This is a genomic window from Arthrobacter sp. ISL-85 (genome assembly GCF_018613675.1).
Taxonomy (GTDB): domain Bacteria; phylum Actinomycetota; class Actinomycetes; order Actinomycetales; family Micrococcaceae; genus Arthrobacter.
Genome location: NZ_JAGGPQ010000031.1, coordinates 1 through 56,818, shown reverse-complemented (window position 1 = coordinate 56,818; position 56,818 = coordinate 1). Strand labels below are relative to the sequence as shown.

Sequence of the window (56,818 nt, the reverse complement as noted above, 5' to 3'; positions counted from 1 at the left end):
TTCCTGGTCATGAGTATTTCCTTTGCAGTGCATTCGTGATGGCCATCTGGCCGAGCACCACGAGGCCGACGACGAAGAGGAAGAGGACAGCGAGAGCTGAAGCGGCGCCAACGCGTGACTGGGCGATGCCGTCCTCGATCAGGGACTGTGTGAGGGTCCTGGTGGAGAAGCCAGGGCCGCCGCGTGTGAGGGTGAACGGCAGGTCGAAGACTTTCAGGCCGTTGGTCATCAGCAGCAGCTGGCTGACGGCCATGGCCGGGACCAGCAATGGGAGGGTGATGTACCGGAAGCTCTGCCAGCCGCTTGCCCCGTCGATTTTGGAGACCTCGTAGTAATCGGCGGGGATCGCCTGAAGATAGGCCAGGTACAGTACCGCGTGCCATCCGGTTTGGGCCCAGATTGTGACAACCACTGTGGAGAGTTGGGCGAGGGTGCTGTCGGAGAGCCAGGGGATGGGACCGAGTCCGGTGAGGGAATGGATGATGCTGTTCAGCACGCCTGAGCCGAGGGGGTTGAGGATGAACCCCCATACCAAGCCCAGGATGGCGACGCTGGGAACCGCGGGGAAGAAGAATGCTGACCGGACGAGGTTGCGTCCCAGGAATTTCCTGTTCAGTGTAAGTGCCAGGGGGATGGCTGCGACGGTGACCAGGATGGTGGTGGTCACGGCGTAGAAGATGGTGTAGCCGAGCGCCGAGAGCATCGACGGGTCTTTGAAGAGGTGGGTGTAATTATCGAGGCCGACGAATTTGGGGTTGCTGACGTAGCCGTTGAAGTCGGTGAAGCTGTAGTACACCGACTGGGTCATCGGAATGATATAGAGCGCCACGAAGACCACCGCGATGGGGGCCATAAAGGCCCACGACGTGACGGACAGCCGGTGAATCCGTTTCCGGGGCAGCGTCTTGTCTCTGCCGTTGGGGGACCGCATCGGCTGCAATGCGGATGTAGTGGAGAGTGCCAAGGTAGGGATGCCTTTCTGGGGGAGAGGGGCCGGCCGCGGGTGTTCCTGTTCCGGCCGGCCCCTCGGGGTGCTACTTGCCTTGGAGCGAGGCAAGCTTCGCGTCAAGTGCCGATGCCACCTTGTCGGGTGTGGTCTGGCCCTGGATGAGCTGCTGGAGGAGGGAAACCGTCTCGCTGTTCAGGGCTGCGGAGTTGGTGGGCCAGGTGACCTGGGGGAGATAGAACTTTCCATCGCGTACTGCGGGGGCCATGGTGGACAGGGCCGGGTCGAGTTGGGGTGTGAAGTCTTTCGTCGTTGTGATGGCGGCGGTCTGCTTTTGGAAAAGCTCGACGGCGGTCTTGCTTTGCAGGAACTCGACGAGCTTTTCGGCTGCGGCGCCGTGTTCGGTTTTTGCGTTGATCGCGTAGCCAGGGGAGACGGCCCCTGCCCAGTAATTGCCGGAGTCGCCAGGTACCGGCATGAAATCCAGCTTCAGGCTGGGAGCGGCCTTTTGGATGCTGCCCAAGGCCCATGAGCCGGTGCCGATCATCGCCACCGAGCCCTTCTCGAATTCGGAGGTGACCTGGTCCCCGGTCAGGCCTGCCACCGATGGCAGGACGAGGCCCTGGCTGAACAGTTGGGACCATTCCTCCAACGGTTTGGTCCAGGTTTTGGTGAAGGACGTCTTGCCGGCCCAGATGTCAGCGTCCATGGTGCCTCCGTTGGCTTCGTTCTGGAGCCCGACCAGGGCCGCGAGGCTCACCGGGATTCCGTCCCCGCCCTCGTAAAACGGCGTGATGCCGGCGTCCTTGAGCTTCTTGCACAGGGTCAGGAACTCATCCCAGGTCGCTGGTGCGTTGGTGAAGCCGACCTTGGCCAGGAGGTCTTTGTTGTAGAGGATGCCGCCGCCCCAGGAGGCGGTTGCTGCACCGTAAACCTTGCCGTCTTTGGTGTAGGTGGCCTTGGCGGCGTCTGCGATGTTTCCGATCCAGGGCTCACCGCTGAGGTCCTTGGCGAATCCGCCGTTCATGATTTCGGTCTTGTTTTCGGCGGTGATGATGAAGACGTCGGCTGCGGTTCCGCTATTGATGCGAGTCTGGAGGGTGGAGATGTAACCCTGTACCGGGGTGCCGTAGGAGACCTTGAGGTCAATCGAGGGGTTTTCTTTCTTGAACTCGTCCAGGACCGGCTTCAGGGTTGCCTCGTTGTCCCACGAGTAGAAGCTAACCGTCTTATCAGCGTCAGAGCCGCCGGGGGAACCGGAACACCCCGTCAGGGCGGTCGCGGCCGCGAGTACGGTTCCGAGAACTGTCAGGCGCAGGAAAGTCTTGCGGCGGGGACGGGAGACAGGTGTGTGATCGAGCATTGCAGGTGCCTTTCCAGTGTTAGTGTGATGTTTTTTCGGACTCGGGGCGATAGGTCGCCAGATCCCTCACGACGGGTTCGGAGGAGGGAATGACTTTTTGAAGCAGTCCGTCATCGGTGTGGACCAGTGGATCGATGGCCAATTCCCGCCGGTATCCCGTCCCTCCGGGGATGGCAAAACGGTGATAGGCGATAAGCCATTCATCGGTGTGGGGGATCCTGACGATGGAGTGGTGCCCGGTAGCCCTGATGCCCCGCTGGGGAGCCTTTTCCAGGAGCACGCCGCGCTCTGTCCATGGCCCGAAGGGGCTCGTGGAGGTTGCGTAGCGAACCCGGTAGTTCTCATCGCGGGTATCGTTCTCGGACCACGAGAGGTAGTAGGTATCCGCGCGCCGGTGCAGGTTCACGGCCTCGCGGAAACCCGTCGGAATCCAGGAGATCACCAGGGCCGGGTTGAACGAGACCATGTCCTCATTCAGGGGCACCGAGTGGGCGATGCCGTTGCCCCAGCACAGGTATGCAGCCCCGTCGTCATCAACGAAGACATTTGGATCGATGGCCCGGCCAGGGAAATCGCCTTCTGCAATGAGTGGCCGTCCCAAGTCCGCAAACGGACCGGTGGGGGAGGAGGAGATGGCAACTCCAATGTTTTCCTGTTCGGCGGTGTAGTAAAGGAAATAGCTGCCGTTCCGTTCAGCGACAGCCGGGGCCCATGCGTGCTCTCTGGCCCAGTGCGTGTGGTCCGGCAGCGAGAAGACGATTCCGTGATCGGTCCATTCAAGTAGGTCCGGGGACGAAAAGGCCTTGAAGGACGTGGAGTCCCAGGAGTCACTGCCGTCGGTCGTCGGGTACAGATAGAAGCGGCCGTCAAAGACGCACAGGTGTGGATCGGCGTAATAGCCGTCAATGATGGCCGGAACAGCCTGCTCCCCGCTATTGGGATTCAAAAGGTTCTCCTTGGGGTATGGATCGATACAATAGTCATTGATCGATACAACTTCGTGGTTTCATTTGATCAGTCAGTTCACTGTTGTGCGGGAAGAGGTAAGAGGATGGCAACCATCCAGGACGTGGCCAGGGCAGCGGGGGTTTCGCCAATGACGGTGTCCAATGTCATCAACGACCACCCGCACGTGAAAAGCAGTACACGGGCGAAAGTGGTCAAGGCGATGGAAGAGCTGGACTATCGCGTCAACCACGCGGCGCGGAACTTGCGCGCTGGCCGGACCTTCACCATTGGGCTCGCGGTCCCTGAATTCGACCGCCCCTTTTGGGGGCACTTCGCAACCCGGGTGATCGAGGAAGCTGCCGCGTACAACCTCCGCGTCCTCGTGGAACAGACCGGCCGCAGCAAGGAAAATGAGATCAACGCCCTGGCGTTGTCCCGCAACCGGATGTACGACGGACTGATCCTCAGCACCGTTGGCCTGAGCGCCGGGGACGCCAACATGCTGCGCGTGGACTACCCGGTCGTAATCCTCGGAGAACGCATCTTCTCCGGCCCGGTTGACCACGTCGCCATGGACAACGTCGACGGAGCCAAGGCCGCCACCGCACACCTGATCGAGCGCGGCTGCCGCCGCATCGCAGCGGTCATGGGCCCCATGGGAACCGACCCTGACGCATCCTCGCTCCGCTACGCCGGCTACCTGCAGGCGCTGGAAACCGCAGCCATCGGCAGCGATTCCTCGCTGCACGTCACGATCAACGAATTCACTCTGAAGGGCGGACGTGAAGCGGTCGACCGCCTCCTCCACGCCGGGACCCACTTCGACGGGCTGTTCTGCGCCACCGACACCGTTGCCCTCGGCGCGCTCCGCGCCCTGCACGAGGCCAAACTCCGCGTCCCCGAGGATGTCAAAGTGATCGGCTTCGACAACTTGGAGGAGGGCGAGTACAGCATCCCTGCCCTCTCCACTGTCGATCCGGACAGTACCGACATGGCGCGAACTGCAGTCAAACTGCTGGTCCAGCGGATTTCCGGTGAGTCGCCTGAGCGGGAACCATTGGAATTTATCAGTTCCGTTCGAGTCATAGCCCGCGGGTCGACGGCGGCAAGCTGACGAACGTACCTCAGAAACCCGTGCCCGGAACGGGCCTGTAAGCTCTTTCATTTCTCCACCTCCCCGTCCGCACCGACGAGCGCTAACAGCAATTTGTATCGATAAAAATAATGCGTGGTACACATCACTTGTGTCAAGGGCGTGCTCAGCAAATAATCCTAGAAGGTCGCTGCGCCGAGCGGAGATGGTAAACATCGACCATCATGTCTTGCTTGTCCCGTGGTCGATGATCAGGATCGCCCACGGAATCGCTCGTACTGGAGTGCACGAGAGGGGCAACACGCACGTACTGGACCGCCCGCCAGGATTCAGGACCGTGCGGCCCCGGCCGCGACCCATGCCCGTACCGCTTCGGGGGCCGCTCCGGTTTCGACGGCGGCGACGAGGCTGGCTGCCAGGGTGTGCGCACGTTGGGCTCCTGTTTCAGTAAGATCAACGTATTCGTACAAGCGGCCCTTACGCGGGGGTGGATGTGCAGAACAAAGTCCGCGATTTCCGCATCGCTGCCGGAATGTCGCGAGGGGAACTCGCTGCCGCCCTTGAGGTCTCGCGGCAAACGATCCAATCCATTGAGGTTGGCCGGTACCTTCCTTCCCTTCCCTTGGCCATCGCCATGGCCCGCTACTTCCGCCGCCCGGTGGAGGAAATATTTGATCCCGGCTGGGCGCGACCACCGTCATTAACGGCAGATGCCAGCGGCCGTCCCGGACATGCCGGTAAGAAGGCAGGGATGGGCAGTGAACGCGGCGTTGCGGGTGAGGCGAGGGGTGTGGCCCGCGTCGGGTCATCGACGCCGGCTGTAGCGGAGATTTTCAAGGCGGTCGCCCACCCAGTGAGAGCGCAGATCCTGGAGCTGGTCTGCGGCGGCGGGTCCTCCCTTTCGCAGCTGTGCGAGGCAACATGAGTGAAGACTTTGCACCTGTCGCGTCATTTGACGCGCATGCGATCCCAGCACCTGGTCCAATGCGACAGCTCGGGAGACCGGATCGTGTACCGGCTGGCCTGCCCGGAAGTCGCAGACCTGTTGGTAGCGGCCAGATCTGTTCTGCACGCCCAGGTGGCCACCGCCGCGACCCAAAAAGGCTACACAACGCGGGCCCGGCGCGTCTAAAACGCCACCTTCTGCAGCGGACTTGACCGGAACACCTGGGGTCGTTCTTCCAGCAACGTCATCCACTGAGCAGTTGCCGAGCTGGAATACACCCTCGCGTCCGCGTTCAATTATTGCCGATGCCTCTGCCGCAATCGCTGCCCCCAGCGGGTGCATTGTGGACGCCGCAGCTCATCAACTTATCCTCACCGCGCACAACGACAACATCACCCTTACTGGTACCCGCTTCTCTGCTGACTCCGCGTAGTCACTGGGCGAGTAGGGCTTTGGACACCCCTGGTGCAGCACGTCACACCAGCAGCGCCTCGAGCTCCGGAAGCCGGCCAAACAGGTCGGGGAGGCCGGTCACCCCGTTGCGTACGGACTCGTGCGATAGCGCGAGGTCAGGGCCGGTGCTCGCCTCGACACCGGCGAGGCACCGGAGAATGTTCCACCTCGTGTGCTCCAACCAGGCTCCGATCATAAAGACAAACCAGCTTGGCCCTGGTGGCGGCAGCGCTCCGCCTCCCGCGACATAGCCGTCGAGAACGGAGCGGAAAACGGCGGGCTTGATGTCCTCCAAGCCGGGTCCCTTTGCGAGGCTCAGCGCGGTCGAGCCGAGTTCACTGGACAGGTCGAGCATCCCCGAGAGCTCCCAATCGAGCACCACCGGCCGCCCCTCTCGAGCGAGCAGGTTCCACGGTTGGATGTCTCTGTGGGTCAGCACGATGGGGCCTGGCCGTTCGCAGGAGTCGACGAAGTGGGCAATCGCGAGGAACGTCTCGACGTGAGAGGCGAGCTCGTCGGCCCATGGCTGTCCTGTTGCCGTCGCCCGAGCGGCGAGCTCGGACCAGTCTTGTGACGCCGGGTCCTCGATCGATACATTTGTCCACTCGACGTCGAGCGCATGGATGCGAGCAAGGATCTCGCCGACCTCAAACGCGTACGCCGCCGACACCGGCGCTTCGGGCACCTTTTCGCCTTCGACCCATCGGTGAACGAGCGTGAAGTGGTCCGCCGAGATCGGCTCTGGCATCGGGATGCCGACGGCGAAGGCCCTCCGCTCAAACCTGAACACGTGCTCGACGCGACAGGTCCAGCGGCGGTCGACGCGGTTTAGCTCCTTTATTGCAAACGACCCCTGGTCGGTGTCGAGCCGGTACATCCGGTTGGCGAACCCGCCATGCACGCGGATCATCGGCCCGATCGGGGCGCCGAGGTGCGAAAGGTCCACCCACCCATTCTAGGAGCTGGCGCTTCATCGATGCACCGGGCTTTCCCGCAATGCATGCTGACGATCACGGGCAGGTCGAGGAACGGCCACCGCCCGACCACCTACCAAACGCGCCTCAGCCCGATGCGGTGTCTCGAAACCTCTGCGCCTCGAAACCCAAGGGATTTGAGGCGCAGAGGTTAGTAGACACAGGGATCCAGCTGTCCGGTAAGAGGTCCTATACCGGACAGCCTTAGTCGTGGACATTTAGCTCTCGAGTATGCGACGTCTGGCTGCCGAAAATTCTTCTGAGCTGAGGGCACCCCTCGAATGGAGGTCCGCCAGACGGGCAAGATCGGCTGCAACCCGAATCTCGTCCGGTGTTTCCATACTTCACCTGGCGCTTGCCAGCCTGTCCAGAAGCAGCAGCAGCCACAGCCTTTGTTCGGCTCTTTGTCATTGCGTACAAGACGAGCATGATGGCGCCCCGAACTGCTACTGCAATCCCAAGCGGCATGGATAAGTAGGAATGGAAGGCGTGTTCCCTATGGGCAGCCTCGGAGGCAAACCACCCATCAGCACGTGCAACCAACCTACTGACTGAGTACACCTAGACGAGACCGGTTTCAGGAGATGTGCTTGACAAGAGGCACCAGGGAAACTGGATTCTCGAAGTGACCGGTTTGACCAGTGCCCACGCCGTCGTGCCTGCCGTTCCCACTACTCTGAAGGTGTTCTATGCCTGCGCGGCTGCAGCGCTCCAGTCCATCAGGGTCTGCGCCGTTTTGAGCAGGTTGTCGTCCGCGTGGAGGTTGCCGACCAGTTGAACGCCGACAGGCAGTCCATTCGGTCCCTCCAGAATCGGAAGCGAGATGGTCGGGCAATGGAGCAGAGTCCAGGAACGGCAGAACAACGGGTCCCCTGTTGCCTGCAGCCCCAGCGGGGCTTCACCGATCACCGCCGGAACCACGAGGGCGTCGACGCCGTCGAATAGCTCGGGAAGCATGGCCTTGCATCGCTCGGCCAGTTCAAGGGCCGCCGAGTAGTCCCCTGCCGAGATGGAAGCACCGCGCCGCAGAACCTCCATCAGGCTCTTACTGACCAGGTCAGGATTCTTTTCGCAACGGCTCTTGAGGGCCTTGCTGACTTCAAAATCCATGACGGTGCATTGGGCGGCGGTAAGCCCTTCGAATTCAGCGGGAAGGCCTGTTTCCACTACTTCGACGTCGCTGTCCATCAATTGAAGCTTCAGCGCGTCAATGCCGTCGCGCGTTGACGGGTCGGCCTGGCCCCATTCGATGGGCCGGGCAAAGCCGAGTCTGGTCGGCTTGGCAACCTCGACCTCCCGGCCGGGGCCGGTTCGCCTGCTGCCCCGCGAGGCACTGGTCCGGGCAACATCGAAGACGGCGGACGTGTCGGCAACGCTGCGGCTGAGCAGCCCCACCGTGTCCAGGGTTTCGCTGATCGGGAAGACGCCGTCGCGGTCGATCGCGCCGAAGGTGGGTTTGAATCCCACGATTCCGCAGAAGGAGGCCGGCCTGATGACCGAGCCTGCGGTCTGGGTTCCGAGCGCAACGGGAAGCATTCCCGCTGCTACGGCGGCCGCCGATCCGCTCGAGGAGCCGCCCGGTGTGCGCTCCACGTCCCGGGGGTTTCGTGTCTTGCCCGGGCTGAAGCAAGCGAACTCCGTGGTGACGGTCTTGCCCATGACGAGCGCTCCGGCGTCGCGCAGCGTGCGGACCACGGCCGCGTCGCCGGCGGGACGGTGGCCGGCAAACAGGCGCGAACCGTACTCGGTGGGCTGGTCTCCGGTGTCGATGAGGTCCTTGACGCCGACCGGCAGCCCCAGGAGGGGCCTTTCCAGAGCGCCCGGCGAAACTCGGTCCAGTTCGCCGGCGGCAGCCCGCACGGCCTCCGGATCCAGATGCGCGAAAGCCTGGATTTCGGGCTCCAGCGCAAGGATGGTGTCCAGGTGCGCCTGGGCTACCTGGCACACTGTCTTCCGGCCGGAGACGACCTCGGCGAGGAGGGCGCTAGCGGGGGCTTCCGCCGTCGGGGTCAAGGGCCGGTCCAGGCTAGACATACGGCATGACCAGCATGGCGACACCGAAAATCACGAAGCCCACCAGGAAGGCGGCCACGGTATAGCCCATGACCTTGCGGACGTTCAGTTTGGCGATGGCCAGCACGGGGAGCAGCCAGAAGGGCTGGATCATGTTGGCCACGGCTTCACCGGCCGCGACGGACATGGAGATCTTCCCGAGGTAGGCCGGGGATGACTGGCCCATCTGCAGGGCAGTCTCCACAGCGATCGGTCCCTGGACGGCCCAGTGGCCGCCGCCGGAGGGAATGAAGAGTGAAATGAGGATGGAGCCGAGGAAGTTCAGGAAGGGAAGGGTTGCCACCGACGCCCCGGCAACAATGGCCGAGGAGATGACCACCTGGAGGGGGCTGGTGTGGGTGTCCGGTGCGTAGGCGAGAAGTCCGACGATGCCGCCGTAGAGCGGGTACTGCAGCAACAGCGGACCGCAGGTCTTGGCCGCTTCGGTGAAGGCACGGATGAAACGGATCGGTGTGCCGTGCAGGGCGGCGGCCAGGATGGTGAAGAGCATGACCATCGATGAGATGTTGAGCGCGAAGCCGCTGATCACAAAGAAAGTGGCACCGGCCAAAAAGAGGGCGATGTTCAGGATCCAGAGTCCCTCAAGGCGATCAGCGAAGGTCCGCGGACCTTCGTTGCGGGGAGCTTCAACCGGCTCGCTTGCGAGCAGCGCTTCGCGGTCAACCTGGTCATCGGTCTCGTGCGGGGCCATCTTCCAGATGAGCAAGGCCAGGGCCGCGATCGCGACGAGCACGGTGACGTAGCTGTACGGCTGGAGGATGGTCAGGTCCAGTGGAACCACCTGGTGCGTCAGCGTGTAGATGACGTTCAGCTTGCTGGTGGTGTCGGTATTGGCCAAGGCGATCGAGCTGGAGAGCCCGTTGGTCCACAGCATGTAGCCCATGTAGCCGGCGGCGATCATGTAGCCGAAGTTGGCGTTGGACAGCCTGGCAAAGACGCGAAGTCCGAGCAGCGCACCGACCACGAGGCCGAGGCCCCAGTTCAGGAGGTTGGCGGCGGCGGCCGCGCCGAAGCACAGCAGGGCGCCTTCGACCTGGTTGCGCGGCTTGGAAGCGAGCCAGTTCAGGCCCTTCTTGACGACCGGAGCCTCGGCCAGGGTGTACCCGCTGACCAGGATGAGCACCATCTGGAGGGCGAAAGTGAAGATGTTGTTGGTTCCCCAGACGCCCTGGTACCAGCTCTGGATGATTCCGGATCCCGACGCACCCGGCACCCAGAGCAGAATCATGAGCACCACAACCAGCGTCAGAATGACGGCGAAGAGGTACGGGTCAGGCATGAACCGCTCAACATACCGCACACAGAGGTCGGTGAACCGCTGGATCAAATTTCGTCGACGGACCCCAGTGCTTGTGGCTCCGGACACGGAGGCCGGGGAGGCAGATGACATTGGTATTCCTTACTCGCGGCTAAAACTGGAATGCCGTGACGGACGGTGTCAGGGCACAGCACAGCCTCTTATTTAGGACACTAGAAGTTAGGAAACAGCTCTGCGGCTTGTATTCCCTTTGTCGAGGAACGTCAATGCCGCGGCTCGCAGTGCTGCGCGTCACATTTGTTCGACTGGCCTATCCAATAGGACACCGGGTCTCCTGTCAAGTAAGGGGCCCGGCGCGCACCAGCCCTTCAAGAGCCGGTGCTGGATTTTCCGTCGAGTACAAGCCACCGAGTACAAGCCACATGGGCGTCAGAATATGGTGAACCAACCAGTTTCACTAACAGCCGCGGTGGATGATCTCGAGTTCCCCCATGACACTCGGTGAGTGAAAAAAGCCGCGTCTCGTAGCGGAGGGCGGCTGCCTTCCAGCAGAGGCGCCTTTGCCTCTGCACCGGCGTCTTGTAGTTCGGTGAGTTCGACCGCGTCGCTGACCAGCACCACGCCGCATTCCTCCAGCAGCCGGTGACAGCCTACTGAGTCAGCGATGTGGACACTTCCGGGAACGGCGACACATGCCGGGTAATGGTTTCGGCGTGGCCAGATCATCCACCCGGAGCGGGATGGTCCAGCTGACACTTCCGCCGGACACTCCCTGGTCAGGCGCGTAGGAAACCATGCGGGCAGGAAATGCCTGGGTTACCGCGCGGTTCCGGGGCCGGCACGGTAGCGCCCTGGTTGCGGGACCCGCCCAGCGATTATGGACTCTGCAGAACAGACCGTCTCGGCAGTTCGCTCCTTAGTCGCAGGCATCGAATTAAGTGCCGTGACTTCCGACGCAGTCTTGAACCGGTACGGGGTCCTCACGAACCGGGTCTCCACAGACGTTCGTCTGGAGTCGGGATCGTAGAACACAGTCCCCACGCCCGCTCCCGGCCCGCGGCCGTCCGACCTGGCAGCTCGTCCCGGACAATCACGGGAGCGGATGATCCTGCCGCCGCCATTGCGGCCCCACCGCTCGGAAGCCCACCTGCTCTACAGCTCCGGGGGAACGGGCTGACGATCCTGCCGCCCGAGGACAGCCTCCTGGACATCGCTCAGGAAGTCGGGGGAGAGCGTAGCCACCAGTTGGTACGGCACAATCGCCCAGGGCGAGCTGAACGAGCTCCTGGCCGACCGGCCCATCCTGCCGGTGGAAGTTGATTGGGTCCTGCTGAAGGACGGCGCCCAGCGGATTGGCGAATACAAGACCGACCTGCAGGGCGTCCCCGGGCACTCCGGGAAGCCTTCTGGAGCAAGCTTGACCAGCTGACCCGAGCCTTGTTGGCGGCCGAGACGTCAGCCGCCGACTTCCAAGCATCGTTGGGCAATGGGAGTGCAGAAACGCGGCGCCGATGAACAATCGGTGGCGAATGGAGCGACTACCGAACCGAGGCCCGAAGCCGTAGAGGCTTCGGAGTACAGGTCGCTCATGTCGTCGTCGAGCCGGTACTGCTGGAACCGGGTGGCGGCGGTTGCCGCCTGCGGGTCGGTCCTGCCTAGTCCAGAGTGGGCCGAATTTGGAGTCAGAGCGAGGTGGTCGCATAGTTGGGCCATGGCCAATTCATCGACAGGCGAGTCAGTGATTGCGAGGCTTTCCCGCATCCTGGCATCGTTTGATGATGAGCACCCGTCGATGTCGCTGACATCGCTGGCAGCGCGTGCCGCGCTTCCGATTTCAACAACGCAGCGGTTAGTGGTGGGTCTGCTGACCCACGGCTTCCTGGAAAAGGACACGAAAGGGTGCCTAAGAGTTGGTGCCTTAATCCGCGAAGCAGGGTTAACAGCTCCGGGAAGTACTTTCCTCGTTTTGCGAAATGCCGCGGTTCCCCTCATGGAGTCGGCCCATGCAGTCCTGAAACAGCAGATAACACTTGCGGTCCTAGACAAGGACGAGGTGCTTTATCTCGAGCGGGTTTCCATGGGCTCAACATCGGTCAACATGACACAAAAATTCGCCCGGCTTCCTCTCCTGAAAACTCCGTCCGGTCTTGTGCTGCTCGCCCAACAGCCGCTGGCCTTTCAGGAAAAAGTAATGGAGGCATCGCTCAACCCTGAAGACCTCCGGGCCACCTTGGCCGGGGTACGGAATGAAGGATTCGTGACGCGGCCCAGCATCATGACCAACGAAGGCCTCGCCGTCTCGGTCCCTGTCACCGGAAACCGCGGCGGTCTCCCCGCCGCCCTTACCGCAGTTATTCCCCGCGCCGGTGCCGACGTGAACCTCACGGTGGCCGTACTCCGATCAGCCGCCTTCGCGATCTCGAAAGCGCTCGACGGGGACCAACAGCTTGGCTTGGGATCCCGCCGCCTGTGAGAATTCCCGTTGAACGGGAAACCCTGTTCGACCGAGACGGACAGTTTGCCATGATGTTTTTGCAGCGCAAGCTGGCGTTCCGGGGTCACCCCCGAAGATCCCGGCACGGGAGTCGGCGGGCCAGAGTTAAGAAAACGCTCCGTGGCCCGCCGACTCGATTAACGACACGTGTCAGGCCGCCAGGCATATGAAGGCCGGGATCTTGAACGGCAACACTGACCGCTCCCATTCCGGACGCAGGTCTCGGCCTTACCCAGCTAATAGGGTATTCGATCTTTCCGCCGGCTGTCCGCCGTCTCCGTATCCAACCCCATCCGGCAGTGGCATGCGCTCCGGCAGGCCTCGAAGCTCAACGTCGAGAAGGCCATGGCCTGGCTCTTAGGGCCCCGGCAGGAGGGAGCTGAAGCGGCAAAAGGGCCACTGCGCCCGGATTTGTCCTCCACCGGAACAACTCGCCCAGCTGATTTCCGGCGGCCTGAGATTCTTGCAAGTGCACGGCTACGTCACGCTCGCCAAGCACGCCAGTTGCGGCTCCCTTCAAGATAGTTTGGAGCGCGGGAGTCCAGCCGCCAGGGCTTAGTCCGCAACTGACTTCACTCGAAAAGGAACTGCCAGCCCCAGGGTGGGACGTTGGACCCTCAGCTTCTCGCCCGTCGTCAGCGCCGGGCGGCTGGCGCCGGCCAAGTTTCCCCTCCACGACTCGGCTGACGCAGATGACTGGCGCCGGAGCAGCCACGTGCCATGCCGCAGACCCTAACGGCCATCGCTGCACGTACTACTGTCCGGTCAACTGTTCCGAACGAGCCGGCGTGGCTCGAGACCAGGAGCTGCTGGAGCTGCTTCAGCGCTTCTCCCGGAACCCGCGTGTTCTTTCCGTGGCCGACTCGCGTGCTGAGCCGGTAGATCGCGTCGCCCCAGGACATGAGCTCCTCCAGAATTGCCCGGTTCGCGGCAATCCGTGCCTTGGTCTGGTCTCCGGGCACCAGCAGCCTGCCTATGGCTACCGCGACGAGTTCCTCTTGCGCCATCGGCAGGTGACTAGGGGTCACTGGTTGTCATTGCCTCCGCAACCAGCGGGTCCTGTGCGCCTGACCCGGCAATAGACGACCGGAAAGCTCGCGTCGTTATCCGGGTTCGCAAACCGCCCACCGGGCAAAGGGGTCTGGACTCAGATGCAGGAGTAGTCGTAGTCGAAGCCACCAGAAACGTATTGGGTGAGCGTGACTTTGCCTCCTCCGGTTAGCGGCGCCGTGGTGCACATACGCTTTGCGGACGTCAGCGAGCTGGCCCCGGCGAGCCAGCTTCTGGCGGTGTAGAGGGGGCTCGATGATGGCACCGTGCCCGCTATTTGGGACCACTGGCTGCTCGTGGAGTAGATTCCGGTCGTTGCGCCGGTGCTGGCGAAATAGGCCATCATGCCTTCCAGGTCGGCGCGGTTGGCAGCCTTGTCGGCGGACCAGCTGTTGCCGGTTTCGACGTCAAGCCACCAAACGAACGAGGCGGGATTGCTCACGCCTCGGATGTTGGCGTCGTCGTAGGCCTTGGCGTACCCGTACATGAACGAGCAGGCCGCCCCAAAAGACCCACTCGTGCACTGGCCGTAAGGGTTGGCCACACTCGTTCCGCCGTACGTGTTGCTTGTAGGCCACCACGAGCCGGCCGACCCCGGATTAGCAGTGTTTACGTAAAGTGCGACCTCGGGCTGCCCGGTAGCGCCTGTCGAGGAGCCAGCCCAGGACAGCTCGGTGGCGAGGCAGGGATTGGTCGTGTTGGCTGTGCCGTTGTTGACCCCAACAATTCCAAAGCTCTGACCGTTGGGAAGCGCTTTGCCGCACTGCGGCCACGAGACGTCATTGCCACGGCCCGTCGTTGCGGCTTCCGCCGGAAGGCCGAAGAGCATCAACAGCAAGGCCGCAACGGCGGCCAGTGGATAGCGAAACCGGAAGAGCGGTGACGTGGCGCGGGTGATGTTCATGGTCGACCCCATTTCAGCGCTGGGCAATCAAGTACCCAGCATGAGCGCCCCCCGCTATAGAGGTCAAGGTATCGCGCCGATTCAGTAAAGATGGACCGCTTAGCCTCATTCAAAGAATCATCTGCAAGTGTCTGGCATGGACGGGGTGCCAGGCGGCCCGGCGCCGGCCGCGTCGGTGTCCTGAGCCACGAGCCTTCGATAAGTGAATGCAGGGCGGTCACAAGGACCCTCACTGCGCCAAGCCAGGCCGGGCGGGTGGTCGGCCTCGTTGTTGTGAAGGTAATCCGCGCGGAGTGGCGCAACGGCCGCGGACATCGGATTCTTGCCGGTGCGCCGGCATCCGCTCGCCCGTCGCTCGTACCCTTCACCAGTCGTGAAGGGCATCAATTAGGAATTCGACAGTCAGAACACGGTGACGGAACGCGTTCCACCTTGACATAGCGCGGGTGCCCTCTGGAAGGAGGGCCAAGAGGGCACCCGCGTTGTAGTGGTTGTCAGCCGCCGTAGGTCGTGACTGCTTCCGGGCCCTGGCGCGTCGGCGTGACGGTGTCCGTCACCTTGTAGGCGGCGTAGCCGAGCGTGCCGTCGAGCTGCCACGCGGCCTGGTTGGGAGCGTCATAGGGCAGCTCGTTTTGGAAGAACACTGTCCGGCCCCGTTCCCCGTTCCAGATCACGTTGTCCTTTTGGAAGTGTTCTACGAAGAGGCCGGTGGCAGTGACGTCGTCGCCGTTCACAACTAGGCCGGTGTCGGAAGGCTGTGGCGCTTTCCCTAGGTCTTTGGGCTCGGCTGTGCCGCGATATTCCTGTAAAGGTCCGAATCGAACGTCGTATGGCCATGGTCGTCGGTGACATAAACCTCGAAAGTGAAGGTGGTGTCGTCGTGGTCCAGTGTGAACTCGATGGTGGGGTTCTGAACGGAAATTGTCCCCTCTGAGATGATGCGCCCGTACTTCTGCTCCGGACCTGTAAGGTCCGACCCGTGCTGGGAGGGGTCACGGATGAAGTATCGGACTGTGTACTGCCCTGACGGCAGCGGCCGCAGGGTAGGGAAGAAGGTGAAGTCTCTCGTTCCGGGCTGGAACTCCTTGGCGCGCCACTGGTAGCTGGTGACGGCTGGTGTGAGGTCGTCGTCGAGGTCACGGATGCCGGCGCGGTTCGTTTGGGCGTCGGCGCTGCGGCTTAGCCCAAGGGCCTTGGAAGCTGGTGCTAGCCCGAACCCGAGCCCCAGTCCCAGTGCGATCGAGACCAGGGGGAGGAGGATGGCTACCAGGCGCGCGCGTCGCAGCAGGCTGGTCCGCACTGATTGCCGGTGCCTCACGAGTACGTCCGGCACAGCGCCGGTGAAGACGGCTCTCGAATAGGGGCTACTGGTCGAACGTGCCCACGCCTCGATAAAGGCCGCGCGGGGAGGCGGGCTGGCTTCCGTGCCGCCGACCGGGTTCCAATAGGACAGGAACGGCAACGGTATGTCCCGGAGCCGGTCGCGGGCGTCCCTCACGGTGAAGGTCGGCACCATCCGGTACTGGGGGCCTCCACGGCCCGGGTAGCGGTGCAGGTAGGGATGGAAGTCTTCCAGCTGGGCCCGCTCGACCCGCGTCCGCGTGATGAAGGCTGTTGTCACAATTGCCGCATCCGGGGTGAGGATCACCCACTCCCCGGCATACCAAAGCAGGAAGGCGCCAGAGATCGCCGAGACGATCGCCGCTCCCACGATAAGACCCTCAACCCGGGACGGAATGAGCGTGCTGTCGCTCTCGTTGACCATGATTGAACCAGGGACCGCCGCAACGGCGACTACGAGGAGACCCAGGGCCAAGGTAGCAGCCGCCCAGGGCGGCATGCGTAAGGCACGGATTCGCGACGGCAGTTTATCCTCGCGGAACTGATCGCCCGCGCTCGGAACAAACATCCCTACCCCCTGTTTCGCTCGGCCTCCACAGGAGAATGAAGAGCCGAACATTTTCGCGGGCGTGGCCCTCATGACTCTGGCGACGTGCTCATCGTACGGTCTGGAAAACCCAGAGGGTGCCTCTTGAGCCTTTCTTTGTCGAGAACTTCGGCACCTTGCTTTTCGTGAGATTTCCCGCCAGGTACGACAGGTTATTCATGAGGGCGCGCCGCCCCGGACAGCAGACTCCCAACTTCGCAGTGGAATGATCAATCCATGAGCACAACAAAGACGTCAGGCGGGCGTTCTGCCCGCTTCAACACACCGGCCCATCACTCCCGATTGCGGGTCGTCGCAATGCTCGTCATCGGACTGGGCGTGGCCCTGGCAGTAGGGGCCCTGAAGTCCTGGGCCTACGCGCCGGCCATGGGCTGGGCCGCCGCCTCGCTGACCTACCTCATCTGGGTGTGGTCCGTCATCGGGCGGCTGCAGCCGGAGGCGACTGCGGCACATGCACTCCGGGAAGATCCGGGCAAGGGCCCTGCCGACATACTGGTTCTCACTGCCACCATCGCCAGCTTCGCTGGTGTGGCCCTGATCCTGCTTGATGCTGCCGACGCCCAGGGCGGAACAAAGGCGGCGATCATCGCTATGGCCCTCGGCAGCGTGGCGCTGTCCTGGTTCCTCGTCCACACACTCTTCACCCTCCGCTACGCCTCCATCTACTACCGGGACAAAGCCGGCGTGGACTTCAACGAGGACAAGCAGCCCCGCTACATGGACTTCGCCTACCTGGCCTTCACCGTCGGCATGACCTTCCAGGTCTCGGACACCGACCTGAAGACGGACGCGATCCGCACGACGGTGCTGCGGCAGGCGCTGCTGTCCTACCTGCTGGGCACGATCGTCCTGGCGACGACCATCAACCTCGTGGCCGGCCTGATCCACTAAGGCAACGCCAGGGGCCCAGGCCGGCTCTCAGCTGCGGAGCGCGGCGACGGCTACTGCGGCTTCCTGAATGCTGGCCCAGCCGCGCTGTCCGGCCGCGGCGGTGGCCGGCGACAGGACCGTCCCCTTGTTCTGCAGGATGGCCACGAGAGTCGCATTGACGACGTCTTCGCGCAGTTCGGCCAGCCAGGGGCCGCGGAGGTTCGGCATGACCGGGACGCGGGCGCGGATGGTCAGGAAGTGCCCGCCGACAACGGCGGCAACCAGGCAGACGGCACCCACAATGAGCAGCTTCAGAACATCGGTCTGGTTGGTGGCCACGATGAATGCCGGCGGAGCGGTCAGGGCGATGATGAGGCCCAGGCGCAGGGCCAGGGTCCCGCGGACGCTGCCGGACGCTTTGCGGCGCGCCATGAGGCTGGCGAGCTGCTTGTCGCGGACAGCCTGGGCCTTCATCCGCCACTGCCGCTGGGAGCCCAGGTGCAGCTTGACCAGGGCCTCCGGGTTCTGGTCACGCATTAGGGCGACTGCCGTGTCCGTGGTGTCCGCCCACGCGCTGGTCAATCGCTTGTCGATGGCGGCGGCCATCTCGTCCAGGCCGAGCCGGGCGGCCCCTTCTGCTGCTTCTTCGACCCTGACCCCGGCGGTGGGTGCCGGCTGATCGGCGGGTGTATCTGTCCGGTGCCCGTAACGTGGCGAGCCGTCGGCGAGGGGGTATGCGTTGCTCATGATGATCCCCATAAATAATGGCCCGGTGCTGACCGGGCTGGGCGGCGCTGCCCGGAACCATTGTGAGGTTCCCGGCAGCTCGGCGAAAATTCCGCTGCTTTCATTACGTCCCTGAGTGCCCGGCGGCGTAATAGGGGTGGCCGCGCGCAGCGACAGGCGGCCATCTATCTCTATGTGTACGGCCGGGCAGCAATCCAGCTCCGTCCGCGCACAGTGCTTCCATGGACACAACAGCTCCGAAGCTCACCGACCTTGTCCTGGCTACCCGCACGATCTCTGAACAAGGTGGTGCCTGCCCGTTCCAGGCTGAGGGAACCATCCTGGGCCAGCATTTCTATTTCCGCTTCCGCAACGACTACGCCTCGCTCACTGTCAACCGGCAGCGTCCACCGTCCCTGGCCGGTAGACGAAGAATCGGTCAAGCTCCAGCCTTACGGCTTTGACGTGTCGTAGGCTGAGCGCACCATACGGACAGCGGGCGGGGAGCAGTATTCCATCCGCGGTGAACGAAGGAGATATTCATGTTGCTTTGGATCGCCATCATTATCGCCGTTCTTTGGCTGCTCGGCCTGTTGGCCAACATCGGCGGGGGACTCATTCACATCCTGCTGGTAGTGGCCGTGATAGTCCTGATCATCCACTTCGTCCGCGGCAGGTCCCGCGTCTGACCAACATCGACACGAAACCTGCGGGACAAGGAAGAGGGGAAGGCCAATCCGGCCTTCCCCTCTTTTTGTCTACTCGGTGCCTATCGGCCGAGCAACCGTCCCAGCAGTGGCTTCTTAGCCTGTTTCGGGGCGGCTGCCTGTCTTGCATCGTCCTGAGACACTTCTGGCATGACCAATCGCCAGTTCCCCTTCAGCCCAAAAACCAGTAGAGGCTTGCAGCAGGGCGACATCATTGCTGTTCCTTGTGAGGGAGGCCGTTGGGCCTGTCTTCAGGTCGTTGAGATCAAGCGCGAAGGAGTTGGTGCCCGATCTACCTTCCTAGTTGGGCCGCTGCCTTGGAGTGGGGCAGAGCCACCGACGGAAGGAGATGTGATGGGACTCGCAGTCACTGAGCAAGCGCTCACACGGATTGAGCTTTTCACGGAGGGAGGTCTGCAAGTCGTCGCGAACACCCAACTTGTGCCGACCGTCTACGCGCCGAACTACCGGGACTTTGAGGTTGGTACGAGGCACCGCGTGTGGGGATGGAAGGCAGCAATCCGCAAGGCAACAGCAGCGGCGGATGCCCCCTGAAAGTCGGCGTCCTGCCTGGTCCACGACGGGCCCGGATGGAGCCAGGGCAAGTCCCGGTAGAGATCGGCGCCTTGAGCCAGCCCCAGGAAACTGCAGGCTGCGTGCGAGGCTGTCCGCCCATGAGGGATGCCTTCCCGTCCTATAAAGTAAGCAGGGTGACTAACAGCATCAGTCCGGCCCAAGCATGGCAGCGCCTGCTTGATGGCAACGAGCGTTTCGTGTCCGGCGCCGCCCAGCACCCGAACCAGGGTGCCGCGAGGCGCAGCGAGCTGGTCGACACGCAGAACCCGTTCGCGGTCATCTTCGGCTGCTCCGACTCCCGTCTGGCCGCAGAGATCATCTTCGATCTCGGTCTCGGCGACGCCTTCGTGGTCCGCACGGCCGGCCATGTCCTCGACGACGCCGTCCTCGGCTCACTCGAATACAGCGTTTCGGTGCTCAACGTCCCGCTCATCGTCGTCCTCGGCCACGACAACTGCGGCGCCGTCACCGCCACCAAGGAGGCACTGGAAACCGGGGAGATGCCCCAACGCTTCATCCGCGACCTGGTCGAACGGATTACTCCGTCGGTGCTTAGTTCGCAGCGGGACGGCAGGGCAGAGATCAACGATATGGTCGTCGACCATGCCAGGCTGACGGCCGAGCGGCTACTGGAAAGCTCCCCGGTAATCGCCGCCGCCGTGCACAACTCCTCCACTGCCGTGGTCGGTGTCGCGTACCGGCTCGCAGAAGGCCGCGCGCAGCTCGTCACTGATCCCGCCCTGCTTTAGGGCCGGTCGTCCCGGCATCTGGAACGACGCACGCGGAGGGCTCCTGAAGAAGTACAGGCCCCCGTCTCCTGTAGGGAGGCCGGGGGCCTGCGCTTTACCGGTTCGTTCTGGTTGCTCAGCCGTCGGTGTCGGTCGTGGAGGCGTTGGCGGGTGCCTGGGCCGTTCCTGCTCCGACTTCGTCGGGGGTGAGGATCTTGTCTTCACCGGGGTAGGGCTGGGTGAAGTTGTGAGCGGCGTACCAGTCGGCGTGGTTCAGCTGGGCCGGGTTGGCGCGGTCAGGGCCCTTCCAGTCCTGCTTCTTTGACCAGTCCGCCCATGACTGGGCGGCAGGCTGCGCGGCCGCTGGAGCCGAGGCCGCGGCTGACCCATTGAGGGTGTCCAGCGGGATCTGGTTGGACACTGCGGTGTAGGGGGTGGTGTCGGTCTTATCGGTGAAAGCATCGAACATCGGCTGAGCGGCGAGGTCCATCTGGGTCATCGGGGGCAGGGCGAGGATCTGCTCGATGGTCCTTACGATGTTCAGCTGGGTGTAGTAGTTGTCCACCACGGCGCCCTTCTTGGCGAAGGGGCTCCAGACCAGGGCCGGCTGGCGGTGCCCGTCGACGTGGTCCACGCCGGCCTGGCTGTCATCTTCCATGACGAACACGGCCGAGTCCTTGCCGTACTTGGAGTGGGAGATGCCGTCGATGATCCTGCCTACGGCAAGGTCATTGTCCGCGACCATCGCTGAGGGTGTGGGCTGGGACGGGTCGGTGCCGGCGGTGTGGTCGGCCGGGAGCGTCATGACGTTCAGCTGGGGCAGGTTGTTGTCCGTTTCGGCCTGCTTCAGGTCCTTGAGGAACACGTCGGCACGGTACTGGTCCGGGACCTGGAGCTGGAACCCGGGAAATGCCGGGTTGAGGATCTTCTCCAGGGAGGGCACGTCCGTGGAGGCGTGGTACTGGTCCGCCGGGATGGTGGCCGGCTGTCCGGCTTCCTGGGCTTTGGTGTTCTGGAACCACTGGATCCAGGTGTGGCTGTCGTCCTTGCCCGCGTTATCGGTCCACTTGTTGGTGTATTCGCCCCAGTCTTTGGCGCTCACGCCGTGGCGTGCGGCGTTGTCCCAGAGGAACCCGGTGGCGCTGTAGGCCATCGCGTCGCCGCCGTTGTAGGGGTAGCTGCGGTCGTAGTTGCCGATCGAGCGGGTGAGGTATTCGTCCACGGTCGCCTGGGTGAGCCACTGGTGGCCGTCCGCGGACATGGTCCCGGAGGAGTACGTGTTATCCAGCAGGGGACCGGCGGTGGAGGCCAGTGCGTGGTGGTTCGGGGTGGTGGTGCCACCGAACTGCGCCAGTGCCGGGTCGCCGTTGCCGCGTTTGTCGTCGCCGAGGACCTGGTCGTAGGTGCGGTTCTCTTTCACGATCATGAAGACGTGCTTGATCTGTGAGGGGTCACCGTCACGGCGGGGAATGGCGACAGGGGCCTTGCCCTGGTCCGGGTTCTTCTTCAAATCGGCCAGGGCCTGGTCCCACTGGTTGTTGGCCCAGACCTGCTTGGTCATCTCCGGCAGTTGTTCCGGGGTCGGGGTCGGTATGGTGCTGACCAGGCCCAGGTCGGAGTACACGGTGTGGCCCCCGTTCGCTCCGGGTGCGCCGAGGGAACCTTCGCCCTTCTGGGAGGCGACCACGACCTGGCCGAGCGGCTTGTCGTACTGGACGCTTCCGGGGTACCAGCCGGTGGGGATCAGGCCCTGGAAGGACGCCGGGGTTGCCTGGTCCTTGAACTCGTAGACGGCGACGGCGTTGGCCTGGCCGAGAGCCACGGCCAGGTGGGTGTCATCGAGCATCGTCAGCGAGCTCGGGGAACTGCTGGCCGGCGCCCCGGGGAGGGGGTTGACGTTGATGGTCTGCCCGACCTTCCCGGTCTTGGCATCGATGACCGAGACGGTGTCGGAGTTGGAGTTGGCAACGAAGACGTTGTCGCCGTGGACCAGCAGCGCGGAGGGGGCCAGTCCGGTGTCATAGCTGCGGACGACGGTGCCGGTAGCGGGGTCGACCTCGGAGACCGTACCGGTGGAGGGGGACCCGTCCTCCTTGTTGGTCACGATGTCCGTGCCGTAGGAGGTGTTGGTTTTGTCCCCGGGCTGGGCTGGCCGGCCGCCCTGGTTGGCGACGAAGGCGTGCCCGTCCTCGACCACGACGTCACGGGGTGCGTTGCCGACCGGGACCTGGCGGATCAGGGCTCCCGTCTCGGCGTCCAGTACGGCGAGCATGTTGGTGCCGTTGAGTGTGGCCAGAATCTGCTTGCCGTCGGGGCCGAAAGCCAGACCGGCAGGGATCGGGTCTTTCCCGTCCGCGCCGGGCAGCGCTACGCCGACCGGGTTGGACAGCGTGCCGTCCGCGGCCACGGCGAATTTGGTCAGGCCCTTGGTGTGGGCGGCCCAGAGTGTCTTCCCGTCCTGGGAGTAGAGAAGCCCACCGTAGGACGAGGAGCCGTTGCCCGCTGCAGCCGGTGGAGAGGCCTGCTGGATGACTTTGTGGTTGACCAGGTGGGTGACGGTGAACTGACCGCTACCATCCCAGGTCTCGTTGACGGCGGTCTTGCCGTCCGGGGCCACGGCCATGCTCATCGGCCGGCCGCTCTGTTCGACGGCGGTGCCGGCCGGGGTGATCTTCTGGTTCGTTGCGGTCAGGACCGATCCGTCCGCCTGGCGGCCGATCAAGGCATTCCCCCAACCGGTCTGTGTGGCGGCATACGCGGCACCGCCCGCCATGACGACGGCCAGAGCCGCTGCCGGGACGGCCACGCTTTTGCGCATCCGTCTGTTCTTATTTTTGTTCTCACTCATGACTGCTTCTTCCCTCAACCAGGATGGCGCGAGTGGTATTTGCACACTCGTATGGTCACCGGAGTGTCCCCCGACGGCATGAGGAACGAATCAATCCACAACTGGACAGCACCCCCGGCTGCTACAGCCTTATGGTCTGACCTTACGAAGACGTAAGCGAAGCGTGAACAGGGGTGTAACGAATGGGGCCCGCCAGGCAGGAGTGGCTGGCGTGGCCCATGAAAGCCTATTGCGGAGGTGCTGGAGCGCAGCCTGACTACCGCCCGGAGGGGGCGGGGGAGGCCGCCTCGGCGACGGTCAGCCGTATGGTGCTGCCTGTTTTCACCTCGGTGCCGGCCGCCGGGTCCTGGCCGGTCACCGTCCAGTTCGCCGCCACGAGGACCTTCTTGCCATCCCCGGACACCGCCTCGTGCTTCAGCTTCAGCTGGTCCAGGGCGTGCTCGACGTCGTCGAGCTTGTCTCCCACAAAGCTCTCCAGGACCACCTTTTCCGGTGAGGCCGCCGCCGGCGGTGACACGGGCGGCGGAGCCGACGGACCGGATCCCGGCTGGGCGCTGCAGCCCGTCAGGCCCATAACCACGGCCAGCACCACGCACGTTTTACGCATAGCCAAAGCCTAAAGGGATCACCCGCGGCACCTCGGGATTGAGATGTCCGGCCCTTTTCCCGGATTACCGACGCCCTAGACTTCAAAAATGAGTCAGCAGGATTGGAACCGTCGTTCGGAATGGCCGTTGACCGTTGCGTCGCTGATCTTTTTGGCGGCTTACTCCGCCCAAGTCATCGCCAACACAGAATCCCTCATCGTCGAGGTTCTCATCTGGGTGACCTGGGCGGTGTTCGTCATCGATTACCTGGTCAACCTGGCTCTGGCGCCGCAGCGCGGGGCGCTGGTTCGTCAGGAATCTTCACGAGCTCGCCATCGTGGCCCTGCCTGCACTGCGGCCCTTGCGGTTGCTACGGTTGGTCACCTTGCTCCGGGTCCTGCACCGCTTCGGCGGCAATGCCCTCCGCGGCCGGGTGCTCACGTACGTGCTCGGCGCGGCCGCGCTGCTGATCTACGCCGGGGCCCTGGCCGTCCTGGACGTCGAAGAGAACGCCCCCGGCTCCAACCTGACGACCTTCGGTGATGCGATCTGGTGGGCCCTGACGACCATCACCACCGTCGGCTACGGCGACCACTACCCGGTCACCGTGCTGGGCCGCTGCGTCGCTGCCGGCCTCATGATCGGCGGCGTCGCCGTCCTGGGCGTGGTGACCGCCTCGGTCGCCTCCTGGATGGTGGAGACTGTGGCCGAGGAAACGCAGGCCGAACTGGACGCCGCCGAGGCGCCCGTCCAACAGGAACTCCAGAGACTCACCGCACAAGTGCTGCATCTGGCCGCTTTGCTGGAGGGCAGGATGTCGAAGGACGACGGTCGCATCCGGGAGGAGTGACCGGGGGCCGGGCGGCGTCTCATGAACTTCTAGGTAAGAAGAAGCGGGTGCCCGCCCGGCGGTAGGGAGTGTGGAAATAACGGTGTATCCGGTTCGACACGGCGGGCGGTAAGCCTGGCGGGGGGAGGAGCCCGATTCGGTGGGGACGGAACGTTGCGGTCCGCGGTCGTGCCGACCTGCCAGCAAGACTTTGCGGTGCCTGTTGCTAGGGGGCGTCCGTCGTACCGCTCGGGACGTCGAAAGACTCGAGGATGCGTGTGCCCTCCGCGAGAAGGGGCTCGCGATCGGCTGGCTGGGGCACGAGCCGGGTCACATCGTTCAGGAGGGTTTCTACGTACTGGCGTACGACGGCGCGGTGGGGCGCGCTGGCGAACCACACGAGATCGCTGCACACCCGCAGCAGAGCCCGGACGACACGAGGCTCGTTTGCGCCGTATCGGCGCACCTGTCCAAGGGCCAGATCCACGAGATAGGCGAAATCGCGTGCCGGGACGTGCAGCCTTACGACGCCTTGCCCGTCTGTTACGGCCCGCGGGCCGTGTTGCCGGAGTGAGAGGGCCGCGAGGATCGAGCCGAGATGGTCCACCGCTTGGTTCGCCGTGTACGGGTCATTGATCGCGGGGGAGAGGGCCTTGGATGCTATGTCGGCGAGTTGCCTGATCCCGAAGGCAACGTCCTGCTCAAGGGTCCGTTCGTAACCGATTCGGACGCTCTGTGCGAGTGCCTGCCGCAGTTCGGCGCTGGCATCGGGCGCAAGTGAACCGACGCCGTCGTCCGTACCCTTCCACACCCAGGCGAGCGGCGCCCCGGCGATAACGTGTCGGCCGATCATAGGCACCATCCGGGCGGTGAGGTCCCGGCGCGCGAGTGCCCCGATGAACGCCTCGACGTGGAACGCCTGAATGTAACCTGACCGCGGCGCAGGGAGAGCCGCGGCACCTTTTGGGGGGTTGGGCATGCGAATAGCGGGATCGCCCGGGACGAACGAGCGCTCGATCATCCTGAGTGTCGCGCTCTGGACGTTTTTCATTACTTGGTCCACCTGGATCGAATGCGACAGGTGGTGGACGAAGAAGACGAGCATGACCATGCTCACGAAGAGCAGCAGCAGTGCGCCGCTTACTGCGAGGCGCGGGTAGTTCTCGGTGCGCTGGCCGGCTGCGATCCCTACTGTGTACAGGCCCGCCGTGCTGTAGGCGAACGTCGCGACGAACGCGCTTAGGGTTAACTGGTTGGGAATGTCGCGGAGGAAGTTCCGCAGCAGCCGCGGGCTGAACTGCGTCGACGCGAGCTGCAGGGCGACCACCGTGAGCCCGAGGACCAGGGCGATAACCGTGACCATCGTGCTCGCGATACTGATGAGCAGATTCCGGGCGTCGTCGGACGTTCCTTGGAACAGGAGGATCGCGAGTGGCGACCCCGCGTCCAGCTGCACCGCGGACAGGCTCGCCCCCGCGATGATCGCGAGGACGACGGCGCACGTCGGCATGGCCCACAGGGCACTCGCAAGGTACTCACGAACGGCATCACGCCTCACACCTGAAACTCTCAGGCCACGGCGCTCGCCAGTCAAGGTCAACGCAGCCAAGTTATCGGGGCCATCCGGACCGAACAGCGCTTCCTGCGGAACCAGCAGCTGCAGCTTCGGGGCAGTTCCTGCTCGCTCTGCGGACAGTCCTTCCGCCAAAGCTACTTGTCGCGCGCATATCAAGCCTCGGTCCTTCTGTTCAGGGAAGCGGCGGCGCCATCGTCCTGGCATCCGGCGTCCCCGCCGCCCTCGTCCGGACCATGCCTTGGTACACAGGGCCGCACAAGGACGCAGTGGAAGCGTCCATCAAGAAATACAGCCCGCAGCCGGAGGACGAACCAGTACCGGTGGCAGCGGCGCCGGCCGCAAATCCATGGGTCACCTGGGGGAGCAGGGCATGACGATCGATATCGGCCGCTTCGGTAAAGCTCCCAGCTCGGACGTAGAGGACGCCGGGTGGAAGTGCTGTGGCGGGCGTGGGAACATCTAAGGCTGGACGGAGCCACCGGCACCAGTGTCTGGTTCAAAGACCACGCAGACCACCATATGAGTGTGCTCTTGGACCCGCGCGGGCCGTTCTACAAATGCGATATGCAAAAGCATCGCGACCCTGAACACTTGGAGCCTAGGAAGGCCCCGGCCGGATGGTTTCCGGATGTGCGGACTATTCCTGCCTGACAGGGATGGTCGCAGCCAAACAAAAATCAGGGCTGGAACACGTTAATGTTCCAGCCCTGATTTTTGGTTTTTGGCTCTAATGAGCGGCTTCGTATTTTTCCACGATGTTGCCTGACCAACGGAAAGAATTCTGGACCAGGGCGTTTGGCGTGTGAGACGGCGGGGATTCAAGGCCACGAGCGGAATCAGGAGGCCCAGCCCGACGACGACAACGGTGTAGCGAAATCCCGGCAGGAATGTCGTCGGCAGCGTCCCGTACAGGCCCAGTGCGGCAAGGAGGCCAAAGACGGCCGGCCAGCGATGCTCCGCAGCGTTCGGCTTCCCATTGTCGATGATCACGAATAGGACTCTAGGCGCCGCTGTTTCGTTCCGTGGAGATGTTGAGCCGTCCTTAAGGTTCCTTTCAGGGTTCTCCTGCACCATGACTCACGGCCCCTGCACTCGGAGGTCCGCTGGTAGACAACAACTCAGGGAAGGACAAAGATATGAGCTTCCAAGACCTCAAAACCAGGAGAAGATCCCCCTAGGAACTGCAGGGCATTGCCGCCTTGGCCGCCGTCGCCTTGGGGCGCTGAAATCCGCAACACCCACGCCCGTTGCCCGCCACTCACAGACGCTCCGAGGCCAATGAAGGCACCAGATCCCGTCGACGCTGGCAGCCCAGGGAATCCCGGAACGAATGAATAGACCGGCGGCGCTGCCGACGCCGTTGACGTCCCGGGGCACCGGCCGAGGCGGCCGCGATGGAGTTGGCCGAGAGCCGGAGCCGGACTGCAATGCGGGCGCCCAGGCGACTGCATACAATGAGGAATTTCCAACCAAGATGCATTTTCAGCAGTTCCGCCAAGTGTCGATAGGAAGCGTGAGATTTATGGGCACCCCTGAGATGACGTCCCTGCGCTCGACCAGTCCGTGGCTGAGCAAGGTCCCCGAGATCACAATCTGGTTCTGGATTATCAAGATCCTCTGCACCACGGTGGGTGAGACGTTCGCAGACTTCGTCAACGTCGAACTCGGAGTCGGACTAGCCCCCACGGCAATCATCTTCACCGTAATCACTGCCGTCGTGCTCACGGTTCAGATGCGTCTCCGGCGCTACGTCCCGGGTGCGTACTGGCTAACAGTCGTCGCGATGAGCATCACCGGAACCCTCTACACTGACCTCCTCAGCGACCAGGCCGGTGTGCCCCTTTGGGTCAGCGCCGGCGTGTTCTCGGTGCTACTCGCCCTGGTCTTCGCTATCTGGTTCAACAAAGAACGAACCCTCTCCATCCACAGCATCGTCACCAGGCCCCGTGAGGCCTTCTACTGGCTCGCCGTTCTGGTGACCTTCGCTCTGGGTACGGGCTTGGGTGACTGGACGCTTGAGCTCACCGGATGGGGACCTGGCGTCTCGGTCCTACTGCCCCTGGTCCTGATTGGCGTCGTTACCGCCCTCTGGCGGTTCGGCGCCAACCCAGTACTAGCCTTCTGGATCGCCTACATCCTCACCCGCCCCCTCGGGGCGAATATCGGCGACTGGCTCGGCCTCATACCCGCCGAAGGCGGGGTGGGTCTTGGCACCCTTCTAACAAGCATCATCTTCCTCGCCGCGATCCTCGCCACCGTCGTATACCTATCCATCAGCAAAACCGACGTCATCGAACACGTATCCGGCAAGACAACACCGGAAGCGTCGCCCGCCCGCCAGCGGACCGCTCTGGGCATCCTCGCTGCGGTCGCGGCCGCTACAATCGCGCTCCTCGCCTACACCAGCAGCCTCCCGCACGCCAGCGCTCTCGCCGAAAAGGCCAACGCCCCAAGCTGTGGCCCCGGTTCCGCCAAGTTGACACCGTCGGAGGCCCAACAGGCGGCCCAAGCACACTTCCCCTCCTCGAACATCGCCGAGTTCCGAACCATTGCCTCCGACACCCTCGCACTCGTAAACAAGGGTGACCAGGCCGCAGCAGCGGCCCGCGCCACCGATCTGGAGACAGCCTGGGACAACAACCAAGCTGCGCTCAACGCCGCGGACTGCGCTGCGTGGACCTATATCGATAAAGAAATCGATCCCGTCCTGTCAGCCGTCCGGTCACGCACTCCCAACCAGGCGACAGAACAGAAAGCCCTCACCACCCTGCTCACCACCCTCGGAGGCGCCTAACCACCGCCAAAGCTAAGATCACAGCTGTTGGACCCTTGATGTCCCCGCACACCTCGGCCAAGATGTCAGCAGCCGGCGTTACCGATAAGGACCAGAGACCGAGGCACCGTGCCGTCAGCAACACCCCCTGGACCGCATTGGGGCCGCACTCGAACAGGGTCACACATAGCCTGGACGACCAAACTGTCCACCCATGGGGTGCCGCGGACGTCACGGTCGGTCCCGTCTATTGCCGTGGAGTGTCAGTTTCACAGTAAGCTCCGTTCGGGGCCCAGACTAGTCCAGGGCCTATTGAGTCAACGCCGAGGAGTTGTTTGGGTTTGACGGGGCAGAGCCCCTGGCGGGGGAGGGTTACTGCCTCTTCGCTGGCAACCGTGGCCTGGTTATGTGCCACTGCCCTCTTGTGCGCAGGCGACGGAGTGTTCGGGTCCCCTGCCTCTTGGGCCCGTCCCCAACCCGCCGTGACGGTGAGCCAACCAACTACCCCGCTGGTGCTCCCGCCAGCCTTTCTGGCTGCGCATCAACCTCCTGCCAACGTTCCAGGCGGCTACACGATGTCCTTGACCGCTGTTGTGGGAGGACGCCAGGTCAGGGCGTCATGGACGTACCTGGATGGCCTGCCAGGATTGAACTCGCACGTGGATGCCTGGCTGCTCGCCACCCTGGACAAAGCGGTTGCAGCGGCCAGCCCCTACGGTGGCCGCTACCGTCCGGGGATGGCCTTGAATGCTTCACCGTCTCAAGTCCCTTCCCTCACCGTCACGGCCGAGCCCGTGCTGGCCGGTGGAACCGTGGTTTTGTTCCGGGAGAAAGCCAGGGATACCGGCGCGGACGGCAAAATTACGGAGAGTTCTGAAACTTTCACCGTCGACACGGTTTCAGGAGAAGTGCGGCGTGCTGTTGAGCTGTTGCGGCCTGAGGCCCTGGACGGGATCCGCTCACGCGTCAGTGGGGTTCCGGCCGACATCGCCGCGCCCGCTGCGAAGCAGCCCGCACCAACCGACGTGGTCCTGGGACCGGCCGGAGAGCTTCAGGTCGCCACGGTACAAGGGCCATCGCGTCGGGCGGGGATAACAACCATCCCTGCCTCGGATGCCGAGGCGATGCTCAACGATGCGGGCCGCAAAGTACTGGCACAACTACGGTCCCCTGCAGTCACGCTCCCGGCTACCGCACCGGCGCTCCGGCACGTCAATTGCGACCTGGTCCCGTGCGCGGCCCTGACTTACGACGACGGCCCGGACGCCAAGACAACGCCCCAACTCCTGACCATTCTGCAAGACCAGAACGCACAGGCGACCTTCTTCATGACTGGGGCCAACGCTGCCGCCCACCCGGCGACAGCCCGGCAGGTTGCCGACGCCGGGCACGCCATCGGCAACCACACCTACAGCCACCCTTACCTGACCAAACTCACCCCCGCAGCGGTCAAGAGCGAAATGGACCGCACAGATGCCGCGATCCGGGCCGCTACCGGCTCGTCGCCGCCGCTGATGCGCCCCCCGTACGGGGCGGCAGACGCCATGGTGCAGGCCGCCGTCGGCAAACCCCTGATCATCTGGGCCGTCGACTCCCTTGACTGGCAAAGCAAAAACCCCGCACTGTTTGTGCCCAAAGTACTGAGGGAGATCACACCCGGCGCGGTGGTTCTCATGCACGACGTGGATCCGACCACCATCGCAGGCCAGCAGGAACTGGTCACCAGCCTGCAAACGCAGGGCTACCAGCTCGTGACCGTGCCGCAGCTTTTCGAGGGAACACCGCTGCTGCCCGGTCATGTCTACCGCTCACGGCCAGAACGTAAATAGTCAGCGAACAGGTGGACTGTTGCTTCACCCCTGTCACCCTCCGCCTTGGCGGTACCGTATTTCGCCAAGGCGGACGGCTACTTGGCGGCGGCGCCGTCGGTCGCCGCTGTGAGGCCAGGGTCTGACTGCCCGCCGGTTCCATTCACTGCGCTCCTTCGCTCCGCTGTCGCTGGCGTCTGGCTTGGAACAGCGTTGGTGGCTTTTTCCAAGGATGCGCGGGTCAGAGGCACCGCAACAGCGGAAATAACGCTCAGGATGAAGGCCGTCACGGGAGGAACGTAATCAATGCCTTAGGCGTGGGGCGGAAAGGACGACGCGGGAAATGAGGCCGGACGTGGCTGCAAGGCTATGTACGCCCGTAGGGCGCGGCAGACCTATAAGACAGCACGGTCATTGAACCGCAGCCGCGTGAATGGAGGGGGAGTCTCTTGGCCCGACATGCGATGATCACACCTGCACACGGGACGGTCACTGGAGGTCTCTCAGTAGGTCCACGGCCGGCGTCGTTCCCGCTGACGGCGGGCAGATCGACTGCCCGGATGCTTCCGGTGCCTGCGAGCCAGCACATGTCCGGCTCCGAAGGGTCGGCCACGCGGGGGACTTTCATTTTAGTAGCCGAAGGCGCTCCGCATGGACGGTGCGGTGGCCGCGTTGCCCAAATGGTTGGTGATACCCAGGACGTCCTCGGTGTCACGGAGCATCGAGTAGTGGTTGAACGCTGTACCTGACGTTGTCCCAGCCGGAATGGTCGGCGCGATCACGGCTGTAGCCACGGCCTGGGTGGAGGGGATAGTAGTGAAGTCCTCCGGCTCATCCCAGGTCACGTACACCAGTACGGTACCTGCCTTGTAGGCCGCGCTGTTGGTGATCTTCGGAATCCAGCGCTGCAGGAACAGGTCGCCAGGTCCGGGGTCAACTTCGCCGCCGCAGGAGGAGCATCCGCCGTCATCGGTTGGCCCGAGGGTTGCAAAGGCTGGCAGGGTGTCGGAATCCAGGGCGGTGGCCAGGGGTGAATTGGTCACGTCCGTGGTGTCGGTGACCAAGTTCGGGCTTCCGACCGGAACATCCCAGTTGGCGCAGTCCGCAGCGATATTCGAATAGTAGTTCGCGGCCTCATGGTGTGCCGTGTAGATCAGGTTGGAGCTGTCGTTGTGGTCACAGTTGAAAGGCATCCCGAAGGCGTAATTCCGCCACTGCCGCCCGGACTGCTTGACCTGATTGTAGATGTTGTCCGCACTCAACACGTCCGATGAGTCCGCGCTGATGCCTTGGGTCGAGCCGGAGGTCATGGCAATGTAATTGGGCAGGGACGGGTGCAGTTCGGTCGTGAAGTTGGTGGCGAGTCCGCAGTTCTTCACCACGGTGCCATTGAAGTACGGCATCTTCTGCTGGGCGTGCTGCAGAGTCAGGTTCTCAAAGGCGATCCAGATGACGTGCTGGTACTGTACCGGCGCCGGTCCGGTTGCCCCGCACATACCATTGGCGGGCTGCGGTGGCGGGGCGGGTGTCGGCGTAGAGGGCGCTGTCGCTTCGCTGCTCTGCCTCTGGGCAGTTGGGGCCGGACCTGTAGGCTGTACCGGTCCCGCCTGCGGTTGGCAGGCCGAAACCGTGACCAGAGCTAGGAGCAGTAGCCCAACGGCAGGGGCGCGCACATGAGAGATTCCTGTGCCGGCCCCGGGCCTGGCTTGAAAGGAAAACATCAGCTGCTGTGCTCCGTTCACCCCAGAGGACTATTAGCCGACCAGGATTTCGCGTCTAGAAAGGACTTGAAGCCAGCCGCGTACTGGCCGTTCTGACACTGTGACATACCGGATCTGCGCGGGGAAGCTTATAGGCTGCGATTTCGTCGCGGACTTCTGGACCCGCAAGAACACCAGCAGGGCGGGCCTAAATGCACCACTGTCCCTTCGGCCGTCAAGACGGCCGCTCAGACGGTAACTACGTCGGATCCGCCAGTCATCTGTGAGGTTACCAGCAGCCTTCGGCTGTCACAGATTGTGCTGGGTGCCGCGTTCGCGCCACGGCCCGGCCCCATTCACCTGTCGAGGGAGCCGTTCTGCCGAGACGCGGGGCTTGAACCACCAGTAAGTTGCTGGCTCCAGTAGCGGCCGTGTGGCAGTTTATGCCCGGCTGGATTGTCGGGAAAGGGAGGGCTCGGTGAGCCTCTGCTCTATCGAGCATGTGGATGTGATTCACTCACAGCGCCATCTTCCTACGTTTATCCGTCATGGCCGACTGAAGAGTCGATCCTGACGCTCTTTCAGGACCAGTACGCCCGACAATTTCAAAGAGCCGATAGTGGAGATTCCGGCAGCCTGGACTGCTCGGAGGCTGGATGTCCGAGCCTCTCCCTGTCGTCGCTGGCGGTAGGGAAGATCCGTCGGCCTGTCACTTGTGCACATTGCCTTCGCTTTGCGGGCCAAGAATTACGGCTTCTCGAATAGTAGGGCTGTGTAAGTCGTCTTCATGTTCCAGTCGCGTGATACCGGTGTTGGCTGCAGGAACGGACAGACATGAACGCACCAGAGCTCCACAGGAGTGAAGGTCTTAGGTCCCAGCGCTGAACGCTGCGGCGACGGGCGGCTGGCGGGACCGGGACCATACCCCGGCGGCCGGTCAGCCTGCCGCTATCGCCGAATCGAAGAACGCGCGCTCGAGCCGGACAGCTTCTGTGAAGGTGGCCGCCACGCGTGCACGGATCACCGCGTCGGCGGGCTCGACGGCGTTGAACTCCTCGCGCAGCCACGCCACCCAGCCGTTGTACTCCGGGTTGTTGTGCAGCCGGATCCATTCGGCGTGCTTGGGTGCTGTCGGCCAGGAGTCTGGGTCGCCGGCACGTGCCGCCCAGTCGCCGTACAACCACTCGGCCACCAGCAGCACCGTAACAATGTCGGGGTAGGTGCGGGTGTTCAAAGCGCGGCGCATTAACGCGTCGAAGTCGCGGGTGGCGACCGTCAGATCGGGGCTGTCGCGCTCCGCTTCGGGGACGGCAAGTTCCTCGAAACAATCCTGGAAATAGCTGTTTTCGTCCGATGCGAAGAACCCCAGCACCTTGGCGAACACCAGCCTGGACGACAGCGACGGGGCGGAGGCCACTGCCTGCCCCAGCAGGGCAACAAAGGCATCGCAGAACTGGTAATCCTGTACCAGGTAGTGCCGCAGCACGGAATCCCGGAGGCTGCCGTCCAGCAGCCGGTCCACGAATCCGTGCCCGACGGCGGCATCCCAGTCCTCGGCGCAGCTGCTTCTTAGCTCTTCGGCAAAGCCCATGGTGTTTCCTCCTAGAATGTCCATTCTCAGTGCCTCTACAGGTTCGCATGCATCATGGACGCCTCGCGCCCGGCGTAGGGCAATTGCCGAAGTCCCTGTCCCTCGGAAAGTTCCCCGGCGCGGCCGACAGCCGATGCGGCGGCCTGCCCAGACACGTGATCAGGATGAGAGGAAATCTCTCACCTTCGCCGCAGACCCCATGAGCCAGGGCACTGCCCCCATAGCAGCAGTGTCTTGGCCTCAGCAGTAAGAACGGTTCCCCAAGGGGGATACACCGTCAGCGCAGGTTTTGATCGAGACCGTCGGGCTATCCGTGGCGCGCCGGTCGTGCGAGAGGTGAACGTTCCGGGGAAGAATACACGTCGGCGGGTTTTTACCGGCGGCTGGGAGGCAGGATCTGTTTGGGATGAGCCCTGGGCCGACCCCTTAAGGCTATTCTCTCGTACAGACCCATTCCCAGCGCCCGTGCGGCCATAGGAGCAAAACTGTGGAGCCTCCCTGGTGTCTCCTCAGCGAACACTCCCGGTCGGACGGCCAGACACCAGAGGAAGCCGCGCAGAATCTGGCGGCCTTCATCGCTCGGTACGACGCGGATCGATCAGATGCGCGACCAATTACCAGAAGCGATGTCTCAGCGCACCGCGGCCATCTATTACCTTCTCCGGCGCATTCAAGGTCATGGTGGAGGGATCAGTATCCCGCGATTTCGTGCGGCACGTACGGATTTTCGAGTTCTGTCTTTTCCTCCGGTGTGAGCGTTAGCTCGAGAGAGCTCACAGCGTCGTGGAGATGTTGTGGCTTGCTCGCACCGACGATAGGCGCGCTGACCACAGTGTTGGAGCAGACCCAAGCCAGGGCCACTTGGGCGCGTGACACCCCTCGGCGTTCGGCGATAACGCGCACGGCGTCGGCGACCGCCCGGTCACCGCTCTCGGCACTGTAGAGCGTCTTACCGAACTGGTCCTTCTCCGAACGGTTGGTTTTCTCGTCCCAGTCCCGGGTCAGTTTGCCGCGGGCCAGCGGACTCCAGGGCAGGACCCCGATCTTTTGGTCGGCGCAGAGGGGAAACATTTCGCGTTCCTCCTCCCGGTATACGAGGTTGTAGTGGTCCTGCATCGTCACGAACCGAACCCAACCATTGATCTGCTGCAGATACAGGGCCTTGCTGAATTGCCATGCGGCCATCGAGGAGGCCCCGATGTAGCGGACTTTTCCGGCCTTGACGACGTCATGCAGGGCTTCAAGCGTTTCCTCGATGGGTGTGGCGGGATCCCAACGGTGAATTTGGTACAGATCCACATAGTCCGTCCCTAGCCGGGTCAGGCTGGCGTCGAGCTCCGCGAAAATGGCCTTGCGCGAGAGTCCCCTTCCGTTCGGGCCGGGTCGCATCACGCCGTGGACCTTTGTGGCAATCACGATTTCCTCGCGACGGGTGAACTCGGCCAGCGCGCTGCCGACAATCTCCTCGCTGGAGCCGTTGGAGTAGACGTTTGCGGTGTCGAAGAAATTGATGCCGGCATCCACGGCTTGGCGGATCAGCGGGCGGCTCTCACTTTCAGGCAGCGTCCACGGATGGGGACCCCGGGCGGGATCCCCGTACGTCATACATCCAAGTGCCAGCGGCGAGATGTCCATGCCGGTGTTGCCGAGCTTTATGTAATCCATGTTCGTCCTCCGCCTTGCAGTCCCGGGTGCAGCTGCAACCCCTGCCCCCACGCTATGTGAAGAACAGCCCCTTGTGGGACCGCCTGGCGACACGGGCGATCCCACTGTCCCGGCCTCGCAGGCACGCGAGATTCCGTTGAGGTTGGAGAAGCTACCTCGGGCATAGGCCCGTGGACCTCACCGATGACGGTCGCTGCCTACACCTACGACAAGCTCATTGCGGCAAAACCGCAGGCCCTCCCGCGGAGGCACCTCCTGGCCCCAAGGGAATGGGTCGACCTGGAGAGCGACAAAACGTAGGCAGGAAACGCCTTGCCGAGCTCCTGCCCTTGGCATTTCAAAGAGCCGATAATGGACGTTCGGTAAGAGCTGCCAGGACTCGTCGGATTTAGGCGCGCCCCGATTGACTGAAAGAGACAGACAGCGAACTTTACGCCGGCGCCCCGGCCCCTTGAACGGGGGACTCGAATCGAAGGTGCGTGCAGTCGGCTGAGCTGTCAGTACCGTTTTGGTACCATAAGGGCATGGCTATGAATCTCCGTGTCCCTGAAGACCTCGATCGTCGGCTGGAGAAGCTGGCTGCCGAGGAACACACCTCCAAGTCGGCGCTGCTGTTGCAGGGGGCAGAGTTGGTTCTGCAGCGCCACGCGCGCCGGCGCGAAATCAGCGAGGGACTTGATTTTGTTATGACTCATGACGCTGATCTGCTGAAGCGCCTCGAGGACGCGTGACCGCGTACCTGGACATTGAGGATGCCCTTAACGTAGTCGATCGGTACGGCTTCCATATCCGTGATGTTGGCTTGTTGACCTCGGCATTGGCCCGGCCGGCTTCGACTGTCATGGGCGCGGACGCTTATCCGGAGCTGGCTGTGAAGGCGGCCGCTTTGTTGGAGTCGGTCGCCCGGTTCCATCCACTCATTGATGGGAACAATCGGACTGCGTGGACGCTCATGGTGCTGTTGCTCTGGATCAACGGTTACCGGCATGGCTTCACCACAGATGAGGGCTTCGACCTCGTCGTCGGAGTGGCCGCGGGCACCATGGACTTGTTGGACTCTGCCGCCCAGATTTCTGGGCACCTGCTACCCCGGTAGTCCTTCACCCCCCCGAAACGACGTGTGGACAATGTCAACACTTTTCTTCTCGTACTAGGGCCAGACAACCTTCGAACTGCCCCGGATTCCGCATGTTCGCGGGTGACCAGTGTTTGCAAGGCCAGGAATGTAGTTCGAGTCCCACCTCGGACACGACATATTCCCTCCTCAGGGGCCGATTTTGCTCTGACGTGTTGACAAAGCATGCGGTCGCGTCAGCTGACGAGTTGGGTGGCGGCTGTGGCCTGGCCGCCGCGGTGCCCTACTCAGGTGTGTGGGTGACGGGCCCAGGACCCTGGCTGGTGGTCCTCCGCCTGCCGTGACTGCCTTCTTACGCTGCATCGTTCCGATTTTGTCGGGTAGGCCCGGGGTCGCCTACACCTCGGATTAGGAGACGTTGAGGTACGGGCAGGTAAGGGTTAGTTGGTGTCCATCAGGATGACCGAGCGCCCGATGTTTCCGCTTGTCAGCGAATCGAATGCTTCGTTGATCCGGTCCAGGCTGAACTTCGCGCCGATGAGGGCATCGAGCGGCAAACGGCCTGCCAGATACATGTCCAGGATCTGGGGGATCTGCACTGAGAGGTTGGAAGAGCCGTACAGGCTTCCCCGCACCGATTTTTCCTGCTGGACCACCTGGTTCAGGGGCACGTTGATCTCCGCTTCTGCGCTGGACAGTCCCACCACGAACGCCGTGCCGCGGGGGCGAAGCGCCACCACTGCCTCCCGAATGGTCTGGGGCCGGCCGATGGCCTCGACAGCCCAGTGTGCACCCCCACCGGTGATCTCGTGCACGGAGGTGGCCAAGTCGTGTTCGCCTGTGTTGATCGTGTGGGTTGCCCCGAGCTCCCGAGCCTTCGCGAGCTTTTCGTCGTCAATGTCCGCAACGATTACCGGATAGGCCCCGACTGCAGCGGCGCCGATGACCGCCGAAAGCCCCACCCCGCCGGCTCCCACGATAAGGATCGACTCCCCGGCCGGAGCCCCCATTCCGTTCAGCACCACGCCCATCCCCGTGATCACTGCACAACCCATGATGGCTGCCACAGCGACGGGAACCTCCTGCGGGATCTTGATTACCGATTCGCCGGATACCACGCATTCCTCCGCGAAGCAGGACACCCCCATCAAGTGATGTACGGGCTTTCCGTCCTGTGACAGCCGCGTTCCGCCGCGCAGCAGTTCGTTATGGGTAGCGTGCACCGCGCCGAGGCGGCAGAGTGCAGGCGAGCCGCTGGTGCAGTACTCGCACCTGCCGCAACTTGGCCGCCAGGTCAGAATCACCTTGTCGCCCGGCCTGACATGGCTGACTCCGGCTCCCACTTCCTGCACGATGCCAGCGCCTTCGTGGCCTAGCACGATAGGCGTCCGGCACGCCAGGTCCTGGACCAGGTAGTGGTAATCGCTGTGGCAGACGCCCGCCGCGTCGACGCGCACCCGGACTTCACCCGGACCGGGCGCCTGGAGATCAACATCGACGACGGCAAGCGGTGCGCCTGCTTGGTTCATGATTGCGGCCTTCACAGGTCACTCCTTGCTGCTTAGCTCTCGCATCCCCGTGCTTCGGATCACGGGAACTGGGCATAAGCATCAGGCGCTGGCCGCCGTAGTCAAAATCCGCCTCTCACTCAGTGAGACACTTATAGCTTGGCCCAGTGGGGCGCTGCTGCCGTTTGGCGGTTCAGTCCCAGTGTCGCTGCATGGACAGCGGGACCAACCAGCCTCATCTCCACCACCCCGACCGGAGCGGTGATGGAAATGGCGGCCACAGCCGTACCATCGCCCCGGAGAATGGGACTCGCCGCGCAAGCCAGGCCAGCATGGGATTCTTCCCGCTCGTAGGCAATACCCTCACGCCGGGCAAGCTCCAGTTCGGCGCGAAGTTCCTGGGGGTCGGTAATGGTGTTGGGCCCGATCTTCTCCAACTGACCGTTCAGCAGATCCTCGACCACCTGGTTAGGGGAGTGTGCAAGCAGGGCCTTGCCACCAGCAGTCGCATAGCATGGTACACGTCCGCCAACCCGGGATGGGATCGTCAGGTCCCGATACTGGCCACGCAAGATCTCGATATAGACCACGTCGTTACCTTCGAGAACACCTAGCTGAACGGTCAGGCATGTAGCTTGCCGCAAATCAAACATCGTTGCCAGGGCCAGTCGGCGAAGATCCTTGGGCTGCTGCGCCATCTGCCCCAATTCAAAACATCGGATACCAATCTGGTATCCGGACTGAACCCGATCGACGAAATCGTGCTTGGCAAGTTCCGAGAGTATCCGCGCAACGGTCGCCCGGGAAAGTCCGGCCCTGCGTGCGATCTCCCCTCCTGTTAGGACCGGCTCTTCAGGACTGAATACGTCAAGGATCATTGAAACCCGCTCAATCATGCTGGCAGCCGGCTTCGATTCGATTGAATTCACACTGAGCATTCTGTCTCACTAAGTGGGACACGCAAAGAAGATCCGTTCTGGCGTGCGCTGTTCCTGACGGTTCTGTCCGGAGGCTTCACCTACTGTGCATTCAGGCTGGCCGGTGAAGAATCCCAGGGCCGCCAGTTCCGCAAGCGCCCGGCATCCCCGAAACCATCGCTTCCGGCAACGTTGACGCCAATCTCCTTGAGCTGTCAGGAACGTCCATAGGGCGCGGTACGGCCGGGTACCCCTTAGTCTTTGCTGCTGAAGGCGGCGTCGAAGCTGGTTTGGGAGGCGGGGAAGTCGTATTTCTTGAGGGCGTTGAGGGCTTCGGGGGCGCCGTGGAGGCGGTCCATGCCGGCGTCTTCCCATTCGATGCTGATGGGGCCCTCGTAGCCGATGGCGGTGAGGGCACGGAAGGAGGCTTCCCAGGGGACGTCGCCGCGGCCGGCGGAGACGAAGTCCCAGCCGCGGCGGGGGTCGCCCCAGGGCAGGTGGGAGCCCATGACGGTGTTGCGTCCGGTTTGGCGGATCTTGGTGTCCTTGCAGTCCACGTGGTAAATCCGGTCCTTGAAGTCCCAGATGAAGGAGACGGGGTCGATGCCCTGCCACATCATGTGGGAGGGGTCCCAGTTCAGGCCGAAGGGTTCGCGGTGGCCGATCGCTTCGAGGGTGCGGACGGTGGTCCAGTAGTCGTAGGCGATCTCGCTCGGGTGGACTTCGTGGGCGAACCGGACTCCTTGTTCGTCGAAGACGTCCAGGATGGGGTTCCAGCGGTCGGCGAAGTCCTGGTAGCCGGCGTCGATGACTTTTTCGGGGACGGGCGGGAACATGGCGACGTACTGCCAGATGGAGGAGCCGGTGAAGCCGACGACGGTGTCCACGCCGAGTGCCTTGGCGAGCCGGGCGGTGTGCTTCATTTCCTCCGCGGCGCGGGTGCGGACGCCTTCGGGGTCGCCGTCGCCCCAGACTTTGGTGCCGACGATGGCTTGGTGGCGGAAGTCGATGGGGTCATCGCAGACGGCCTGGCCCTTGAGGTGGTTGGAGATGGCCCAGACCTTCAGGTTGTACTTGTCCAGGATTGCGAGTTTGGAGTCGACGTAGCCGGGTTCGTCCCAGCGCCAGGCGTCCAGGTGGTCCCCGGAGACGGCGATCTCGAGGCCGTCGTAGCCCCAGCCGGAGGCGAGCCGGGCCACTTCTTCGAAGGGCAGGTCGGCCCACTGGCCGGTGAACAGGGTGAACGGACGGGGCATTCGGGGCTCCTTGGGCGTTCGGTGGAGATCAACTGACAGGCGTGAGGGGAGTCACGAAAAACGGTACCGCCAATAGCGGGTCCACTCCCTTTAAAAAGTCCACTACGTGGTCTTGTTCGTTGTGTGCTTCGAGGTCCTCTTGGCGGGCCCATCCTTCGAAGAGGACGAAGGTGCCGGGTCGCCCCCCGTCTGCGAAGACGGTGTACTCCAGGCATCCCGGGTCTTTTCGGCTTAGCGTCTGCAGCGAGTGGAGGACTTCTTGTAGCTGAGCTTCGTAACCGGCCTTGGCGATGAAAACCGGCATTAGCCAGACTTCGGCAGTTTCCTGACCGTGTGGAAGGGGATGTGGCATCTGATGTTCCTCGGTGATGGTCCTGCGGTTCGGGGAGGGGCGGTGCGGTGCCGCCCCTCCCGAGGTTGATGGGTCAGGCCTCGATTTGTGGGACCTCGACCCATGATTCCTTGGCCGTGGATTCGACGATCGCGTCGTCGATCAGGGCGACCTGGTAGCCGTCTGCAAAGTTGGGACTGACGCTGCCGCCCTCCGCGATGGCCTTGAAGAAGTCATGGGCTTCGATGATCTTCGTTTCGCCGTACCCGATCCCGAGTGCAGGAATGGGCCAAAGTCCTTCTCCGTACGGGTGGGCCGGCCCGGTGTAGACCGTGCGGAATCCGCGGCGATCGGCCTGGTCGGAAGCGAAGGCGACCTGCAGTTCATCGCGCCGTTCGTAGTTGAACACGATGCTGCCTTCGGTTCCGTGGATTTCGAAGGTGATGTAGTTGTTCCTGCCGTGGGCGTTGCGGGTTGCTTCCACGGAACCTACAGCGCCGTTCGCGAAGCGGATCATTGTCATGACCTCGTCATCGACGTCGACCTGGCCCTTGGGGCCTTCCCCGCCCCGTACGTTGCCGAGGGCGTCTGCTCCACCTGTCTGCAGTGGCCGCTCGGGGATCCAGGTGGACAGGACAGCGTTGACGGCGCTGAACTCGCCAACGAGGTAGCGGGCCATGTCTATGACGTGGGTTGCGATGTCACCGAGGGCACCGGAACCGGCGATGGACTTCTGGAAGCGCCAGGACAGCGGGGAGCTGGGGTCTGCGGACCAGTCCTGCAGGTAGGTTCCGCGGAAGTTTAGGATTTGTCCGATGGCACCTTCTTCAATGTATTTCTTTGCCAGTGCGACGGCGGGAGTGCGGCGGTAGTTGAAAGCGACCATGTGGACGATGTTGGCGTCCTTGACGGCGTCGTACATGGCCTTGGATTCTTCGCCAGTGCGGGCGAGGGGCTTTTCGCAGATGATGTGCTTGCCGGCTTCTGCGGCGGCGATGGCGATCTCGGCGTGCAGGTGGTTGGGTGTGGCAATGTCGACGACGTGGATGTCCGGGTCGTCGATGATGCTGCGCCAGTCCGAAGTGGAATTTTCGAAGCCGAAGCGGCGGGCCGCCTCGGAGGCGAGGTCCGCGTTGGCTTCGGCAATGACTTTGCGGACCGGCATCGCGGGTGCGGGCCAGAAGAACATAGGCATGGCGGCGTATGCCAAGGAGTGGGCCTTGCCCATGAACCCGCCTCCGATGAGGCCGACGTTGAGGTTTTGCATGTGAATCTTGTTCCTTCCAGAATTTACGGGCGGCGCCTGGTGTGGCTTCCCGTGGGTCAAAGTGGGGTCAGAGGAGCTTGTCGAGGTACTTCTTGCTAATTTCTGCTGCAGCTTTGGGGTCGCCGTCGTAGCCGTCGAGTTCAACCATCAACCAGCTGTCGTATCCGCTTTCGCGGATGGCGGCGATGATGTCCGGGAAGTCCAGTTCGCCTTCGCCCAGGGGGAGGAAGTTGAACGGATCCTGCTGGAAGTCCTTGAGGTGGACGTGCTGGATCCTGTCGGGGTACTTGCGGATGACTGCGGCCGGGTCTGCTCCGCCGGCTGCAAGATGGGCGGTGTCGGGGCAGAAGCCGATCCGGGTGAGCGGCATGAGCTTGTACAGCTCGTCCGGGCTCTCGACGATCGTGCTCAGGTGTGGGTGGTAGCTCGCGGACAGTCCGAAGCCCTCGGCGATGTCGGTTACCCTGTCCAGAGCTTCACCGAGGCGCAGGTAGTCGTCTTCCCTGGTCCCGGCCGCCCGCCTTGCCCCGCCGCCCACTACGAGCCGTTCCGCTCCGAAGGTCGCAGCCAGTTCAGCGGCCCGCTGGATCCGGTGCATCTCGTCCGGGAGGATGTCAGCGTAGATGAAGTTCGCCCCGGTGTACACGCTGGTCAGCGCGACGCCGTTGGTGCTGAGGATCTCTTTGAGTTCTTCGGGCCTGTCGGCGTATTCGGCGAGGTTGCCGTCAAACATTTCCACGCCTTCGTAGCCGACCGCGGCAATGTCCTGCACCGCGTCCCGCATGGAGCCATGGGTCATATAGAAGAGGTCCTTGACGCTCGTCACGCCTTGGGGGTGTCCGACGACGCCGCCCCATGTGATGGAACAGTAACCAAGTTTCATTGCTTTTGCCTTTCTACTGCCGGGGAAGACTCGAGGGATTCGAATGTGTCAACCGTGGCAACGGTGACCCACGATTGTTGTGCCGCAGAGGTGACGAGGGCGTCGGTCAGGAGGGCTGCCCGGAGGCCGTCACGGAACGTGGGCAACCCCTCCGGCTCTTGGGCCCGGACAGCCGCATACGTGTCTGCGACGAAGGCGTTGAAACTGTCCTGGTATCCCTGCGGGTGGCCGGGTGGGAGCACGGCGTAGCGCCGGCCGCCCGGGGTGGCGAGGGTCTGCGGGCCTACGGGGATAGTGGAGCTGGAATCCGTGCGCCCGATGTGCAGCGTGTCCGGCCGTTCCTGGTTGAAGCTGAACGACGCTTCGGTTCCGTCAAAGGAGAACCACAGACGGTTCTTCCTGCCCGGGCTGACTTGGCTGACCACCAGCGAACCCGTGGCCCCCTTGTCGGTCTCGAACAGGAGCACCGCCCCGTCCTCCGTGGCCACTGAGTACGGGGTGCGGCCGGTTTCGCGCTGCTCATAGGCCCGGCTTGTCCTGGCCATGACCCTGGTGATTTGGTGTCCTGTAGTGAATTCCATCAGGTCGCACCAGTGCACACCGATGTCACCGAAGGCCCTGGACGCCCCGCCCAGCTTCGAGTCGACCCGCCAGTTCGTCGCTTCCGCACCGGCCAGCCAGTCCTGCAGGTAGGATCCGTGCAGCAGCCAGAGGCGGCCGGCCTCACCGCCGCGGATGCGGTCGCGTGCCTCGCGGACGGCGGGGTAGAAACGGTAGACAAAGGGCACAGCCGCGACGACGCCTGCCTGCTGCGCGGCGCGGGTCAGTTCGAGGGCGTCTTCCACTCTGGTGGCCAGGGGCTTCTCGCAAATGACGGCTTTTCCTGCGGCAATTGCCTTGCGTGCGAGGTCGGCGTGGGTCGCGTTCGGGGTGCAGATGTGAACGACATCCACATCCTCGCGTGCGATCAGTGCCTCGGGGGACCCGGCCACGGACTGGGCCCCCAGCGCTGCGGCGGCCGCTTCAGCCCTGGCCCGGCTGCTGCCGGCAACTGCGCTGACCGTGCCTCCTGCCGCGCGAACCGCGTGGGAGTGGACGGCGCCCATGAATCCAGTACCGATAATCCCGGCTCGTGGGGTGGCGGTCATGGGCGCTACTTCTTCCGGGCGAGGGCGACGGCGAGGATGATGATGGCGCCACGGACCACCTGCTGCTGGCTGCTGTCGAGTCCGGCCAGGATTAGTCCGTTGTTGATCAGGCCGATCAGGAGGGCGCCGAACAGGGTTCCGATAATGGAGCCGAATCCGCCGAAGAGGCTTGTGCCGCCGAGGATGACAGCGGCGATGGCGGAAAGTTCGTCACCGGCTCCCCACTGGAACCGGCCGGACTGCAGGCGGCCGGCATACAGCATGCCGGCGACGCTCGCGACGGCACCTGAAATCAGCAGAACCTGGAACTTGATGCGTTTGGTGTTGATGCCCGTGAACTCGGCGGCGTTGCGGTTTCCGCCGGTAGCCAAAACCTGCCGGCCGAACCGGGTGCGGTTCAGGACGACGGCGCCGATGGCAACAAAAATGGCGCTCCAGACGACCAGGTCGGGGATGGGGCCGAAGTCACCGGATCCAAACAGCATGTTGAAGGTGTCATTCAGGATCGGTTGCGGGGCCGAGGCGGTAATCCACTGGGCTACACCGGCGGCGATGCCGAGCATGCCAAGTGTCACCAGGAATGAGGGGATGCCGAGGAGACTGACCAGTGCGCCGTTGATGGACCCGACCAGGAGTCCGACGGCCAGGCCGGCGAGGATGCCCGGGACCAGGCCCCACTGGGAGAGGGCCATGGCGGTACAGACGCTGGACAGGCCGGCTACGGATCCGACGCTGAGGTCGATTTCGGCGCATGAGATGACGTACGTCATGCCCACGGCGATGACGGTGATGGTGGCGGTCTGTCGGAAGATGTTTAGCAGGTTTTGCGGTGACAGGAAGCCCTGGTCACGCAGCAGAACCGCGAAAAAGAGGAAGACGACGACGAAACCGATGTAGATGACGTAGCGTCGCCAGTCCAGCTCCTTCAGTTTGGTTCCGAAACTGCGGGTTGCCACGGTGTCCCGGGGCGTGATGGTGTTTGCCTTGCTCACTGTTCAGACTCCCTGGACTGCAAGTTGGAGATATTCCTCGTCAGCGATGTCGCTGCGGGGGATGTCACGGATGACGGAGCCGTCCTTGAGGACGAGGACGCGGTCACTGACCGCGAGTAGTTCGGGGTATTCGGAGGAGATGACGATGACGGCTTTGCCGGCACTGGCCAGCTCACGGATCATTTCCAGGATTTCGCTCTTGGTGCCGATGTCGACGCCGGCTGTCGGTTCATCCAGAATGAGGATGTCCGGGTCGGTGCCCAGCCACTTGGCGATGACAACCTTTTGTTGGTTGCCGCCGGATAGCAGGCGGACCGGACGTTGGGGGTGCGCCACTTTGACTGCGAATTTCTTGATCAGCGACGAAGACAGGTCCTTGCCTTTGGTCGAGTCAAGAAGAGGTCCGCGCTTGATCTGGCCCAGCAAGGGCAGCAGCAGGTTGTCCCGGACGGAGTGGTCCAGAACCAGTCCTTGCGCCCGCCGGTCCTCCGGGATGAGCGCTATCCCGGCGTCGATGGCCTGTTGTGGCGAGTTCAGGCTGGCTCTCTCACCGCGGATCAGGATATCGCCGCTGTCGCGGCGGTCGATACCGAAAAGAGCACGTGCAAGTTCCGTCCGGCCGCTGCCCATGAGGCCCGCCAGCCCCAGGATTTCCCCGGGTTGAAGCGAGAATGACACGTCCTGTACGCGCTTGCCGGCGTTCAGGCCGCGGACCTCGAGCAGGGGAGCCCCCTCGTGTGCCACGCTCACGCGTTCACGGTAGGCGAGCCCGCCCTCGATCTTCTTGCCGACAATGCCTTCGACGATCTGCTCGGGGGTCACGTTTGCCAGCGGCTCGGTGAGGAGCCGGGTGCCGTCCCGGAGGATGGTGATCCTGTCTGCCAGCCGGTAGACCTCGTCCATGCGGTGCGAGATGTAGATGATGGAGATACCGCGTTGCTTCAGGCGGTCGATGAGTTCAAAGAGGGCTTCGGACTCGTGCCGGGCGAGGCTTGCGGTTGGTTCGTCCATGATCAGCACTTGGGCGTTCTGAGAAAGTGCCTTGGCGATCTCGGTCAGTTGCCAGTAGGCCGTCCCGAGCCGGGACACTTCAGCCTGGGGGTCGACGCTGACTTCCATCTCCGCGAAGACTTCCCTGGCCCGCCGTACGGCGGCGCGGTCGTCGATCAGGCCGGCGGAGCCGAGCGGTTCAGCTGCGAGGAAGATGTTTTGAGCGACTGTCAGGCTCGGGACGAGGCTGAACTCCTGGAAAACCATGCCGATGCCGGCAGCCTTCGCATCCTGGATCGAGGTGATGAGAGTGGGTTTGCCGTCAATGAGGACTTCGCCGGCGTCTGCCTGGTATACGCCTTGGAGAACTTTCATGAGGGTGGACTTGCCGGCCCCGTTGCCTCCGGCCAGGGCGTGGACTTCGCCCTTCCGGATGTCGAAGCTGACGTCCTTGAGAACTGGAACGCCGTTGAAGCTCTTGGATATGGAGCGCATCTCGACGGCATTGTCTGCGGTGTTCATTGTTGCCCTTTCGGGACGGTGCGGGGGCGGATCCCCCCGCACCGTCGGTGGCTACTTCTTGTAGGAGTCCTGGATGTCCTTCGGAGCGTCCTCGTGGTAGACCTGCTTCCAGGCATCCAGGACGTTGGAGTGGTCAACCGGCAACGCGCTCAGTGCCACATAGGCCGGAGCCTGCTTGCCGATGAGTGCTCCTGCCGCGAGCCGCGCCTCGGTTACACCCTGGTCGAACGGAACCTGGGCTCCGAGGCCCACGACCAGCTGGTCTTTGGCCAGGGCGATGGCAACGTTCTTGCCCAGGTCTTCAGTGGCGATCTTCAGGTCCTGCCGTCCAGCGGCACGGGCAGCAGCCATGACGCCTTCAGCCGGGACATCCCAGACCGCCCAGAGGCCCTTCAGGTCGGCGTACTTGCTCAACATTGCATTCGCGGCGGCCTGTGCATCACCGGCGAAGTCGGGGCCGGCAATGCCTTTTTCCTCAACGATCTGGATGTCTGGGTACTCCTTGGTGATCGTATCCTTGAAGCCCTGGTAGCGCTGTTTGGTAACGAAGAAGTCAGCCTGGTGGAAGACCAGTCCGATCTTGCCTTTGCCGCCGATGGCCTTCGCCATCTGGTGGGCGGAGACGACGCCGTTTCCGTAGTTGTCGGCGGAAACAACGGAAACGTAATCCTGGCCGGCAGTCAGACCCTGGGGAATGTTGTCCATGAAGACGAGCTTGGTTCCGGCTGCGGCGGCCTTCTTGTAGGCGCCGGCGGTGGCCACCGGGTCGGTGGGAATGGAGACGATAATGTTCGGCTTCTGCGTCATCACTGTTTCGAGGTCGGAGACCTGCTTGTCCGGCTTGAAGTTCGCGTCGGTTGTGGCGATGACCTTGATGCCGAGCTTTTCGAATTCACTCTTAAGTCCGTTGGTCTGGGCAGTGGCCCAGTCGTTGCCGCCGTAGTGCATCACAATGGCGGCGGTGGCATTTAGCGACTTGATCTTCTCAATTTGTTCGGGCGTCAGGTCTGCAGCGGACGCCGGCGAGGGGGTCTCCCCGTTGGGGCCCTTGCTCAAGACCTGGCCCGTGATCTTGTCCAGGGCTTGTTGCGCCTTTTCTGAGACTCCGGCGTCAGGAGCGTTTGTGGAGGCCGTGGTCGAACTGCTGCAGGACGCGACAGAAAGTGACAGGGCTGCGGCCAGGGCCACGAGGGGAAGCCTGCGGATCATCATTGTTCTCCAGTGCTTTGGGGTGGATGGATGGTTGGATTGCCTTGTTTCAGGCGAGGGCTATGGCGAGGGCCGGGGGAATTGGCGACAGGACTAGGGCGCCTGCGGCTGAGGCAGCGCGGACAGACTCCGCCTTGTCGGAAGCCCGCAGTAGCGCCTGTGCGTGCTCTCTGTCGACAAAAAAGCCAAGGGAGCACGGCCCATAGTGGGCCTGGACCCAGCTCACTACCTCGCCTGCGGCGTGGGTCATGTCACCGCCGGCTTGTGCGCCCGCGCCGTCCAGGGTGGAAACCGAGGCGGCGTGGCCGGATTCGTCAACGGTGATGAGCATGCTGGTCCAAAGCACGCTGTCATCGAAGATGCAGGCAACGACCGAAGAGCCAGCGGGGACGAAGGTGCGGACAGCTAAGGCGAGATCATCGACTGCGTCGTCCGTAAGGAGCAATGCCAGATTTGCCGATTGCATCCGGTGGAGATGCCGAAGACTGAAACGGGAATTGAGCGGAAGTGTGTCTGCAGCACTGCCAGGCATCTGCGCTCCTTCGCCGTTGAATTCTGTCTTCCGTAAACGCCAAATAAAGACCGTGAACGTTTACGGAACTGATCGTAAACGTTTACGGTCGAGGGTGTCAATCCTCACATCGGCCCTGAGTCGAGGCGCTTCCAGGCCACATGGGCGGACGTAGGATTAGGACGCAGGATGTCCCTTCCGGCGCAGGCCGGGGCGGTGCAGTAAAGGAGAGAGCATGACAGGAGCTGCGGTCCCACGCGGGACGAATCGTCGGCGCCCGGAGGCCTCGATCCGCCGGAAGCCGACGATTAACGATGTTGCACAGATCGCGGGAGTCTCATTTGGGACGGTCTCACGGGTGCTCAACAATGCGCCGGATGTCAGTGCCGCGACGCGTCAGCGCGTCTTGCAGGTCATCCAGGACATTGGGTACCGCCGAAACAGGGCCGCGACCGCGCTGGTCACAAGCCGGCCAACGTCCATTGGGATAGTCGCTGCTGGCTCCCCACGGTTCGGCCCCGTCGGGACGTTGATGGCCTTGGAAAACGTCGCCCGGAAGAAGGGCTACGCCACAACTGTCATCAGCGCCGAAACGCCATATGAGGACTCCGTGCAGGCCGCACTCGACACCCTCGACGACATCGGTGTAGGGGGAATCATCGTCATCGCACCCGTGGTTAGTATGGCAGCGGCTGTCTGGAATGCCTCTTGCCGCGTACCCGTGGAGATGATTGCGGCAGGAGCATCGTCGACTCCAAGCGTCTTCACCTACTCAGAAAACCAGGAGCTCGGGGCCCGGCTCGCCACCCAACACCTCATCGACCTCGGCCACACAGACATCGCCCACGTCGCCGGTTCAATGGACTGGTTCGATGGACGCGTCCGCAAACGCGGTTGGGAGGCTGCGCTCCGTGCTGCCGGGCTTACACCAGGGCTTTGCCTCGAGGGCGACTGGACCCCCCGCTGGGCCTACGAAACCGGCCTCCAGCTTGTCCGCGGCGGCACGGTTCCCCAAGCGATTTTCGCAGCCAGCGACCACACCGCCCTCGGGCTCATTCGGGCGTTCGCGGAGAATGGTGTCCGCGTCCCGGACGACGTAAGTATCGTCGGCTTCGACGATATCGAAGGCTCAGACTATTTCCTGCCGCCGCTGACCACTGTCCGCCAGGACTTCACCGCATTGGCACTAATGAGTATGGAAGTGCTTGTCGGCGCGATGGAGGGGAGGGAGGTGGATCGCACACCGATCGCACCCACACTTGTTGTACGCAACAGCGCCACTCGGGCCGTTCCTCTGAAGGGGCAGCCGCCCAAGGACAAGTGACATCCTGGACCACGGCGGTGATGGGGCGGGCTGGCAACTCCGCATTCCGCCCAGGTCCGCTCGCATGGCAGGGCAGGTACGCTCTCGAGCAAGATTGCGAAAGGGCGGCCCGACCGGACGATTCGCCGACGGGTTGTAGTCGTAAGATGCTCCGGCTAGCGTCCCTTGAGCGCCGATGATTGTGATTCCGTCAGGTAGCGATTGCGTTTACCCAGGGGAGCAGAAACCCAAGCGGAGGTCGCTGCCTCCCTGGCGAGGGCACCTCGGGGTAGGGGTTGCGTGAGTGAGGACCGAGATCCACCCCGTGTCCAGTCAACTGGACTGGCCGAGGCTGACGACGAGGTTGATCGCCACTGCGACGACGAAGGTGGCGAAGAAGTAGGAGAGCAGAGCGTGCCCCAGGGCGATCCTGCGGGAGGGAGTGGAAGACTCGTTCACATTGCTCGCGTTGTATGACATGCCAATTGAGAAGGCTGCGTAGGCGAAGTCGCTGTACGACGGGTCCTCGTCCTGGTTGAAGCGGAAGCGATGGCGGTCGTCGTGGTAGTACATCCGAGCGTACTTGAAGGCGTAGACAGTGTTGACGAGAGCCCAGGCGAGCACCACGCCGAGAGCGGCCAGGATGGCCGCGGCCACGCCGATGAAATCCTTCTGCTGGCTGCGGATCAATGCAAAGACGACCGCCACGAGACTGACGAACGTCGCGCCGATGATGAGGGAGTCAACGAGCCTTCGAGATCGACCTTCATGGCGGGCTAGTTCACCCGTAGCCTCCGGACCAGCGGACCACGCCTTTGTCCACGACCAGATCAGGAAGACGCAGCCAGCGACAGACCATCCGATCAAGGGGGCGAGTTCGGGAGCACCGAGCAGCGCCGGAACGAATGCGATAACTAGACCGATGATGGCCGAAACCAGAGCCTTGCGATCAATGTGCGACATTGCAGAAGCTGCCCTCCAGACGAGATTGACCGTGACGGGCCGATGGTCCGCTGTTTGGGTCAGAGCGGATCTCAAGATCACGGGACTCCAGCCGCGGTGCCCACTTCGCATAGGTCACCGCGGCAGGAAATGCGGCGTACGCTGGTTCCGGTAAACGCCGGAGTTCTGCCGCCGCGGCGGCGGAACGGGTGTCAGGCTGTGCGGCGTTTTCGCTGGGCCTTGAGTGCTGCTGCGAGCCCTACGGCCGCCAGCACCCAGGGGCCGCCGACGATAATCGGATCGATCCACTGGTGGTTGACGTCCGCTCGTTTTTGCCCGTACCGGGAGCGGAGACCGCCCCGGCGGAACTCGCTGGCCACACCGGTTTCGGTGAAGGGGTTGTCGGGGTGCAAGGTGGCAAAGGACTTAAGGTGGTGTTCCCAGGCGTCTACCCGGTCGGCTCCGATCAGCAACAGCCAGTGCGCGGCCCGGCCCTCACTGTACTTGTAGGCGTACCTTCGGATGGCGCCGGAGACGCCGGCCGGAGGGGTGGAGGTCCCGAAAACCGGCGGGAGGAAGGCATGCTCGACGGAGCGTTCCCGAGGCCATTTCTCCGGTTGCCGTTCCGGAAAGTCCCAGTGCGCGCCGGTCTCGATCCCGGGTTGCTCCCGGGGGTAGGAGGGCCGGTCGGCCGGGTCGAGGTCAGCACCCCATCCCGGGATCTGGGCCCGCAGCTCTTCCGCGGCCCTCCTCGGTATGCGTTTTTCGGCGATATATGGTGTGGCTGTCTCAGTCATGGTGCGCTTTCCCTTCAGGACTGGTCGGCGACAACGAGCGGCTTGATGATGTTGTCCAGTTTGGCGGAGAAGAGGTGGTACCCCTCCGCGATGTGTTCCAGCGGGATCCGGTGCGTGACCAGCTCGCTGGGTTTGAGGTAGCCGTTGCGGATGTGCTCGAACAGGCGTGGCCATTGCCGTTTGACCGGGCATTGGTTCATCCGCAGGGTGAGGCCTTTGTTCATGGCGTCGCCGAACTTCACAGCGCTGAAGATGGGCCCGTATGCGCCCACGACGGACACTGTCCCGCCTTTGCGGACGGAGTCGATGGCCCAGTTCAGGGCGATGGGGGAGCCGCCTTGCAGCTTGAGCTTGGAAGCGGTGACGTGTTGGAGGAAGTTGCCGTCCGCTTCGGCCCCTACTGCGTCAATGACGACGTCGGCGCCCAGGTAGTCGGTCTCCTTCTTCAGGTGCACCACAACGTCGTCATACTCAGCGAAGTTGAGCGTCTCTGCGTGGGCGAAGCTGCGGGCTTTCTCCAGCCGGTACTCCAGGTGGTCGACCACGATCACCCGCCCTGCGCCCATAAGCCAGGAGGACTTAGCGGCGAACAGGCCTACCGGGCCCGCGCCGAACACCACCACGGTATCGCCTTGGGCGATGTCGCCCAGTTGGGCGCCGAAGTAGCCGGTGGGGCAGGCATCGGTGAGCAGCACTGCGTCCTCCTCGTCCATCCAGTCCGGAATCTTCGACGGCCCCACGTCAGCAAAGGGAACGCGTACGAATTCCGCCTGGCCGCCGTCGTATCCTCCGCAGGTGTGGGAGTAGCCGTAGATGCCGCCCACCGCCGTCGCGTTCGGGTTGACATTGTGGCAGTTGGAGTACAAGCCACGGGCGCAGAAGTAGCAGGAGCCGCAGTACACGTTGAACGGCACCATCACCCGGTCGCCAACCGCCACGTTCTGCACCGAGGAACCCACCTCATGCACCGTGCCAACGAACTCATGCCCGAACGTCATCCCCACCCGGGTATCCGGCATCATGCCGTGATAAAGGTGGAGGTCGGACCCGCAAATGGCGCCTTTGCTGACCCGGACGATCGCGTCGTTCGGATGCTCAATCTTTGGAATGTCCTTTTCTTCGACCCGTACTTTGTACGGACCGCGGTAAACCATTGCCCGCATCAGTACCACGTCCTATGAATTGCTTGTCTTACCATCGAAGGTTCTCCTGTCCGGGCTTTCTTAGGCGCTGGCCGGGTGGAGGACGACTTTGGTCCAGCCGTCTTCACGGCTGTCAAAGTTCCTGTAGCCCTCAGGGGCTTGGTCAAGTGTCAGCTCGTGGCTGACGATGAAGGAGGGACTGGCCTTTCCGCCGGCGATGAGGTCACGCAGGGCCCGGTTGTACTTCTTGACCGGGCACTGTCCCGACCCCATCGTCTGTCCTTTGAACCAATAGTTTCCGTAATCGAAGGCCACCTGGCCCTGCTGCTCAAGCTTGTCCGGGCCGCCGGGGTCCTGGGGCAGGAACACACCAACCACACCCAGGCCGCCGACGAACCGGACGGAGTCCACCAGCCGGTTCAGGGTCATGTTGGGATGTTCGTTTCCGCCGGGATCGTGCGCCTGGTAGCCAACGCATTCACAGCCCCGGTCTGCCCCGAAGCCCATGGTCTGGTCCTTGACGAACTCGACAGGATCCACTTCCGCATCATTGACAGGGATGGCGCCAATTTGTTCCGCGAGCTTCAGCCGGTCGGTTTGTCGGTCCACCACCATGACCTTGCCGGCGCCTTTGATGATGGCCGAGTAGGCGGCCATGAGCCCAACCGGTCCCGCACCATAGATGACAACGGAGTCGCCCGGGTACACCCCGGCCATCTCCGTGGCATGCCAGCCCGTGGGGAAGATATCCGCGACCATGACATAGTCGAGTTCCTTCTCCACCGCGTCCTCGCCCAGGCGAAGGCAGTTGAAGTCCCCGTACGGCACGCGCAGGTACTCGGCCTGCCCGCCCTGGTACGGGCCCATGTCCGCGAACCCGTACGCGGCGCCGGCGAGCTTGGGTTCAGGCTGCATCGTCAGGCAGTAGTTCGTGAAGCCCCGCTCGCAGTTCTTGCAGAATCCGCAGGCGATATTGAACGGCAGCACCACCCGGTCCCCGACTTTTACCTTGCTCACCGCGGGGCCGGTCTCCACCACCTCACCAAGGTTCTCGTGCCCGAAAGTGCGGCCGGGTTCAAAGCTGGTGCGGCCTTCGTACATGTGCAGGTCGGAGCCGCAAATGTTCGCTGAGGTGATGCGCACCAGCACGTCCGCGGGGTGCTCAATCTTCGCATCCGGTACGTCCTGGACGCTGACGTCGTTCGGTCCTTTGTAGACTACTGCCTTCATTGTTCGCTCTCTTTCCTATGTCCACCCCGCGGCCGCGCACAAGCGCGCTCAAGGCGCGCGTCATCTAGGTACGCGTGCATCAGTCACGAGGGAGTGGGATATGTACAGGACCTCTGAGTCCCCCAGATGGGCTGGAGGTCTCGAGGGTTTGAGGTGGCTGGCCGGCCGGGAAAACCCGGCTTGCCAGCCCCTTCGCGAAATAGGTTCTTAAGGGACCCCAATACTAAGCACCCTTAGTAAAGGATATCGATGGGTAGTGCGCCGCAACAATTTCGGGAGTTCTGCTTCACGCCCACCGTTGCCTACGTTAGCGCCAAGTCGACCGGGGGCCGGATCCGCACAGAACAAGGGCGGCAGCTTTGTGTTCGGCACGATCGCTCTCAAGCAACATTGCAAAAGGCCAGGGCCGAACATGAAGACTCACCGACGCGTTCTAGTTGCAAGACAGTCAGACGGTAGTACCCGGGACGGAGAAGACGGAGATTCCGTCAGCCGTATCAGACATCGCCGATTCGCTAAGGCGCGGACAGATTAAAGGTTGCCAGGGTGGCACCGACCTTGTGTTGGCGTCCCCTCTTCAAACGCTGTCGACGCGGACCCGGGAGGTTCTTGGTGATCGCACACGGCGATATCAAGGCGGTCAGTGCGAAGACTCGCTGGCCCAGCCGGCAGGGTCGAATGCCGCTGCAGCGGCCCGGTCGGGCGTAAGGGTGCTGTCCCAGCGCGTCGCATCCAGGCGGGTGCCCGTGATATCAGCCGAGGCCTCTGAAGCCAGCCACAGCAGCGGCTCGACCATCACCTCGGGTCGGAGCAATTGGCTGCGCACTGCTTCGGATACACCGTCGGGGATCATGCCCGTATCGGTCGCGCCGCCGGGCAGCAGGCCATTAACAGTGATGCCCGATCCGGCCAGGTCCTGTGCCCAGATTACGGTTTCGGATTCGAGCGCCGCCTTGGAGGGGCCGTAGGGCGAGAAGCCGGCGCGGCGCATGGTCTGGTGGTTCATGGTGATGTTGATGATGCGGCCCCAGCGCTGGTGCAACATGTGCGGCACGGCCGCCTTGGCCATCAGGAACGGACCGTTCACGTTGGTGTCGATAATAGTCCGCCAGGTGTCACTGTCGACTTCCCAGAACCGCGTAGGTTCGGTCAGGAAGGCCGCGCTCACGTATTTCATGCCGCGTCCGGCGTTGTTGAGCAGGATGTGAAGGCCACCGAAGGTAGCGAGTGCTTCGTCGACCAAGCGCCGGCAATCGGCTTCCTGGGTCACGTCCGCTTGCACCGCCAGCACGCGGCGAACGCCGAGCATGACGTTTATCTCATCGGCGACCCTGCCGATCTCGTGGCCCTCGCGCGCGGCCGAGATGACGACGCTGGCGCCAGCGCGGGCCAGGCCGAGCGTCATTGCATGCCCGAGTCCGCGTCCGCCGCCGGTAACGATGGCGACCTTGCCCTCTAACAATGCCGTGTTCATTCCTGCCTCCCTGGATGTACTGTCGCGCTTGGGGTGCGGGCTACATCGTACATCCGGAGTGTGATGCCCCTCTGCGCCGCGTGTCGATAGAAAGATGAGGTTGGCGGGGGGATCGATTCATCTCGGGCGCGCCGCACGTGCTTAGCCCAGGCCTGAACTCCAATACTCTGCAGTTTCGCAGTTGTCCATGACGCAAAGGCATCTCGGATCCAATTGCCAGACAGCTCACGGGTCGCATTCACCGAGCTGCCCAGCCCAGTACCTGTGAGGTTGGCGGAACCGAGCATCCCTCGACTCCCCAAGCTGAATCACTAACCGTGCAGGTGGTCTACGTGGCGAACGTCGACTCCCGCGTCGAGTTTGAGCACCATTCCGGGGACGGAGAGGAATCCGTTCGCCACGGCGAAAGGATCCAGCACCGTGCAGAGGGTCCATGAGCGGGATGACCCCATCGCCGCGGCAGCGATGCTCCTGCAGACTCTGTAGGAGCAGTGATGGCTCGTGAGGACGACGCCGCCGTCGGGATCCGAAAGGGCTGTCCTAGAATGGCCCGAAGGCTTGATCCCGCATCATTGATCGGAAGGTTCATCACCGTGAGTCATGAAAATGTAGCGCCGGCGGCCACAACCGCGGCCCGCACACTGTTCCGTGCCGCACTCGGCGGTGTGCTCGTCGCTCACGGGTCGCAGAAACTCTTCGGATGGTTCGGCGGCGGCGGTATTGAGGAGACCAGCAAGGGCATGGATGCCATGGGCTTCCGCCCTGCGAAGACCAGTGCCATGCTGGCCGGTCTCGGTGAAGCGGGCGCCGGACTGGCGCTTGCTCTGGGCTTCGCCACGCCGGCGGCCGGAGCGGTCGCCGCCACAACCATGGGTGTGGCTGCCAGCGTCCACGCGCCGAACGGCTTCTTCGCTATGGACGGAGGCCTGGAATATCCGGCTGTGCTCGGGCTGGCGGCCACGTCCTTCGCGATCGGGGGACCAGGGCGGGTTTCCCTGGATGCCCTCACTGGTCATGCTCTGGACAGGCCGTGGATGCGGGCAGTAGCCGTTACTGCTATACCGGTGGCTATCGGTATCCAGATCTACCGTCGCCGCCAGGCGCTTGCTGCAGACCACAAGCCTGCATGGAGCGCCACCGCGGCGGACGACGGATCGCCTTTACCGGCCTGAATCGACGTCGGACTGCCCGGGCCACGTCACAATAACAACCGTGGCGTGGGTGGACGATGTCCACACTATTCGTCTCGTACTGCCTCGTATAGACTTCGATCTGCTCCGGTTTCCGCATGTTTTCGCGGCTGCCCTGTGTTTCCAAGGGCTGGAATGTAGTTTGAGTCCCACCTCGGGCACAGTGTTACCACAGGTCTGAGGCTTATTGGCGTGACTAGTGTTGACAAAGCTTGGCATTCCGGGTTCCGGCGGGTCGCCAGTTATTGATAGGTATGATCTGGCCGCCCCCAAGTCGGCTACACCGTGCCGCCGACTCTGCAAAGTGCGGTGGCCTTCTCCCGGTCGCTCGGATGTGTGGCGCGTGACGGAGCCTTATCTCGATTCGGTGGAAGTCGCCTCTGCAAAGCGTCGGGTTGCGACTCGGCCCTTAAGAACCTCATGCGGGGCCTTCGTGAGCTGCACCGGCCGGGGTGCACTGGCGTGTCGAATCGACGACACGCTCACGACTGGCACTGAGAATGAAGCGCGCCCTAAGCGCAGCCCAAGAGTCTCGAAACCTGGGACCTGGGACACCCTGGCGCGAGGCAAGGGAAGTTCTTACGCAACTTTGTTTGTTCGGCAGTTGGGCTCGCGCGCGAAGTTGGTTTCAAAGTTTCTGGCAAGAGGCGTGTCTGCGCGGAGGCATCATGGCCTCTAGACGATATGGGTGAAGGAG

51 protein-coding genes and 2 pseudogenes (1 of these 53 cut by a window edge) are annotated in these 56,818 nt (G+C 63.1%); 16 read left to right on the top strand and 37 right to left on the bottom strand.

What is annotated here, in order from left to right:
* The 4 genes from J7I84_RS20630 to J7I84_RS20615 all read right to left on the bottom strand — a co-directional run.
* Window positions 1–11, bottom strand: the beginning of a protein-coding gene (locus J7I84_RS20630) for a carbohydrate ABC transporter permease (RefSeq protein ID WP_214946385.1). 808 nt of this gene lie to the left of the window's left edge; the window shows 11 of its 819 coding nt (coding positions 1–11); its start codon is at window positions 9–11; the stop codon falls past the left edge of the window.
* Entirely contained in the window at window positions 8–964 is a 957-nt protein-coding gene (locus J7I84_RS20625) for a carbohydrate ABC transporter permease (protein ID WP_214946384.1), read from the bottom strand. Before J7I84_RS20625 ends, J7I84_RS20630 begins: the two co-directional genes overlap by 4 nt.
* Window positions 965–1,034: 70 nt before the next feature.
* Window positions 1,035–2,309, bottom strand: coding sequence for an ABC transporter substrate-binding protein (locus J7I84_RS20620; protein ID WP_214946383.1), 1,275 nt, complete (start codon window positions 2,307–2,309; stop codon window positions 1,035–1,037).
* Window positions 2,310–2,328: 19 nt separating this feature from the next.
* Window positions 2,329–3,255, bottom strand: a complete 927-nt coding sequence (locus J7I84_RS20615; protein WP_214946382.1) for a family 43 glycosylhydrolase — start codon at window positions 3,253–3,255, stop codon at window positions 2,329–2,331.
* A gap of 105 nt (window positions 3,256–3,360) precedes the next feature.
* Here J7I84_RS20615 and J7I84_RS20610 point away from each other — a divergent pair, with 105 nt between their 5' ends.
* Both J7I84_RS20610 and J7I84_RS21960 read left to right on the top strand, forming a co-directional pair.
* Complete coding sequence (locus J7I84_RS20610; protein ID WP_214946381.1) at window positions 3,361–4,371, top strand: LacI family DNA-binding transcriptional regulator; 1,011 nt, start codon at window positions 3,361–3,363, stop codon at window positions 4,369–4,371.
* Between the two features lie 472 nt (window positions 4,372–4,843).
* Entirely contained in the window at window positions 4,844–5,275 is a 432-nt protein-coding gene (locus tag J7I84_RS21960) for a helix-turn-helix domain-containing protein (RefSeq protein ID WP_214946380.1), read from the top strand.
* Between the two features lie 496 nt (window positions 5,276–5,771).
* Here the strand turns inward: J7I84_RS21960 and J7I84_RS20600 are convergent, their stop codons facing one another.
* From J7I84_RS20600 to J7I84_RS20585, 4 genes are all read right to left on the bottom strand, one after another.
* On the bottom strand, window positions 5,772–6,695 hold the full coding sequence (locus J7I84_RS20600) for a phosphotransferase family protein (protein ID WP_214946379.1): 924 nt from the start codon (window positions 6,693–6,695) through the stop codon (window positions 5,772–5,774).
* 246 nt (window positions 6,696–6,941) lie between these two features.
* Window positions 6,942–7,064 (bottom strand): SHOCT domain-containing protein, encoded by a 123-nt coding sequence (locus J7I84_RS22125; protein ID WP_214946378.1) that lies wholly within the window; start codon window positions 7,062–7,064, stop codon window positions 6,942–6,944.
* 346 nt (window positions 7,065–7,410) lie between these two features.
* Window positions 7,411–8,757, bottom strand: a complete 1,347-nt coding sequence (locus tag J7I84_RS20590) for an amidase (protein ID WP_214946377.1) — start codon at window positions 8,755–8,757, stop codon at window positions 7,411–7,413.
* Window positions 8,750–10,186 (bottom strand): TIGR00366 family protein, encoded by a 1,437-nt coding sequence (locus J7I84_RS20585; protein WP_214946376.1) that lies wholly within the window; start codon window positions 10,184–10,186, stop codon window positions 8,750–8,752. The genes J7I84_RS20590 and J7I84_RS20585 overlap by 8 nt, the downstream gene beginning before the upstream one ends.
* A gap of 1,579 nt (window positions 10,187–11,765) precedes the next feature.
* Here J7I84_RS20585 and J7I84_RS20580 point away from each other — a divergent pair.
* Window positions 11,766–12,527: an IclR family transcriptional regulator gene (locus J7I84_RS20580; protein WP_214946375.1), complete on the top strand. Its 762-nt coding sequence runs from the start codon at window positions 11,766–11,768 to the stop codon at window positions 12,525–12,527.
* A gap of 656 nt (window positions 12,528–13,183) precedes the next feature.
* Here the strand turns inward: J7I84_RS20580 and J7I84_RS20575 are convergent.
* From J7I84_RS20575 to J7I84_RS20560, 4 genes and pseudogenes are all read right to left on the bottom strand, one after another.
* Window positions 13,184–13,555: an aromatic amino acid lyase gene (locus tag J7I84_RS20575; protein ID WP_214946374.1), complete on the bottom strand. Its 372-nt coding sequence runs from the start codon at window positions 13,553–13,555 to the stop codon at window positions 13,184–13,186.
* Window positions 13,556–13,695: 140 nt separating this feature from the next.
* Window positions 13,696–14,502, bottom strand: coding sequence for a hypothetical protein (locus J7I84_RS20570; protein ID WP_214946373.1), 807 nt, complete (start codon window positions 14,500–14,502; stop codon window positions 13,696–13,698).
* A 542-nt stretch (window positions 14,503–15,044) separates the two neighbouring features.
* Window positions 15,045–15,245 (bottom strand): annotated as a pseudogene (locus J7I84_RS20565) (adenylyl cyclase); the annotation flags it as partial.
* 26 nt (window positions 15,246–15,271) lie between these two features.
* A complete protein-coding gene (locus tag J7I84_RS20560) occupies window positions 15,272–16,267 on the bottom strand; it encodes a hypothetical protein (RefSeq protein WP_214946372.1) in 996 nt (331 codons plus the stop codon).
* Between the two features lie 399 nt (window positions 16,268–16,666).
* On the opposite strand from J7I84_RS20560, the gene J7I84_RS20555 reads away from it, so the two are divergent.
* Window positions 16,667–17,341 carry a DUF1345 domain-containing protein gene (locus J7I84_RS20555; protein ID WP_214946371.1) on the top strand — a complete coding sequence of 225 codons (675 nt, stop codon included), beginning with the start codon at window positions 16,667–16,669 and terminating at the stop codon, window positions 17,339–17,341.
* Window positions 17,342–17,368: 27 nt separating this feature from the next.
* Here the strand turns inward: J7I84_RS20555 and J7I84_RS20550 are convergent, their stop codons facing one another.
* Window positions 17,369–18,067 carry a hypothetical protein gene (locus tag J7I84_RS20550; RefSeq protein WP_214946370.1) on the bottom strand — a complete coding sequence of 233 codons (699 nt, stop codon included), beginning with the start codon at window positions 18,065–18,067 and terminating at the stop codon, window positions 17,369–17,371.
* 221 nt (window positions 18,068–18,288) lie between these two features.
* Between J7I84_RS20550 and J7I84_RS20545 the strand changes: the two genes are divergently transcribed.
* The 4 genes from J7I84_RS20545 (at window position 18,289) to J7I84_RS20530 (ending at window position 20,078) form a co-directional block, all read left to right on the top strand.
* Complete coding sequence (locus J7I84_RS20545) at window positions 18,289–18,510, top strand: hypothetical protein (protein WP_214946369.1); 222 nt, start codon at window positions 18,289–18,291, stop codon at window positions 18,508–18,510.
* A gap of 78 nt (window positions 18,511–18,588) precedes the next feature.
* Window positions 18,589–18,735 carry a lmo0937 family membrane protein gene (locus J7I84_RS20540; protein WP_110543403.1) on the top strand — a complete coding sequence of 49 codons (147 nt, stop codon included), beginning with the start codon at window positions 18,589–18,591 and terminating at the stop codon, window positions 18,733–18,735.
* A gap of 372 nt (window positions 18,736–19,107) precedes the next feature.
* Window positions 19,108–19,308, top strand: coding sequence for a hypothetical protein (locus J7I84_RS20535; protein WP_214946368.1), 201 nt, complete (start codon window positions 19,108–19,110; stop codon window positions 19,306–19,308).
* A gap of 155 nt (window positions 19,309–19,463) precedes the next feature.
* Complete coding sequence (locus J7I84_RS20530; protein ID WP_311381183.1) at window positions 19,464–20,078, top strand: carbonic anhydrase; 615 nt, start codon at window positions 19,464–19,466, stop codon at window positions 20,076–20,078.
* Window positions 20,079–20,193: 115 nt separating this feature from the next.
* Here the strand turns inward: J7I84_RS20530 and J7I84_RS20525 are convergent, their stop codons facing one another.
* Together J7I84_RS20525 and J7I84_RS20520 are read right to left on the bottom strand one after the other, a co-directional pair.
* Complete coding sequence (locus J7I84_RS20525; RefSeq protein ID WP_214946366.1) at window positions 20,194–22,905, bottom strand: alkaline phosphatase family protein; 2,712 nt, start codon at window positions 22,903–22,905, stop codon at window positions 20,194–20,196.
* A 256-nt stretch (window positions 22,906–23,161) separates the two neighbouring features.
* The gene (locus J7I84_RS20520) at window positions 23,162–23,512 is read right to left on the bottom strand and encodes a PASTA domain-containing protein (protein WP_214946365.1); all 351 of its coding nucleotides are present in this window, start codon (window positions 23,510–23,512) and stop codon (window positions 23,162–23,164) included.
* A 341-nt stretch (window positions 23,513–23,853) separates the two neighbouring features.
* Here J7I84_RS20520 and J7I84_RS20515 point away from each other — a divergent pair, with 341 nt between their 5' ends.
* Window positions 23,854–24,342, top strand: coding sequence for a potassium channel family protein (locus J7I84_RS20515; protein WP_251046892.1), 489 nt, complete (start codon window positions 23,854–23,856; stop codon window positions 24,340–24,342).
* Window positions 24,343–24,547: 205 nt separating this feature from the next.
* On the opposite strand, the gene J7I84_RS20510 is transcribed toward J7I84_RS20515, so the two are convergent.
* Complete coding sequence (locus tag J7I84_RS20510; protein ID WP_214946364.1) at window positions 24,548–26,053, bottom strand: DUF2254 domain-containing protein; 1,506 nt, start codon at window positions 26,051–26,053, stop codon at window positions 24,548–24,550.
* 270 nt (window positions 26,054–26,323) lie between these two features.
* Here J7I84_RS20510 and J7I84_RS21670 point away from each other — a divergent pair.
* A pseudogene (locus J7I84_RS21670) lies at window positions 26,324–26,548 on the top strand (DUF4913 domain-containing protein); the annotation flags it as partial.
* A 42-nt stretch (window positions 26,549–26,590) separates the two neighbouring features.
* On the opposite strand, the gene J7I84_RS20500 reads toward J7I84_RS21670, so the two are convergent.
* Window positions 26,591–26,887, bottom strand: coding sequence for a hypothetical protein (locus tag J7I84_RS20500; protein ID WP_214946363.1), 297 nt, complete (start codon window positions 26,885–26,887; stop codon window positions 26,591–26,593).
* 532 nt (window positions 26,888–27,419) lie between these two features.
* On the opposite strand from J7I84_RS20500, the gene J7I84_RS20495 reads away from it, so the two are divergent.
* Entirely contained in the window at window positions 27,420–28,691 is a 1,272-nt protein-coding gene (locus tag J7I84_RS20495) for a hypothetical protein (protein WP_251046891.1), read from the top strand.
* A 554-nt stretch (window positions 28,692–29,245) separates the two neighbouring features.
* Window positions 29,246–30,499: a polysaccharide deacetylase family protein gene (locus tag J7I84_RS20490; RefSeq protein ID WP_251046890.1), complete on the top strand. Its 1,254-nt coding sequence runs from the start codon at window positions 29,246–29,248 to the stop codon at window positions 30,497–30,499.
* Window positions 30,500–30,576: 77 nt separating this feature from the next.
* Here the strand turns inward: J7I84_RS20490 and J7I84_RS20485 are convergent, their stop codons facing one another.
* From J7I84_RS20485 to J7I84_RS20470, 4 genes are all read right to left on the bottom strand, one after another.
* Entirely contained in the window at window positions 30,577–30,768 is a 192-nt protein-coding gene (locus tag J7I84_RS20485) for a hypothetical protein (protein ID WP_214946361.1), read from the bottom strand.
* A gap of 339 nt (window positions 30,769–31,107) precedes the next feature.
* Window positions 31,108–31,974: an alkaline phosphatase family protein gene (locus tag J7I84_RS20480; RefSeq protein WP_214946360.1), complete on the bottom strand. Its 867-nt coding sequence runs from the start codon at window positions 31,972–31,974 to the stop codon at window positions 31,108–31,110.
* Between the two features lie 1,141 nt (window positions 31,975–33,115).
* Entirely contained in the window at window positions 33,116–33,793 is a 678-nt protein-coding gene (locus J7I84_RS20475) for a TenA family protein (protein WP_251046889.1), read from the bottom strand.
* A 666-nt stretch (window positions 33,794–34,459) separates the two neighbouring features.
* Window positions 34,460–35,434: an aldo/keto reductase gene (locus J7I84_RS20470; protein ID WP_214946359.1), complete on the bottom strand. Its 975-nt coding sequence runs from the start codon at window positions 35,432–35,434 to the stop codon at window positions 34,460–34,462.
* A 524-nt stretch (window positions 35,435–35,958) separates the two neighbouring features.
* Here J7I84_RS20470 and J7I84_RS20465 point away from each other — a divergent pair.
* Together J7I84_RS20465 and J7I84_RS20460 are read left to right on the top strand one after the other, a co-directional pair.
* Entirely contained in the window at window positions 35,959–36,165 is a 207-nt protein-coding gene (locus tag J7I84_RS20465; protein WP_251046888.1) for a ribbon-helix-helix protein, CopG family, read from the top strand.
* Window positions 36,162–36,530: a Fic family protein gene (locus tag J7I84_RS20460; RefSeq protein WP_214946358.1), complete on the top strand. Its 369-nt coding sequence runs from the start codon at window positions 36,162–36,164 to the stop codon at window positions 36,528–36,530. Before J7I84_RS20465 ends, J7I84_RS20460 begins: the two co-directional genes overlap by 4 nt.
* A 419-nt stretch (window positions 36,531–36,949) precedes the next feature.
* On the opposite strand, the gene J7I84_RS20455 is transcribed toward J7I84_RS20460, so the two are convergent.
* The 11 genes from J7I84_RS20455 to J7I84_RS20405 form a co-directional block, all read right to left on the bottom strand.
* A complete protein-coding gene (locus J7I84_RS20455; RefSeq protein ID WP_311381181.1) occupies window positions 36,950–38,053 on the bottom strand; it encodes a zinc-binding dehydrogenase in 1,104 nt (367 codons plus the stop codon).
* A 116-nt stretch (window positions 38,054–38,169) separates the two neighbouring features.
* Window positions 38,170–38,946 (bottom strand): IclR family transcriptional regulator, encoded by a 777-nt coding sequence (locus tag J7I84_RS20450; protein WP_214946357.1) that lies wholly within the window; start codon window positions 38,944–38,946, stop codon window positions 38,170–38,172.
* 242 nt (window positions 38,947–39,188) lie between these two features.
* A complete protein-coding gene (locus tag J7I84_RS20445) occupies window positions 39,189–40,190 on the bottom strand; it encodes a sugar phosphate isomerase/epimerase (protein WP_214946356.1) in 1,002 nt (333 codons plus the stop codon).
* 28 nt (window positions 40,191–40,218) lie between these two features.
* On the bottom strand, window positions 40,219–40,542 hold the full coding sequence (locus J7I84_RS20440) for a putative quinol monooxygenase (protein ID WP_214946355.1): 324 nt from the start codon (window positions 40,540–40,542) through the stop codon (window positions 40,219–40,221).
* A gap of 73 nt (window positions 40,543–40,615) precedes the next feature.
* On the bottom strand, window positions 40,616–41,788 hold the full coding sequence (locus tag J7I84_RS20435) for a Gfo/Idh/MocA family protein (protein ID WP_214946354.1): 1,173 nt from the start codon (window positions 41,786–41,788) through the stop codon (window positions 40,616–40,618).
* Window positions 41,789–41,855: 67 nt separating this feature from the next.
* Window positions 41,856–42,671, bottom strand: a complete 816-nt coding sequence (locus J7I84_RS20430; RefSeq protein ID WP_214946353.1) for a sugar phosphate isomerase/epimerase — start codon at window positions 42,669–42,671, stop codon at window positions 41,856–41,858.
* A complete protein-coding gene (locus J7I84_RS20425) occupies window positions 42,668–43,819 on the bottom strand; it encodes a Gfo/Idh/MocA family protein (protein WP_214946352.1) in 1,152 nt (383 codons plus the stop codon). The genes J7I84_RS20430 and J7I84_RS20425 overlap by 4 nt, the downstream gene beginning before the upstream one ends.
* A 5-nt stretch (window positions 43,820–43,824) precedes the next feature.
* Window positions 43,825–44,811, bottom strand: a complete 987-nt coding sequence (locus J7I84_RS20420; protein ID WP_214946351.1) for an ABC transporter permease — start codon at window positions 44,809–44,811, stop codon at window positions 43,825–43,827.
* A 3-nt stretch (window positions 44,812–44,814) separates the two neighbouring features.
* Window positions 44,815–46,323 (bottom strand): sugar ABC transporter ATP-binding protein, encoded by a 1,509-nt coding sequence (locus J7I84_RS20415; protein WP_214946350.1) that lies wholly within the window; start codon window positions 46,321–46,323, stop codon window positions 44,815–44,817.
* A gap of 51 nt (window positions 46,324–46,374) precedes the next feature.
* On the bottom strand, window positions 46,375–47,535 hold the full coding sequence (locus J7I84_RS20410; RefSeq protein ID WP_214946349.1) for a substrate-binding domain-containing protein: 1,161 nt from the start codon (window positions 47,533–47,535) through the stop codon (window positions 46,375–46,377).
* A 46-nt stretch (window positions 47,536–47,581) separates the two neighbouring features.
* The gene (locus J7I84_RS20405) at window positions 47,582–47,998 is read right to left on the bottom strand and encodes a hypothetical protein (protein WP_251046887.1); all 417 of its coding nucleotides are present in this window, start codon (window positions 47,996–47,998) and stop codon (window positions 47,582–47,584) included.
* 280 nt (window positions 47,999–48,278) lie between these two features.
* Between J7I84_RS20405 and J7I84_RS20400 the strand changes: the two genes are divergently transcribed.
* On the top strand, window positions 48,279–49,367 hold the full coding sequence (locus J7I84_RS20400; RefSeq protein WP_214946347.1) for a LacI family DNA-binding transcriptional regulator: 1,089 nt from the start codon (window positions 48,279–48,281) through the stop codon (window positions 49,365–49,367).
* A gap of 312 nt (window positions 49,368–49,679) precedes the next feature.
* Here the strand turns inward: J7I84_RS20400 and J7I84_RS20395 are convergent, their stop codons facing one another.
* The 5 genes from J7I84_RS20395 to J7I84_RS20375 form a co-directional block, all read right to left on the bottom strand.
* On the bottom strand, window positions 49,680–50,309 hold the full coding sequence (locus J7I84_RS20395) for a DUF1345 domain-containing protein (protein WP_214946346.1): 630 nt from the start codon (window positions 50,307–50,309) through the stop codon (window positions 49,680–49,682).
* Window positions 50,310–50,500: 191 nt separating this feature from the next.
* Window positions 50,501–51,085 (bottom strand): hypothetical protein, encoded by a 585-nt coding sequence (locus tag J7I84_RS20390; RefSeq protein WP_214946345.1) that lies wholly within the window; start codon window positions 51,083–51,085, stop codon window positions 50,501–50,503.
* A gap of 14 nt (window positions 51,086–51,099) precedes the next feature.
* Window positions 51,100–52,248, bottom strand: a complete 1,149-nt coding sequence (locus tag J7I84_RS20385; RefSeq protein ID WP_214946344.1) for a zinc-dependent alcohol dehydrogenase — start codon at window positions 52,246–52,248, stop codon at window positions 51,100–51,102.
* A gap of 60 nt (window positions 52,249–52,308) precedes the next feature.
* Window positions 52,309–53,457: a glutathione-independent formaldehyde dehydrogenase gene (locus J7I84_RS20380; protein ID WP_214946343.1), complete on the bottom strand. Its 1,149-nt coding sequence runs from the start codon at window positions 53,455–53,457 to the stop codon at window positions 52,309–52,311.
* Window positions 53,458–54,097: 640 nt separating this feature from the next.
* Entirely contained in the window at window positions 54,098–54,931 is an 834-nt protein-coding gene (locus J7I84_RS20375) for an SDR family NAD(P)-dependent oxidoreductase (RefSeq protein ID WP_214946342.1), read from the bottom strand.
* A 593-nt stretch (window positions 54,932–55,524) separates the two neighbouring features.
* On the opposite strand from J7I84_RS20375, the gene J7I84_RS20370 reads away from it, so the two are divergent.
* Complete coding sequence (locus tag J7I84_RS20370) at window positions 55,525–56,103, top strand: DoxX family protein (protein WP_214946341.1); 579 nt, start codon at window positions 55,525–55,527, stop codon at window positions 56,101–56,103.
* Window positions 56,104–56,818 lie beyond the last annotated feature (715 nt).

What these genes read in the sequence shown, in the direction of transcription:
- J7I84_RS20400 (WP_214946347.1), top strand. Translation starts at nt 48,279, where the DNA reads ATGACAGGAGCTGCGGTCCCACGCGGGACGAATCGTCGGCGCCCGGAG.
- J7I84_RS20480 (WP_214946360.1), bottom strand. Translation starts at nt 31,974, where the DNA reads ATGTGCGGGGCAACCGGACCGGCGCCGGTACAGTACCAGCACGTCATC.
- J7I84_RS20470 (WP_214946359.1), bottom strand. Translation starts at nt 35,434, where the DNA reads ATGGATTACATAAAGCTCGGCAACACCGGCATGGACATCTCGCCGCTG.
- J7I84_RS20490 (WP_251046890.1), top strand. Translation starts at nt 29,246, where the DNA reads ATGTCCTTGACCGCTGTTGTGGGAGGACGCCAGGTCAGGGCGTCATGG.
- J7I84_RS20465 (WP_251046888.1), top strand. Translation starts at nt 35,959, where the DNA reads ATGGCTATGAATCTCCGTGTCCCTGAAGACCTCGATCGTCGGCTGGAG.
- J7I84_RS20445 (WP_214946356.1), bottom strand. Translation starts at nt 40,190, where the DNA reads ATGCCCCGTCCGTTCACCCTGTTCACCGGCCAGTGGGCCGACCTGCCC.
- J7I84_RS20580 (WP_214946375.1), top strand. Translation starts at nt 11,766, where the DNA reads ATGGCCAATTCATCGACAGGCGAGTCAGTGATTGCGAGGCTTTCCCGC.
- J7I84_RS20380 (WP_214946343.1), bottom strand. Translation starts at nt 53,457, where the DNA reads ATGAAGGCAGTAGTCTACAAAGGACCGAACGACGTCAGCGTCCAGGAC.
- J7I84_RS20570 (WP_214946373.1), bottom strand. Translation starts at nt 14,502, where the DNA reads ATGAACATCACCCGCGCCACGTCACCGCTCTTCCGGTTTCGCTATCCA.
- J7I84_RS22125 (WP_214946378.1), bottom strand. Translation starts at nt 7,064, where the DNA reads ATGGAAACACCGGACGAGATTCGGGTTGCAGCCGATCTTGCCCGTCTG.
- J7I84_RS20620 (WP_214946383.1), bottom strand. Translation starts at nt 2,309, where the DNA reads ATGCTCGATCACACACCTGTCTCCCGTCCCCGCCGCAAGACTTTCCTG.
- J7I84_RS20390 (WP_214946345.1), bottom strand. Translation starts at nt 51,085, where the DNA reads ATGACTGAGACAGCCACACCATATATCGCCGAAAAACGCATACCGAGG.
- J7I84_RS20555 (WP_214946371.1), top strand. Translation starts at nt 16,667, where the DNA reads ATGAGCACAACAAAGACGTCAGGCGGGCGTTCTGCCCGCTTCAACACA.
- J7I84_RS20535 (WP_214946368.1), top strand. Translation starts at nt 19,108, where the DNA reads ATGGGACTCGCAGTCACTGAGCAAGCGCTCACACGGATTGAGCTTTTC.
- J7I84_RS20545 (WP_214946369.1), top strand. Translation starts at nt 18,289, where the DNA reads ATGGACACAACAGCTCCGAAGCTCACCGACCTTGTCCTGGCTACCCGC.
- J7I84_RS20435 (WP_214946354.1), bottom strand. Translation starts at nt 41,788, where the DNA reads ATGCAAAACCTCAACGTCGGCCTCATCGGAGGCGGGTTCATGGGCAAG.
- J7I84_RS20405 (WP_251046887.1), bottom strand. Translation starts at nt 47,998, where the DNA reads ATGCAATCGGCAAATCTGGCATTGCTCCTTACGGACGACGCAGTCGAT.
- J7I84_RS20395 (WP_214946346.1), bottom strand. Translation starts at nt 50,309, where the DNA reads ATGTCGCACATTGATCGCAAGGCTCTGGTTTCGGCCATCATCGGTCTA.
- J7I84_RS20385 (WP_214946344.1), bottom strand. Translation starts at nt 52,248, where the DNA reads ATGCGGGCAATGGTTTACCGCGGTCCGTACAAAGTACGGGTCGAAGAA.
- J7I84_RS20550 (WP_214946370.1), bottom strand. Translation starts at nt 18,067, where the DNA reads ATGAGCAACGCATACCCCCTCGCCGACGGCTCGCCACGTTACGGGCAC.
- J7I84_RS20575 (WP_214946374.1), bottom strand. Translation starts at nt 13,555, where the DNA reads ATGGCGCAAGAGGAACTCGTCGCGGTAGCCATAGGCAGGCTGCTGGTG.
- J7I84_RS20540 (WP_110543403.1), top strand. Translation starts at nt 18,589, where the DNA reads ATGTTGCTTTGGATCGCCATCATTATCGCCGTTCTTTGGCTGCTCGGC.
- J7I84_RS20525 (WP_214946366.1), bottom strand. Translation starts at nt 22,905, where the DNA reads ATGAGTGAGAACAAAAATAAGAACAGACGGATGCGCAAAAGCGTGGCC.
- J7I84_RS20585 (WP_214946376.1), bottom strand. Translation starts at nt 10,186, where the DNA reads ATGTCATCTGCCTCCCCGGCCTCCGTGTCCGGAGCCACAAGCACTGGG.
- J7I84_RS20415 (WP_214946350.1), bottom strand. Translation starts at nt 46,323, where the DNA reads ATGAACACCGCAGACAATGCCGTCGAGATGCGCTCCATATCCAAGAGC.
- J7I84_RS20610 (WP_214946381.1), top strand. Translation starts at nt 3,361, where the DNA reads ATGGCAACCATCCAGGACGTGGCCAGGGCAGCGGGGGTTTCGCCAATG.
- J7I84_RS20520 (WP_214946365.1), bottom strand. Translation starts at nt 23,512, where the DNA reads ATGCGTAAAACGTGCGTGGTGCTGGCCGTGGTTATGGGCCTGACGGGC.
- J7I84_RS20590 (WP_214946377.1), bottom strand. Translation starts at nt 8,757, where the DNA reads ATGTCTAGCCTGGACCGGCCCTTGACCCCGACGGCGGAAGCCCCCGCT.
- J7I84_RS20475 (WP_251046889.1), bottom strand. Translation starts at nt 33,793, where the DNA reads ATGGACATTCTAGGAGGAAACACCATGGGCTTTGCCGAAGAGCTAAGA.
- J7I84_RS20560 (WP_214946372.1), bottom strand. Translation starts at nt 16,267, where the DNA reads ATGGTCAACGAGAGCGACAGCACGCTCATTCCGTCCCGGGTTGAGGGT.
- J7I84_RS20440 (WP_214946355.1), bottom strand. Translation starts at nt 40,542, where the DNA reads ATGCCACATCCCCTTCCACACGGTCAGGAAACTGCCGAAGTCTGGCTA.
- J7I84_RS20375 (WP_214946342.1), bottom strand. Translation starts at nt 54,931, where the DNA reads ATGAACACGGCATTGTTAGAGGGCAAGGTCGCCATCGTTACCGGCGGC.
- J7I84_RS20495 (WP_251046891.1), top strand. Translation starts at nt 27,420, where the DNA reads ATGGGCACCCCTGAGATGACGTCCCTGCGCTCGACCAGTCCGTGGCTG.
- J7I84_RS20410 (WP_214946349.1), bottom strand. Translation starts at nt 47,535, where the DNA reads ATGATGATCCGCAGGCTTCCCCTCGTGGCCCTGGCCGCAGCCCTGTCA.
- J7I84_RS20425 (WP_214946352.1), bottom strand. Translation starts at nt 43,819, where the DNA reads ATGACCGCCACCCCACGAGCCGGGATTATCGGTACTGGATTCATGGGC.
- J7I84_RS20430 (WP_214946353.1), bottom strand. Translation starts at nt 42,671, where the DNA reads ATGAAACTTGGTTACTGTTCCATCACATGGGGCGGCGTCGTCGGACAC.